Genomic DNA, 50,547 nt, shown 5'->3' on the forward strand with positions numbered 1-50,547 from the left:
GAACTTCTCCGAGAATCGCACCAATGCATCGGTCGCGTCGGAGCGCGCGGCACCGTGCCCGGCCAACAGCACCGGCCGCACGGCCTTACGCAGGATGTCGACGGCGCGCGCCACCTGGCGGACGGCCGGCGCGTCAGCGCGAACGACGTTGCGGGGCAACGGACCCAGGTCGTAGTCGGCTTCGTCGGCGTCGATGTGCTCGGGCACGGCCAGGTACACCGCTGCCGGGCGTTCGGTCTCGGCGAGCTTGAACGCTTTGCGGACCATCTCCGGTATCGCCTCCGCGGTCGGGATACCGGCGGCCCACCGGGTGATCGGCGCGAACATCGACACCAGGTCGACGTACTGGTGCGACTCCTTGTACTCCCGGTCCTGGCCCACCTGCGCGGAGATCGCCACCACCGGGGTGCTGTTGGTGGTGGCATCGGCGACGCCGAGTTGCATGTTGATGGCGCCCGGGCCCAGGGTCGCCGACACCACCGCCGCCCGGCCGGTGACGCGCCCATACATCTCCGCCATGAACGACGCCGCCTGCTCGTGCCGGGTGAGCACGTACCGGATGCTCGAGGATGCCAGCGCCTGCACGAAGCGGATGTTCTCCTCGCCGGGCACCCCGAAGACGACGGCAACGCCCTCGTTTTCCAGGCACTTGACCATTAGCTGAGCCGCTGTACTCATCCGGCACCTCCCTCGAGGAACGATAGTGGCAGGCTAGATGTTGAACCTTTCACAACCATCGCAAGCGAAGGACGTCAGCATGGCGATCGCCACCATCAACCCGACCACCGGCGAGACAGTCAAGACCTTCACCCCGGCAACCGACGCGGAGGTCGACGCAGCCATCGCGCGCGCCCACGAGCGATTCCTCGACTACCGCCACTCCACCACCTTCGCTCAGCGCGCCGAATGGGCGAACGCGACGGCCGACCTGCTGGAAAAGGAGGCCGACGACGTCGCGGCGATGATGACCCTCGAGATGGGCAAGACGCTGGCCTCGGCCAAGGCCGAAGCGCTCAAGTGCGCCAAGGGTTTTCGCTATTACGCCGAGAACGCCGAGAAGCTGCTGGCCGACGAGCCGGCCGACGCGGGGAAGGTTGGCGCGAAGAAGGCGTACACGCGTTACCAACCGATCGGCGTGGTGCTGGCCGTCATGCCGTGGAACTTCCCGCTGTGGCAGGCCGTCCGGTTCGCCGCGCCGGCGCTGATGGCCGGCAACGTCGGCATCCTCAAGCACGCGTCCAACGTACCGCAGTGCGCGCTGTACCTCGCCGACGTCATCGCCCGCGGCGGCTTCCCGGACGGCTGCTTCCAGACGCTGCTGGTTCCCTCCAGCGCCGTCGAGACCATCCTGCGCGATCCCAGGGTCGCCGCGGCGACCCTGACCGGCAGCGAGCCGGCCGGCCAGTCGGTGGGCGCCATCGCCGGTGACGAGATCAAGCCCACGGTGCTGGAGCTCGGCGGCAGCGACCCGTTCATCGTGATGCCGTCCGCGGACCTGGACGAGGCGGTCAAGACCGCGGTCACCGCCCGGGTGCAGAACAACGGCCAATCCTGCATCGCCGCAAAGCGGTTCATCGCCCACGCCGACATCTACGACGCGTTCGTCGACAAGTTCGTCGAGCGGGTGAAAGCGTTGCGGGTGGGCGACCCTACCGACCCGGATACCGACGTCGGTCCCCTGGCCACCGAGTCGGGCCGCGACGAGGTCGCCAAGCAGGTCGAGGACGCGGCCGCGGCCGGCGCGGTGATCCGCTGCGGCGGCGAACGCCTCGACCGGCCGGGGTGGTTCTACCCGCCGACGGTCGTCACCGACATCACCGAGGACATGGCGCTCTACACCGAGGAGGTGTTCGGCCCGGTCGCCTCGATATACCGTGCCGAGAACGTCGACGAGGCCATCGAGATCGCCAACGCCACTACCTTCGGGCTGGGATCCAACGCCTGGACGGACGACGAGGCCGAGCAGCAGCGCTTCATCGACGACATCGAGGCCGGACAGGTCTTCATCAACGGGATGACGGTGTCCTACCCCGAGCTTCCGTTCGGCGGGGTCAAGCGGTCGGGTTACGGTCGCGAGCTCGCGGGCCTCGGGATCCGCGAGTTCTGCAACGCCAAGACCGTCTGGGTGGGACCAGCCGAGTCCGGCGATTCCGGCGGCGGCAAGAAGAAGGTCGAGTAGCCGCGCCGTTAGGCGGACGCGGACGCCAGCGCCCTCTCGTCCTCGTCGGCGAAGGTGTCCTCCAGCTGCACCGGTGAGTAGTCGAGGTCGATTTCGCCGAGCGGGCGCCCGCGTGCGCTGCTGATGGTGCCGAGCCGGCGCATCCCCTTGTCGGCGGCATACTGCATGAACTCGTCCACCGAAAGGCCGAAGGGCATCGGGTCGTACAGGGCGAAGCCCTCTTCGATGAGGCGCAGCCCGAGCGGCATCAGCTCGTTCATGCGGTTCTCGAAGACCTCCCAATTCGCGTCGTCGGCGGCGACATGGCGCCGGCAGGTGAAGGTGCCCCACGCCATGTGGCGTCGCTCGTCGTCGCCGATCCGCCGGACCAACTCCTGCATGCCGGGAAGGATTCCGCGTTCCACGCAGATCTTGTGCCAGCCGAAGTAGCCGGTCAGCGCCAACATGCCTTCGACCATGTGGTTGTAGGTGACGGACGCCCGGACCTGGGCGGCCGGTGAAGGATCGGTAGACAACGCGTTGAGGCAGGCCGGCAACTCCTCGTAGAAAATCGTTCGGTACGTGGGGATGTCGTCCAGGTAGGCGTGCAGGTCGTCGGTGACGCCGACCGCGTCGAGCCACATGCGGAACACCTGCACGTGCTTGGCTTCCTCGAACGCGAACTGCGTCAGATACATCTCGTCGCCGAGCCGGCCCTCGGCCCGCATCGCCGCCATGAACGGCTGAATGTCCTCGGTCACCGCTTCCTCCCCGGCGATGAACTCGGCGCACAGCCGGGTGGCGTAATGGCGTTCGTCGTCGGACAGCGCCTCCCAGTCCGCGCGGTCGCGGGAGAAGTCGATGTCGGCCGGATTCCAGAACTTCGCGTTGCCGCCGGCGAACAGCTTGAGCGGCAGGCTGTCCCAGTTGAGTCCGCCCGCAACCATCGAGCCCGAATGTGTACGTGTCATGTGACCTCCTCAGATCGCATCGAGGCTGAATTCAGCGACGCATGGGGTTCCGCGGAGAACGCCGCCGCCAGGACCGCGACGAGCCTGCGCACGGCCAGCGCCGGCTGCTCCGGCGTGGGCTCGTCGAGCCCGAGGACCGGGTCCAGCCCGCGCATGTAGGGGGCCAGCGCCAGGTGCGGAAAGATCATCAGCAACAGCGACAGCAACACGCCGGTGTCCGCGTCGGGACGCAGGTCTCCGCGCGTTTTCGCCGCGTGCACCAGCGGCCGCAACACCTCCAGGTAGTGACGATTGCTGACGCTGCGCACGCTGATGCGGGCCTCGGTGTCCACCTCGAGACTGACCGCGGCGTGCAGCGCGCGCTCGTGCGGATGCTCGGCGTAGTAGGCCACCCAGCCGTCGAGCAGGTCGGTGAGGTGTTCGAAGAACGGCCGGCTCGGACCGAGCTCCTGGATCAGGTCCTCCATGTAGGCGCGGACCCGTTGGCTGGCGACGTCGGTGACGTATGCGTAGAGATCGCGCTTGTCCGCGAAGTACTGGAACAGGCTGCCTTTGGCGACCCCGGCCCGGCGGGCGATGACGTTGAGGCTGCCACGGGAAAACCCGTGCGCGCCGAACTCGGATTCCGCGGCCTCGATCACCGCCGCGCGGCGAGCGGGGTCGACGCGCGCCCAAGTCACGGTCGGCATTGCGGCCCCCTAACGTCGATGACCACTGGTCATTCTACGGTGAGCCACGTCACAGTCAAGAGATTCTGGTGGCCGGGCGCGAACGCTGGACGGCCGAGTAGCCAACTAGGCAGGACCAATGTGAAGGGTCATAATCCGCCGAGCCCCATTTCTCAATGTCGCCTCGTTGAACTGCAACGCACTGTTTTGATTACTCGTTCGGCCGATTCCGTCGCCAGTCAGGGCATTTTTAGACCCAGGCCTGGCGAATCCTCGCGCAGTGTCAATCAGTCGCGTGGTGTCCCCACAGAGTTAAGTGGCAGTGCGCGGGGAAACAAGTACTCGTTTTCGCGTTTCCTCGCGGGAGTCATGTAAGGCTTCCGATGTCCCGTTGTGGCTCGAAGCAAAGGAAGTAACCGTCATGACCGCACTCGGTAACCACAGGGCAAAACGACCGGGTATGCCGCTCGGCGGCCAAACAGAGACGACCACAACCAGCACCACTCGCTTCAGCGCGAATCTCGTTAAAACCGCCGTAAGTGGTACCGCCGGTATCGTCCAGGACACGGTTATTTCACGGGTCAGACACCGTAACAGCGCGAAAGACCTCGTAACGCGCTTCAATCCCTTCTCGCCGGAAGTGATCGCGAACCCATACCCGGAATACGATTTACTCCTCGCTGGGCCGCCGGTGCGCTACAACCCTCGACTGGGAATTTGGATCATCCCCCGATTCGCAGACGTGCGAGCCGGGCTTTTTGACCACGAGCGACTGTCCTCCACGGAAGGCTGGAGCCGCATTCGCTTCAAGTTGGTGGCGGGCACATCCGACCACGCGCGGTGGCGCCGGCTGGTTAATCCCGCCTTCACACCGAGAGCACTCGAGGTCTGGCAGGCCGCGATTGAACAGCTCACCGATCAGCTCATCGAGCGCATGATCGCCATGCCGAGTCCCGACGGGCTACGCGATTTGGCGGAGCCGTTGCCCGTTCGCCTCATGACCCACATGTTCGGGATTCCCGAAGCCGACCATCCCCAGTTCCTCGCCTGGGCCAACGCCCTGATTGAGGGGTCGTTCGTGGAACTCGGTCGACGAACCTTTGGCGTAGTAAGGCGCATGGGCCGGGCCACGCTCGCACTGCGCCGGTATCTGATGCCCCTGGTCGAGGAACGCCGCCGAAACCCCGGCGACGATCTGATCTCGCTGATGGCCCTGGCCGAGGACGCCGAGCCCCTTACGACCGAAGAAGTTTTCTGGGCTCTCACCACGCTGATTATGTCTGGCGGCCACACCACCACACAGTTGCTCGGCGGCTTACTGCATACGTTCACTCTCCGTCCCGACATCTACGACACCCTCCGCGGCCAGCCCGGTCTCATTCCCGCGGCTATTGAGGAGCAGCTGCGTTTCGAGTCACCAGTCCAAGGGTTCTACCGCACCGCAATAGAGGACTACGCGATCTCGCACCATGTCATCCCCCGGCGGTCCCGGGTGCTGCTTATGTTCGGTGCCGCCAATCGCGACTGGCGCCATTTCGACCACCCCGATATGTTCCGCCTCGACCGCGATCCCATAGATCATCTCTCGTTTGGCATCGGTATTCACTACTGCCTGGGTGCCCACCTGACACGCCTGGAAGCGCGCCACGTCATCAGCCATCTGACCAAGCGAGTCGCCGGGCTCGAACTAACCGGACAGCCACAACGGCTGCACAACGCCACAATGCGGGGCGTGACGACCCTTCCCCTGCGCCTGGTGCCTGTCTAATCCTTCGGGTCCGAACTTGCCGGGTCTGTTCAGACTTATGGCCGCATCTGGTACGCGCCGTTGAGCGGCAGGACGTGCTCCTTCCAGACCTGGTCGTAGCTCGCGGCGTCGTGCACCGGCCGCCGGATCATCCGCATCGCGAACCGTGCCTGCTCGTCGCTGGTCGCGCGCTTGTCGCTCAGTTCCACCGCGTAGCCATTGAAGTCGCGCACCAGCACGGCGAAGATCAGGTCGAGCAGCGCTTCGTCCACACCAGACACCGCCGCCTCCTCGAGGATGAGCTGGGCGTAGGGGACGATGGCGAACAGTTGCCCGACGGCGAAGGCGAAGTCGACGTCCTTCTGCTGCGCCGCGTCGGGGGTGGCGCTGGCGAGCATCTCGGCGAGCACGTCGATCTGACCGCGCAGCAGCGTCACGTTGGGCAGATGACCGTAGCTCTCGAACGGCGCGCGCCAGTCGTGGAAACGCACCTTGCCCAGGCCACCGGTCGGCCCCTGAGCGAACAGGAACGTGTCGTCGGCGGCGTCGTCGCGGCGGCCGATCGCGGGCAGCGTGGCGTCCGTGGCGAACAGGAAGTTCGGCATGAATTTGCCGAGCAGGCCGATGTTGATGTGCACGGTGCCTTCCAGCCGCGGCAGGAGGCCGATCTCGCGGGTCACGGCCTCGAAGAAGGTGTCCTTCTCCACCCCCTTGGCGGCGATGACGTCCCACAGCGCGATGACGACGCGCTCGCCTTCGCTCGTGATCTTGGCCTTGGTGAGCGGGCTGTAGAGCAGGTAGCGGCGGTCCTGCGCCGACGCGCTGCGCATGTAGTCGCACGCCCGGGTCGCGACGAGCCGCATGGCGGCCAGCCGGACGTAGGCGTCGGTGAGCAGCCGCCGTACGTGGGTGAAGTCGGTGACGACGGTGCCGTACAGGATCCGGTTGGAGGCGTGGGTGACCGCCTCGTACATGGCGTGGGTGCACATGCCGACGGCACCCCAGCCCAGGTTGTACTTGCAGACGTTGACGGTGTTGAGGGCCGCGTGGAACGCCTCGGGTCCCCGGTGCAGCAGGTCGGCCTCGGTCACCGGATAGTCGCGCAGGGCGTAGTTGGCGACGAAGTTCTGCGAGTTGACGACGTTCTTGATCAGCTCGTACCGGTCGTCCTGGGAGTCGGCCGCGAAGAACACGTACTCGTCGGTTCCGGCGATCTTGCCGAAGGTGGACACCATCCGAGCCACGTTGGCGTTGCCGATGTAGTACTTCTCCCCGTTGGCCGTCCAGCCGCCAACCCCGTCCGACGGCGTGAGGATCATGTCGGTCTGGTAGACGTCGGCGCCGTGGGACTGCTCCGAGAGCCCGAAGGCGAACACCTCGCCGGCCTCGAGCTGGGCGGCGGCCTTGCGTTTCGCGTCCTCGTTGGCGCTCATCCAGATCGGGCCAAGGCCCAGCGCGGTGACCTGGAACGGGTACCAGTAGCTCAGCCCGTAGAAGCCCACGATCTCCGCGAACTCGCTGATCCGGTAGGTGTCCCAGCGGCAATCGTCGGAGCCGTACTCGGACGGCGTCAGCAGGGACGCGAAGATCCGCTCGCGGCCGATGTGGTTCAGAAAGTCGGAATACCACGCGCGGTCGTGGTCGTCCTGCTTCAGCCGCGCCTTGCCGCGGGACTCGAAGAAGTCCACCGTCGCGGCCATGATCTCCCCCGAGCGACGGTCCGGGTAGCGGCGCTGCAGGTGGTTGGGATTGAGCAACATGGCGACTCCCGGGGGATTCCTACAAAGACGAGGCTGACGGTACTTCAATACCGCGGCCGTGGGGCGCACCGGACAAAACACCACTGTCGGTTGAGCACCGACTCGACCTAAAGTCAGTCACGTGTCAGAACTCAATACCGCTCGGGGCGCCATCGATACCGCCGATCTCGGCGTGACGCTCATGCACGAGCACGTGTTCGTCATGACCACCGAGATCACCCAAAACTATCCCGAGGCCTGGGGCGACGAGGAACAACGGGTGGCCGACGCCATCAACCGGCTGGGCGAGCTGAAGTCCCGCGGGGTGGACACCATCGTCGACCTCACGGTGATCGGGCTCGGACGCTACATCCCGCGCATCGCGCGGGTCGCGGCGGCGACCGAGCTGAATATCGTTGTGGCGACCGGCCTTTACACCTACAACGACGTCCCGTTCCGATTTCACTACCTCGGCCCGGGCACACCGCTGGACGGCCCGGAGATTATGACCGACATGTTCGTCCGCGACATCGAGGAGGGTATCGCCGACACCGGCGTCAAGGCGGGCATCCTCAAATGCGCCACCGACGAGCCCGGCGTGACTCCCGGCGTCGAGCGGGTGCTGCGCGCCGTCGCCCAGGCGCACAAACGCACGGGGGTGCCGATCTCCACGCACACGCACGCGGAGAGCCGGCGCGGGCTCGAGCAGCAGCGCATCTTCGACGAGGAGGGCGTCGACCTGAGCCGGGTGGTGATCGGTCATTCCGGTGACAGCACCGACCTCGACTACCTTGAGGAACTGATCGACAACGGTTCCTATATCGGGATGGACCGGTTCGGTATCGACGTATACCTGCCGTTCGAGGATCGGGTGAACACGGTGGCGCGGATGTGCGAGCGCGGCCACGCCGACAAGATGGTGCTGTCGCACGACGCCAACTGCTACTTCGACGCGCTGCCCGAAGAGCTGCTGCCGCTGGCCGCGCCCAATTGGCACTACCTGCACATCCACAACGACGTGATCCCCGCCCTCAAGGAGCGCGGCGTCACCGACGAGCAGTTGCACACCATGCTGGTCGACAACCCGCGCCGCATCTTCGAGCAACAGGGCGCGTACTAATTGACCAGGGGTGAGCCGGTCGCGCCGATCGGCACCCAGATTTCGCAGCTTGCCCGACGGGCTCCCGACGAGCCCGCGGTCACTTGTGACGGGCGGACCATCACCCGCGGCGAACTCGACCGGTCGACGAACCGGTTGGCCCGGGCGTATGCCGAGCGCGGCGTCGGCGTCGGCGACTACGTGACCATGGTGCTGCCCAACTCGATCGAGTGGATCCAGGCCGCGGTCGCGTGCTGGAAGCTGGGCGCGGTGCCGCAGCCGCTCTCGGCGCGGTTGCCGGATGCGGAGCTGCAGGGTCTGCTGGAGGTGCGGCCGCGCGCCCTGCTGGTGGGCCGCGGAGGCGATCGCCCCGAAATACCAAGCATGCCAGCCGGTTTCATTCCAGACCCGGCGTTGTCCGATGCCGCATTGCCGGAGGCCGTTTCGCCGGTGTGGAAGGCGATGGGTTCGGGCGGCAGCACCGGGCGACCCAAGCTCATCGAGTCCGGCGGTGACAGCCGGATACCGGCCGCGGTCGGCTACCCGCTCGGGGCGCAGGAGGGCGACACCACCCTGGTGCCGATCCCGCTGTCCCACAACACCGGCTTCACCACCGCGACGATCGCTTTGCTGATGCGCCATCACCTGGTGCTGATGAGCCGGTTCGACCCGCAGGGGTTCCTCGGGTTGATCACCGACCATCGGGTGACGTTCCTGACCACGGTGCCGACGATCATGCAGCGGGCGCTTCCGGTGTACCACGCCGACCCGGGCGCTTACGACCTGTCGTCACTGCGGCGGTTCTGGCACATGGGGGCGCCGTGCCCGCCCGCCGTCAAGCAGGCCTGGATCGACCTGCTGGGTCCCGAAGTCGTCTGGGAACTCTACGGCGGCACGGAATTACAGGCGCTCACCTTCATCCGCGGCGACCAGTGGCTTACCCACCGCGGCTCCGTGGGCACGGTGGTCGCCGGGGAGATGAAGGTGCTCGGCGACGACGGCAAACCCTGCCCGCCCGGCGTGGTCGGCGAGATCTACATGCGCCCCGCCCCCGGCAGCGCGCCGACCTACCGCTACGTCGGCGTCACCGCGAAGACCCGGGACGGCTGGGACTCGCTGGGCGATGTCGGCTATTTCGACGCCGACGGGTTCCTGTACCTGTCGGACCGCCGGGTCGACATGTTCACCGTCGGGGGCCGCAACGTGTACCCCGCCGAGATCGAGAACGCGCTGTCGGCGCACCCGGAAGTGATGTCCTGCCTCGTCGTCGGTGTCCCCGACCCGAACTCGGGGGACCTGGGGCAGGTGCCGTACGCCCTCGTGCACGCGGCCGAGGGGTCCGCGTTGGACGCCGACGGCGTGAAAGCCTTTTTGCGCGAACGCATCTCGTCGTACAAGGTGCCGCCCACCCCCGACTTCATAGAATTCGTCAGCACCCCCCTGCGCGACGACGCCGGCAAAGCGCGGCGGTCGGCGGTGCGCGCCGAGGTCATGGCGCGACTGCGTCCGCCTCAGCGTCTATGACCTGGGTTGCTTTCGGTTCTGTCGGCTTTCCGCCCAGCTCCCAGCGGCGCAGCGCTTCCCGGCACGGGGATTCGACAAGCCCGTAGCTCACCGCGGCGATCGCCCAGCCGAAGATTAGTGTCAACGCCAGCACCGAGGGCATCCGGCCGGTGAACGGGAACGTCCCCAGCACCGGGAACACCATCGCCAACGCGGCCAGGTGCCACACGAACAGGCCGTAGGACCAGCGCCCCAACGTCACCATGGCGGTGCTGCCCAGCACCCGGTGCGGCGTGTCGACCCGGTCCAGCACCAACGGCGCGACCAACGCGAACGCCACCAGGGCGCCCGCCGCCGTCTTCACCGCGAACTGCGTGGCGGTGCCGGGCACCAGGCCCTCCGGGCCGGCCAGCGGGGACGCCGCCACCAGGTAGGCCAGCACCGCCACGACGGCCATCACCACGCGCTGGCGCGCCAACCGGTGCGGCACGCCGATCCCGCTGTGCGCCCACTCCGCCAGCAACATGCCGGCGGAGAACCAGGAGAAGAAGGCCGGCGGCCAGTTCAGCGGGTTGATCCCCGAAGCGCCGTGTAGCGGCACCCAGCCCCAGGCCCAGCTGAGGCCCGCCAGCGCGGCGATGGCCGGCACCCGCGCGCGGACCGGGAGGCGGCGGGCCAGCAACGCCAGAATGGGCAGCGCCAGGTAGAAGCTGACCTCGACGGAAAGGCTCCACATCTGCGTCAGGCCACCGGTCAGGGTGAGCGGCACGTAGATCTGGGTGAGCGTCAGGTTGGCCAACCACACGGTCGGGCTGGCGTGATCCGCGTCGGGCAGCAGCGTCAGGATCACGACGACGGCCACCACGTAGGCGGGCATGATGCGGACGGCCCTCGAGCGCAAGTAGTGCCCGGTGCGTGGACGCGGCCCCAAACCCCTTGCCGCCGCCGCGTGCCCGCGCCACAACAGGAATCCCGACAACGCGAAGAACACCGCCACGGCGAGGTCGAACCGGCCGAACAGCCGGCCGGCGGCGCCGCTGGAGTGCCCCGTCTGGAAGGCGACGTGTGTGACGACCACGCCCATGGCCGCGCACGCGCGCATACCCTCCACGGCGGGCAGGAAGCCGCGGATTCCTCCCACCTGTTGGCCATCGGTCACGGTCACAAGTGTGCCCGTCGGTTCTCGGCCGACGAATCGGGTGCACCCGAACCACCCGGCGCCCTGGCTATGGGTTGCTAAGTCGGGGCCTTAAATTCTGCTGTTAGGGTCGAACGGGTTTGCCACGCTGCTTGGTCAGGTCGGAGCGGGTCGCGGCCGACGAGACCTGGGACACGAGGAGGGCACAGCAACGTGAACCGAGCAGTCATGTTGCGTTTCGCCGCGTGCGCGATCATCGGACTCGGAGCCGCCCTGCTGATCGCCGCGCTGCTGCTGTCGACCTACACCAGCGGCCGGATCGCCAAGATCCCGTTGAACCTCGACGCCACGTTGATCAGCGACGGCAACGGAACCGCGCTCGACTCCGCGTCGCTGTCCGGCGACCACCTCGTCGTCAACCAGAACGTGCCGTTGGTGTCCCAGCAGCAGATCAGCGTCGAATCTCCCGCCAACGCCGACGTTGTCACGCTGCAGGTCGGCACCTCGGTCCGGCGCACCGACAAGCAAAAGGACAGCGGCCTGTTGCTGGCGATCGTCGACACCGTCACCCTCAACCGCAAGACCGCGATGGCCGTCTCCGACGACACCCACCCCGGCGGCTCCGTGCAAAAGCCGCGCACCGTCAATGACGAGAGCCCGCCCACCGCGATCTCGCTGCGGCACGAGGGGCTGTCCTACCGGTTCCCCTTCCACACGGAAAAGAAGACGTACCCCTATTTCGATCCGATCGCGCAGAAGCCGTTCGACGTCAACTACGACAGCCAGGAAGACGTCAACGGGCTGACCACCTACAAGTTCACGCAGAACGTCGGCTACAACGCCGACGGCAAGCTGGTGGCTCCGGTGCCGTACCCGACGCTGTACGCCGACCAGACGACGGACTCCAAGTTCACCGCCTCGGCGGCGATGTGGGGCGTCCAGGGCGGCGATCCCAACGAACAGATCACCATGACCCGCTACTACGCGGCGCAGCGGACCTTCTGGGTGGACCCGGTGTCGGGGACCATCGTCAAGCAGACCGAGCACGCCAACCACTACTTCGCCCGTGATCCGCTCAAGCCGGAGCTGACGCTGGCCGATTACAAGGTCACCTCGAACGGAGACACCGTCGAGGCCCAGGTCAACGCGGCCCGCGATGAGCGTGACCGGTTGGCGCTGTGGTCGCGGGTGCTGCCCATCACGTTCACATCGGTCGGCCTGATCGCGCTGATCGGCGGCGGAGTACTCGCCTCCTTCAGCCTGCGGACCGAGAGCGCGCTGACCGACCCGGGCCTGGACCGGACCGACCAGGAATTCTTCGGCCGCCCCGGGCTCGAGGAACCGGTGCCCGGCGCCGAAGCCGAGACCGAGAAGCTGCCCACCCAGCGGCCCGCGACGCAGGAGGATGAGGGCCCGCCCGGCGACGCACCCACCCTGGGCGCCGACGAGCCGTCCTATCCGGGGCCGCCCGACGCGGGACCACCGGAGTCACCGGGTCCCCCCGAACGGGCCTAGCTTTCCCTGGAGGCGCTGACCGTGCGCTGGACCCGGCCGGGGTACGCGCTGTTGCTGGCGCTCCTGGTGGTTGGGCCACTCCTGGCGCCCGGGTACCTGCTGCTGCGCGACGCGGTGTCGACGCCACGGTCGTATCTGTCCGATAGCGCCCTGGGGTTGACGTCGGCGCCGCGGGCGACGCCCCAGGACTTCGCGGTGGCGCTGGCCTCGCACCTGGTCGACGGCGGCGTCGTGGTCAAGGCGCTGCTCGTGGCGGGCCTGTGGCTCGCGGGATGGGGCGCGGCCCGGCTGGTCGCCACGGCGCTGCCGTGCGCGGGGGCGCCGGGCGAGTTCGTCGCCAGCACGCTGGCGATCTGGAATCCCTATGTCGCCGAGCGCCTTCTGCAGGGCCACTGGAGCCTGCTGGTCGCCTATGGCGGCCTGCCCTGGGTCGCGACGGCGATGCTCAGGCTGCGGTCGGCGCGGGATGCCGGCTGGTCTGGCGTCTTCGGCCTGGCGTCCTGGGTGGCGCTGGCCGGGCTGACCCCGACGGGCCTGTTGCTCGCCGCGACGGTGGCGCTGGTCTGCGTCGCTGCCCCCGGTGCGGCCAGACCGCGCTGGCTCTGCGCCGCGGCGACCTTCGCTGCCGCGCTGGTGGCGGCGGCGCCCTGGCTGACTGCCGCGTTGCTGGGCTCGTCGTTGAAAGCGCACACCGCGGCGAACGCGTTGGGGGTGAACGCGTTCGCGCCGCGGGCCGAACCCGGCCTGGGCACGCTCGCCAGCCTGGCCAGCCTCGGTGGCATCTGGAACGGCGAGGCCGTACCGGGTTCGCGGACAACGCTTTTCGCGCTCTCCTCCGCCGTGGTGCTGCTGGGGATGGTGGCGGCCGGGTTGCCGGTGGTGGTGCGTCGTCGCGCGGCGGTTCCGCTGCTGGCGCTGGCGGCGGTGTCCGTGCTGGTGCCCGCCGCTTTGGCGACCGGCCCGGGCCTGCACGCGCTGCGCGCGTTGGTCGACGCCGCGCCCGGCTTCGGTGTGCTGCGCGACGGGCAGAAGTGGGTGGCGCTGGCGGTGCCGGGCTACTCGCTGGCGGGCGCCGGCGCCGTGGTGACGCTGCGACGGTCCCTGCGGCCTTCGCTGGCGGCCCTGGTCTGCTGCCTCGCGCTGATCCTGGCGCTGCCCGACCTGGCGTGGGGTGCGTGGGGCAGGGTCTCGCCGGTGCGCTACCCGCCGGGGTGGGCCGCGGTGGCGGCGGCGATCAACGCCGATCCTCGGACCGTCGCGGTGCTGCCCGCCGGCACCATGCGGCGGTTCTCGTGGGCGGGGCAGGCGCCGGTGCTGGATCCCCTGCCCCGCTGGCTGCGCGCCGACGTGCTGACCACCGGCGACCTGGCCATCTCGGGGGTCGCCGTGCCCGGGGAGGGCGATCGCGCCCGGGCCGTGCAGGACATGCTGCTGGCCGGGCCCGACCCGGCCGCGTTGGCCCCGGCCGGCGTCGGGTGGCTCGTCGTCGAATCGGACAGCGCCGGTGACATGGGTGCGGCCGCCCGCACGCTGGACGCGCTGACGCCGGTCTACCGCGACGACGAGTTCGCTCTGTACCGGATCGGCGGCGACACCGCCGATGTTTCTCCCGCCCGGCGCGCCGCGACGCAGATCGCACACCTGGCTTGGTTGGCGTTGCTTGTCGCGGGCGCCGCGGGAGCCGCGGTCTACGCGTGGCGGCGCCGGGCTAGACGACCCCGCTGACGAACTCGCCGACCTGTACCGCGTGGAGCACGCTGGCCATCGCGTCGGCGCTTTGGGTCCAGGAGAACTCGCCGCTGCGGGTCTGGGCCTTGGCGCCGAGTTGATCGCGCAGCACCGGGTCGCGGAGTAGTCGTTCGAGGCGGTCCACCAGCTCGGCGTGGCTGTCCACCAAGAGCCCGGTCACCCCGTCGACGATCGAGTCGGATAGGCCGCCGGCGCAGCGGTAGCCGATGGTGGGCACCGCGTGCTGCGCAGCCTCCACGACCGCCAGGCCCCACCCCTCCTTGCGGGACGGCAGCACGTGCACCCAGGAGCTCTGCAGCACATGGTGTTTGGTCACGTCGTCGACATGGCCGTGGAAGGTCACGGCGTCGGACATGCCGAGCCGTCGTACGTGGTCGACGAGCCGCTGCCGCCACCAGCCGTCGCCGACGATGTCGAGGTGCAGGCCCGGTATTTGCGGCCGCAGCGCCGCAACCGCTTCCAGCGCGTCTTCGATCTGCTTGTGCGGCACCAGCCGCGACAGCACGACCACCCTCGGTGCGCCCGAGCGCGGGCCGGACAACGATGACGCCGGCGCCTCGTCGAGGCCGTTGCGCACCACCGCGATCTGCTCGTTGCGCACGCCGAGCGCGACCAGGTCGCGGGCCGACGGCAGCGACACCGTCACGTACTGATTGCGCCGGTTCAGCCGTGGTGACAACCTCGACTCGACAAACCAGCCGATCCGGCCCAGCACCGGCCCGGCCACCGGCCACTGCGCGCGGTGGCAGTGGTGCACCAGCACCACCACCCGCCGGCCGTACACCAGCCGGGCCAGGAACGGCAGACCGTTCTGGGTGTCGACGACCACGTCGGGCCGCACCCGCCGCAACGGTCCGAGTCCGATGCGCGCCGCGGCCATTGCCAGCAGCGCCCACACGTACACGGAGTACCGGCCGCCGGCGCGGTCGATCCGCACCCCGTCGACCACTTCGCGGCGGGGGGCGCCCGGAGACCGGGCGGTGCGCAGCGTGACGGCAATCCCCGACGCGGCCAGCTGCGCGCCGACGCGCTGCAAGTAGGCTTCGCTGCCGCCGCCCTGCGGGTGCCCGATGTCGCGCCAGCACAGCAGCAGGACGGAGCGGAGAGCAGGCATTACTGGTCAGCCTAGCCGCCGGCGCGGTGTGGCCGCCGATTCGGTCACGTCCGCCACACTGACCTCTTCCCGGTGCAGAGACGGATGTGACAACAGTGACTGGAAGCCGCCGCGCGCGACCCGGCCGTAGGGTTGGCCGGTGGCCGTCGCCTCTCCAATCACGCGGGTTTTCGCGCGGCGGGCGAAGCTGCGCCGGTCGCTGCGCTTGCTGGCGGAGTTTCGCTACGAGCGGTCCGACCCGGCCCGGTTCTATCGCGCCCTGGCGGCCGATACCGCGGCGATGGTCACCGACCTATGGCGCGGGACCCATGGCGAGGCTCCGGTGGGCCGCACGCTGCTCGACGTCGGCGGGGGCCCGGGATATTTCGCGGCGGCGTTTGCCGATGCCGAGATCCGCTACATCGGCGTGGAACCCGACCCGGGCGAGATACACGGGGCCGGGCCGGCTTTGGCTGCGGCGACCAATTCGTTCGTCCGGGCCTCGGGCGTGGCGCTGCCCTTCGCCGACAATTCCGTCGACATCTGCCTTTCCTCTAACGTCGCCGAACACGTGCCGGGGCCGTGGCAGCTCGGCGCCGAGATGCTGCGGGTGACCAAGCCGGGCGGGCTGGCCGTCCTCTCGTACACCGTCTGGCTGGGCCCGTTCGGCGGCCATGAGACGGGCCTGTGGCACTACCTCGGCGGCGCCCGGGCCGCCGCGCGCTACGCCCGCAAACACGGTCATCCGGCCAAAAACAACTACGGGTCGTCGTTGTTCGCGGTGTCGGCCGCCGACGGCCTGAGCTGGGCCGCCAGCACCGGCGCCGAGGTCGCCGCATTTCCGCGCTACCACCCTCGATGGGCGTGGCGGCTGACGTCGGTGCCGGTGCTGCGCGAGTTCCTTGTGAGCAATCTCGTGCTGGCGCTTGCACCCCGATAATGAAACATGTTCTCGTTTTGCTTCGGCTTGGGTAGGGTGGCGCCATGACCGACGTTAAGACCGAATACGACAAACTTTTCATCGGCGGCAGGTGGACGGAGCCGTCGACCTCCGAAGCCATCGAGGTGCACTGCCCGGCCACCGGTGAATACGTCGGCAAGGTGCCGCTCGCGGCGGCGGCCGACGTCGACGCGGCGGTCGCCGCGGCCCGCGCCGCCTTCGACAGCGGCCCCTGGCCGACGACACCCCCGAAGGAGCGCGCGGCCGTCATCGCCAGGGCGCTGCAGCTGCTCGAGGAGCGCAAGGAGCAGTTCGCCAAGCTGCTCGCCGACGAGACGGGTCAGCCGCCGATGACCATCGAGACGATGCACTGGATGGGGTCGATGGGGGCGATGAGCTTCTTCGCCGGCCCCGCCGTCGACCAGGTCAAGTGGCGGGAGATCCGCAACGGCTCCTACGGGCAGACGATCGTGCATCGTGAGCCCATCGGTGTGGTCGGCGCGATCGTGGCGTGGAACGTGCCGCTGTTCCTGGCGGTCAATAAGCTGGGCCCGGCGCTGCTGGCCGGCTGCACGGTGGTGCTCAAGCCGGCAGCCGAAACACCTTTGACCGCAAACGCTTTGGCGGAGGTGTTCGCCGACGCCGGCCTCCCCGAGGGCGTGCTGTCAGTGGTGCCCGGCGGGATCGAGACCGGGCAGGCGCTGACCTCCAACCGGGATGTCGACCTGTTCACCTTCACCGGCAGTTCGGGTGTCGGCAAAGAGATCGGCCGCCGCGCCGCGGAAATGCTCAAGCCGTGCACCCTGGAGCTCGGCGGAAAATCGGCGGCCATCGTCCTCGAGGACGTCGACCTGGCCTCCGCGGTCCCGATGATGGTGTTCTCCGGGATCATGAACACCGGGCAGGCCTGTGTGGGCCAGACCCGCATCCTGGCGCCCCGATCGCGCTACGAGGAAATCGTCGACGCGGTAGGCACTTTCGTGCAGGCGCTACCGATCGGGCCGCCGTCGGACCCGGCCGCCCAGATCGGGTCGCTCATTTCCGAGAAGCAGCGCGCCCGGGTCGAGGGCTACATCGCCAAGGGCATCGAGGACGGCGCGCGGCTGGTGTGCGGCGGCGGCCGTCCCGAGGGTCTGGAAAACGGATTCTTCGTGCAGCCCACCGTCTTCGCCGATGTCGACAACAAGATGACGATCGCGCAAGAAGAGATCTTCGGGCCGGTGCTGAGCATCATCCCCTACGACACCGAGGAGGACGCGATCAAGATCGCCAACGACTCAGAGTACGGCCTGGCCGGCAGTGTGTGGACCAGCAACGTGCCGCGGGGCATCGAGATCTCGGAGAAGATCCGCACCGGGACGTACGCGATCAACTGGTACGCGTTCGATCCCTGCTGTCCGTTCGGCGGTTACAAGAACTCCGGCATCGGCCGCGAAAACGGGCCGGAGGGTGTCGAGCACTTCACCCAGCACAAGAGCGTGCTGATGCCGATGGGCTACACGCTCGAGTGAGCGGCCGGCCTCGCCGACCGTGAATTCTGCGACGCGACACGCCGATTGAGCGTCGTGTGGTTCACACTCGACGGTCAGCTGGACGCCCGCTGGGCCTCGCCGCGCATCAGCGTCCCTGGAATTTGGCCTGTCGCCGTTCGATGAACGATCGCACCCCTTCGGCGGCGTCCTCGCTGGCGAACAGCACGGTCACGTCGGGGCGCAGGCGCTCGATCGCGGCCGCCTCACCTTGTTGACGGGCCAGCTGGGCCGACGCCAGCGTGGCCCGCACCCCCAACGGTGCGGCGCGCTCGGCGATGGTGTTCGCGATCTCACGCCCCCGGGCCAACCCGGCGGCCGCGTCGTCGGCGACCTCCTGAACCAGCCCGATCCGATACGCCTCGGCCGCGTCGAACTCGTCGCCGGTGAGCAGCCAGCGCATGGCGTTGCCCCACCCGGCGTCGCGGGGCAGCCGGACCGTCGCGCCGCCGAACGGATAGATCCCGCGCTGCACCACCAGCTGCGTGAACCGGGTCCCCGCCGCCGCGATGCGGATATCGGCGGCCAGCAGCAGCTCGATGCCCAACGTCATGCACCAGCCGTGCGCGACGGCGACCAGCGGTGTGGTCCACTGGCCGTCCAGCCGCCAGGGGTCGCGGCCGTCGTCCGGGAAGGCCAATTCCCCGGCCGCGATGCCGGGGCCGACGTCGACCAGGTCCAGGCCGGCGGTGAAGTGGTCGCCGTGCGCGAACAGCACGCCGGCCCGCAGCGAGTCATCGGATTCGAGCAGCGCATACGCACGGGCCAGGTCGGCGAGCATCGCCCGGTCGAATGCGTTGCGCTTGTGCGGCCGGTTCAGGCCGATCAGCAGGACGTATCCATCGCGCTCGAGGGACACGGTGTCGAGGTTCGGAAGGGCCATCGGCTCAGTGAAGCGCAGGCCTACTGATTATGCAATAAGCCATAGAAACCGGATTGTTATGTTCGCGCTGACCAGGACCGTCGGCAGCGCCGGTCTCCCATTTGTGGTGTTGCTGGGCTTACATAGGGAATAAAAGTTGCTTACTCGACCGATGTCTCATATGGTTCTAAGCATAATCATGGGCTGCACTCAGGCCGGGAGAAAACTATGTGGATCATCGAACTCAATGTCGCCGGCTATCAGTTCACGCGTGAGATGCCCGACATCAAGCGGCCGTTCCGGTTCAGCCCGCGCAATATGCCCTGGCCGGTACCGCGGCATTCACACGCTGCATGACCCTCGTCACGCGAGGTGCGACAGTGCCGACTACCCTCGATGCCAAGGCGGGACCCGCGCCGGCCAAGCGCTGCGACACCCGCAAAAAGATGTTGGTCAGCGCCGCCCAGGTGATGCGTGAGCGCGGGGCCGCGGGGGTGACCATCGATGAGGTGCTGGCCCGCAGCGGCGCGCCACGCGGCTCGGTGTACTACCACTTTCCCGAAGGGCGCAATCAGATCCTGACCGAGGCACTGCGCTACTCGGGTGAGTCCATGACCGCGATGATCGACGACGCCGCCGGCTGGGGCGCCCGGGCCCTGCTGCGCGAGTTCGTCGACTTCTGGGAACGGCTGCTGATCGAGGGCGACTTCGCGGCCGGCTGCCCGGTGGTGGCTGCGGCGATCGGCTCTGACGACGGCGATCCCAACCTTTCCGGCGAGGCCGGCGCGATCCTGGGCCGCTGGTGCACCGCCCTGACCCGGGCGTTCACCAACGATGGCTTCGACGACGCGGATGCGGCCTCGCTTGCGGTGACGTCGATCGCCGCCCTGGAAGGAGCCATCGTGCTGGCCCGCTCGACCCACCGCATCGACCCGCTGCATCAGGTGGGTGAGCAGCTCGAATTCCTGATCAAGGCACGGGAATTCGTCATTCGCAACAAGATCGGGCAGTAGCGCGCCGGCTCAACCGGCCAATAGCGGCGCATACCGACCGTCAGTCGCTGGCCGGCAGCGGCTTGACCTCCTTGAGCTGCAGCGCGGTCTGCCCGACGCTTAGGCTTCCCGCGCCCGGCTTGGTGACCAGCACCTCGGCGCCGGTCTCGTCGACGTAGCGCTTGCCCATCACGGTGCCGTCGGCGAACGCCGGGTCGAGCTCGCCGGACCGCTCGCCCCCTATCGGCACCATCGGCGCGCCACCGCAGCGCAGGTCGTCGAGGCTGTCGCTGCTTCTGACGACGATGACCTGGGTGTCGCACACCTGGCTGGCGAGGCGGGTTCCGTTCTTGATCATGCGTGCAGTCCTTCTAGCTCCTGGATGATCTCCCTGCGCAGCACCTTGCCGGTAGGGGTGGTTGGCAGCTCGTCGCGAAACACTACGCGGTCGGGGGTACGCGAGCCGCGCAAGCTCTTGCGGACGTGCTCACGGAGTTCCTCGGGGTCGGGATCGATTCCCGCGGCCGGCACCACCACGGCGACGATCGCCTGGCCCCACTGCGGGTCCTCCACACCGACCACGGCGACGTCGCGCACGTGGGGGTGTTCGATCAGCACCTCTTCCAGCTCGGCGGGCGCGATGTTCTCTCCGCCGCGGATGATGGTGTCGTCGCTGCGCCCGCCGATGAACAGGTAGCCTTCCTCGTCGAGCATGGCGATGTCTTTGGTTGGGAACCAACCGTTTTCGTCGAGCACCGAGCCGATCCCGGTGTAGCGGCCCGAGACCTGCTCGCCCCGCACGAACAGCTCGCCGGTCTGGCCCGGCGGCAGGATGTTGCCGTCCTCGTCGCGGATCTCCAGCTCGATGCCGGGGACCGGCCGTCCGACCGACCCCAGCCGTTTGACCACGGCGAGATCGGACGCCGCTTGCGCCGCGCGGTGGTCTTCGGGACCCAGCACGGCGAGCGTCGAGCTCGTTTCGGTCAGTCCGTAGGCGTTGACGAAGCCCACGTGTGGCAACAGTTCGAGCGCCCGGCGGACCAGCGGCAGGCCCACTTTCGAGCCGCCGTAGGCGAGGTTGCGCAGCGACGGCAGCTCGTGACCGCCGCTCTCGAGAACTGTGACGACGCGGTCGAGCATGGTGGGGACCACGGTCGCGGTGGTCACACGCTCGGCGTCGATCAGCCGCACCCATTCGTCGGCGTCGAAGTTGGGCAGGTAGACCATCTTTCGGCCGGCGTACAGGTTCGAAAGCGCGGCCCCCACGCCGGCGATGTGATACGGCGGCACGCAGATCAGGGCGGCGTCGCTTGGATCCGCCGACTCGAACTCGACCGTACCGGTCACGTAGCTGGTCAGGTTGTTGTGCGAGAGTTCGACGGCCTTGGGCTGCGACGTGGTGCCCGATGTGAACAGCACGATCGCCACGGACTCCGGGTCGGGGAACTCTGCGGCCGGCTCGCTGTCGCGCGCGGCCGCCAGGAATTCGTCGGACGACATCACCCGATCGGACGCGTCCCCGATCATGTCCCGGTAGCGGTCGTCGACGACCACCAGGGGTTCGGGCAGCCGCTCGATCAGCGCCTGGATGCCGTCCGTGGAGAGCCGGTAATTGATCGGCGTGAAGGTCAGCCCGGCGCGCGCGCTGGCGAAGATCAGCACCGGCAGCATCGCGCCGCCGGTGCCCACGTAGGCGACGTGCTTGGCACCGGAAGCCGCGATGACACCGGCGCCTCCGTCGGCGAGATCGCTGAGCCGCTGCGCCGTCAGGCGCAGGTCTCCCGAGACGACCGCCGTGCGCTCGGGGTTGCTCGACGCGGCCATCTCCAGCAGCAACGAAATGCTCATCCTCGATCTTTCTGGATCTCAGCCCTTTACAAATCTAGTCCGCAGTGTAACCGAGCCGATTAACTGCCCGGAGCGACCGGCGCGACGCCGGGTTCGTGGCAGCCGTCCCGATGCGCAACAAAAGCTGCGTCAGGGATTAACCGCCAAAGCCTCCGCCTGCAGACGGAGACCCGAGGACCGACGCCGGCGCGCCCGGACCCGCACCCGCTGGCCCGCCAGGACCTTCTGCGGCAAGACGATCGGCCGCGAAGGCCGCGCCCCTGTCAATGATCGCGACGTTGCTCGGATACGACATATGTACGCCGAAATTCATCCCATCGGAGCAGATCGGGTCCTCCGGAGCGCACACCTTGGTGGTCTTGGCCTGATAGAGCGGGCCAATGACGACCGGCGGCTCGCCGAAGAAGTTCATCGCCCGGTCGCTCGGCAATGCGAAGAGCACGACCGAGGAGACGTGGTTGGCCACGTCGGGGTCCATCGGTTTGGGTACCGTCGCCGGATCGATTCCGTTCGGTACCTCTGCCGAGGTGACGAAGCCCATCACGGCCGCGCCCTGGGAATAACCGCCGAGCACCATCTTGGTGTTGGGGCAGTCGTGCGCCATCGAAATGACATGCGCGCCCGCGTCCCTGATGCCCTCCTGGCCCGCGCTCGTCCAGTCATGGGTAGCGGGGTAGTTGACCGGATATACGTCAAACGACTTTGCGCCAACGCGCGGGCGCAGGGAGTCGACGAATGCTTGTCCGGTCGGGCCGACACCGGGAGGGTCATCGGTACCGCGAGCGAACACCACCTGAACGTCCGGACACGGATCGGCGGCGGCGACGGGGATTGCGGACGCGAGGACGGACGCGCTAACGCCAGACGCCGCGACCACCGCAGGAGCGAGGAAACCAGGGATGTGGGGTGCGATCATGCCGCAGAGGTGCCCCTGCCTGCGATTGCCTAAACCGCGGATTCGCTCCACCTCCTCGACGCGCGGCGCGACAACCCCCGTCGTCTGAGCCCGCGTGTGGCCGTCATTCGCCGGCGGTCCAGGGCATGATCCGGGGAATCCAGCGCGGAACGTTGCGCCGGTAGTCGACGTATTCGCTGCCATACCGCTGGGTGAGATGGGGCTCTTCCCAGAACCGAATCGCGGTCGCCTGGAACGTCAAGAAGATCGCGAACCAGACCAACAGCGAGCCGGACGCGGTGACGGCCGCCTCGCCGAGCAGGATGCAGAGCACCCCGGTGATCATCGGATTGCGCACGTGCCGGTAGGGCCCCCGCACGACCAGGTGGACCGGTTCGCCCATTACGTCGCCCAACCCGAGCGTCCCTTCGCCCACGTGGTCGAACAGCACGTTTGTCCAGATCATCAGGCCCAAACCGGCGGCGATCAGCAAGCAGCCGACCGCGACCAGCGCCGCCGTCAGGGGGGCACCTAAGTGCGACGTCCCCACGCCAGACGGGATCACGATCAGGGCCGGGACGACGAGCGTCACCGTCACCGGGAAAAGCACGACGGACATCAGGTGTCGCCACCAAAGCCGTCGTTCGCGGGTGCTTGTCGCCATGTCAGACCTCCTCCAGATACTTCAACCATCGCTGAACAAATCCGAGGCTACGCCCGCCGCGGTACAAAGGTCAACGCTTGTTGAAGTATGCTGTGGCGCATGGCGGAGGCCCGGCGGGCGGGGCGGTGGCGCACCGGTCAGCAGAGCAGGCAGCGCATCATCGACGCGGCGCGCGAACGTTTCATGCGCGACGGGTACGACAAGGCCACGGTCCGCGCGATCGCCGCCGACGCCGGCGTGGACGTCGCGATGGTCTACTACTTCTTCGACAGCAAGGAAGGGCTCTTCACCGCGTCGGCGCTCACCGGGCCCGAGCACCCGCTGCACCAGCTGGGCACGCTCCTCGACGAGGGCACCGGGCAGATCGGTCCGCGGCTGGTGCGCCGCTTCATCGAGCACTGGGAGGAAGGCGGCGTCTTCGAGCCGTTCATGACGCTGTGGCGTTCGGCGGCCATCCACCCCCAGGCGCGAAAGGTGTTGCACGACAGCCTCGCCGGCCCCATCGCCAAGCGGATCGCGGCGGAATTCGGGGTGGCCGATGCCGAGCTACGGGTCGAGCTGGTGGCCAGTCACCTGGCCGGGCTCGCGTTCGCGCGCTACCAGCTGAAGATCGAACCGCTCGCGTCGACCGCCGTCGACGACCTGGTCGGGTGGCTGGGGCCGACGGTGCAGCGCTATCTGACCGATTAAGTTCCGGTCCAGCGCGGCGGGCGCTTCTCCGCGAACGCGATCGCGCCTTCCTTGGCGTCGTTGGATACGAACACCGGGCCCAGGATCTTGGTCTGCTCCGCCCACCTGGACTCCGGGGTCCAGCCGCGGGACTCGGTGATGATCCGCTTGGTTGCGGCCACCGCGAGCGGCCCGTTGGCGGTGATCTTCTCGGCCAGCGCGATCGCCGCCTCCAGCGCCTCGCCCGGCTCTGCCAGCACGTTGACCAGCCCGAGTTCATGGGCGCGCTCGGCCGGCAGGTTGTCGCCGGTGAGCGCCAGCTCCATGGCGATCGCATAGGGGATGCGCTCGGGCAGCCGCAACAGCCCGCCGCCGCCGGCCACCAGCCCACGCTTGACCTCAGGGATGCCGAACGCCGACTCGCGCGACGCGACGATGAGGTCGGTGGCCAGCGCCAGCTCGGTGCCGCCGGCCAGGGCGAACCCTTCCACCGCGGCGATCAGCGGCTTGGCCGGCGGGCGTTGGGTGAACCCCATGCCGCGGCCCTCGACGACGACGTTCTCGCCGCGGGCGAACGCCTTGAGGTCCATGCCCGCGCAGAACGAGCCGCCCGCGCCGGTCAGGATTCCCACCGACAGGCCGGTGTCGCCGTCGAGCCGATCCACGGCATCGGCCAGGCCCCGGCTGACCGCGGCGTTGACCGCGTTCTTGGCCTTCGGCCGGTTGATGGTGATGATCAGGATCCGATCCCGTTGCTCGACCAGGACTTCGGGTTCGCCCACGCTGGCCTCTTCGCTCCCAGTGCTCACGGTGCTGCGCAGCTCCTTCGGATATCAGGTGGCTTCGGATGGGGGTTGTCCGACCCGATGGTAACGGCCGACCGGAACGCCATAGACACCAGCCGAGAGTGCCGTTACCCCGACACCCGAACCGGACGGCTCAGGCGGGCGCCATCGCGGCCTCGACGACCGTGAGCTCTTCGGGAATATTTGCGGCCCTGCGTATTTCGATGAAGTCGGCGACCACGGCCTCGGTCACCTCGTGCGGATCCTTGACGGTGGCCCCGTCGGAGAGCACAGAGATGTTGAGCTGATCGACATAGCTCCACACGGTGATGTTGAGGCCGCTGCCGGCGGTCAACGGCCCCACCGAATAGATCTCGGTGACCAGGGCGCCGCCCACCCGGCCGCGCTCCCGGGGACCGGGCACGTTCGAGATGTTCAGGTTGAGGATCTTGTTCTGCCCGTCGCGGCCGGACGCCCACCGGAAAAAGGCGTGGGTGGGCGCGGGCGGCATGTAGGCCGCCCACCGGCTGACCAGCTCCGGCCCCATCAGGTGGTGGCTTTCCTTCGCCGAGATGGCGTTCTCGTGGCTGCACTGCACCCGCTCCAGCGGATCGTCCGAGTCGGTGGGCAGCGCCACCAGCATCCCGGTGAAGCGGTTCCCGGAGATGCGCTCCGGTGAGAAGTCGAAGCTGATCGGCACCGACGCCAGCAGCGGGGCGGCCTTGCCGTCGTAGCGCAGGAGCAAGGTGCGCAGCGCGCCGGTCGACATCGCAAGCACCATGTCGTTGATCGTCGCCCCGAGCCGCTTGCCGGTCTCCTTGACGTCGGCCAGCGCCAGCGTGGCGGTGGCGAACCTGCGCTCCGGGGTGATCATGTGGTTCATGAAGGTCGGCGGCGGCTCGAACGGCCGCGTCAGTTCCGGGGACAGCTTGCGCGAACTGCGGCGAACCCGGCCCAGCCCCTGCGCGGTGTAGCGGATCGTCGCGGGGATTCGCCCGATGTGGCGCAGGTGATCCGTGAACGCCGAAGCCATCAGCTGCATCGCGGTGGGGGCCGGGTCGCACAGATAGGGGCCGTCCGCGGGTCCGGGCTGCAGGTCCATCCCCCGGGCCATCAGGTTGGCCGAGGCGACGCCGTCGGCGAGCGCGTGGTGGATCTTGCCGACCACCGCGATCCGGTCATTGGCCAGACCCTCGATGAAGTACATCTCCCACAGCGGACGGGTGCGGTCGAGCGGGGTGCTGGCGATCCGGCCGATCGCCTCGTCCAATTCGCGGCGACCGCCGGGCGCGGGTAGCCGCCACGGCCGGATGTGGTACTCGAGGTCGAGCTCGCAGTTCTCCCGCCACATCGGATGGTGGAACTTGAACGGTATTTCGACGAGCTGGTAACAGAACGGCTCGAGCTTGTTCAGCCGGCCGCCGATCACCTGGCGGAACGCGTCGACGTCGAAGTCACGCCGATCCGGAGCCAGTTCGATCACCGCGGCTTTGATGGTGTGCATGTGCACGTTCGGCGTCTCGCTGTAGAGCAGTACCGCGTCCCAGCCGCTGAGCCTTTTCACCGCTGCCCCTTACTCATAGGGGGACCTTACTCAGCGGCGGGGTCTCAGATAACCTCTTTCGCGCCGATCTGCGTTTTGGTGCGGTAGACCTGGTTGAGGAACAGCGAAGCGGCATGGGCCGCCGCGCCGGCCCGCTCCCCGTCGATGAGGTCGTACCCGTGGCCCGCCCCGGGCAATTCCAGGTAGCCGACCATCGAATGCGAGACGGCCCGCAGCCGGTCAACGAAGCTACGCGCCTGCTCGACCGGGATGACGCTGTCCTTGCTGCCGTGAATCACGAGGAATGGCGGCGCATTTCGATGCACCCGCGCGATCGGCGACGCGTCGCGGAACACCTCGGGGTGGCGGGTGATCGACTTCCTGACGACCACCCGCTCCAGGAAGTCGACGAACCGCACCCGCTCGGGGGTGGAGCGGTCCTCCCAGTCGTAACGGCCGTAGATGCCGACCACCGCGTCCACCGAACTGTCGGCGCCCTCCGGCAGTTCGGCCCGGTGCACCGGGTCGTCGGGGGTCAGCCCGGCCAGCGCGGACAGGTGTCCACCGGCCGAACAGCCCGCCACCGCAACGAAATTGCGGTCGCCACCGAACTTGTCGACGTTAGCGCGCGCCCACGCGATAGCCGTCTTGACGTCGGTGATGTGGCGCGGCCAGCGGTGGTGCGGCGCGACCCGGTAGTCGATCGCCAGACACACCCAGCCCTGCGCGGCCAGCCGGGACATCAGCGCGGAGCCCTGCCCCATGCACCTGCCATGCACCCAGGCGCCGCCGGGCACGAAGATGAGGACCGGCGCGGGATGCGCGGGCAGGTCTTTGCGGCGCCAGACCTCGAGCACCTGCGCCGGGCTGTCCCCGTAGTGGACGCCGCGACGATAGAGGTAGCGGCGCTGGCGCATCGCATCCCAGATCGGCGGGGTCCGCTCGGCGGTGGGCCATTCGACGTCGAGGTCCGCGGCCGACACGACGCCCCGCAGCGCCGCGACGGCGACCTCACGGATGCTCTCCCGGTCCTGGCGACGCACGTCGTTGACGCCGGGCGTCAGCCAATCCTTCGTCATCGCGGACAGGGCTTGCGGTGCGTGACGGGCGCCCCAGACGCTCATCGCGGTCAGGGCGCCCAGCGGCTCTAGGCGCTTGCCGACGACCGGCAGCGAGGCGCCGGCAACGCTCAGGGCCAGCATGTAGTCGGCGGGACCGGCCCGCAGCAACCATTTCATGCAGGGTGTCATGCGGGGTGCCCTCGCGGTCATGTACGGACTGTACCCCCGTGCGGCACGCCAAAACTGACGATTGCGTTAAGGGTGGTGCCCGCGGTGAACGAACGCCCAACCACCAGTTTGCTGCATGCAGGCTAATCCTTGTTCAAATCGGCTGGAGCTATTTGCTGTGGCACGGCGCCGGGGGTTCGATAACGCGCGACGGCGAGTCGGGCGGCGTAGCAAATAGCGCTCACCGCGAACATCGCCGCGGTGAGCAACAGCCACCTGCCCAAAAACGGCTGCTGGGTTTGCCCGGTGGCCGCCTGGTAGGCCGGGGCGCCCTGCTGGATGATGCCGGGGAGGAAGACCAGCAGCGTCAGCCCGGCGCCCAGGGCAGGCACCCGAATGTGGTTGCGGGCGCTGATGTTTGGAAGGTCGGCCGCGGCTCGCCCGATTCGTGCGAACAGCGCCCGGTCGGCCAGCGCGTAGAGCGGGAAGAGCAACAGGTCGTGGGCGATCACGGCGGCGGCCAACCAGACGGCGATCGACTGCCACCAGGTGCCGGAGTTCCACAGCGTGGCCGGCTTGAAAGTGGCGAGAATGTAGCCCAGCAGCGCGAAACCGGACAGCATCGTCAGCAGATGCAGCGGGCGAGACCCGTAAACCACCCCGAAACTTCTTGAGAGTGCTGACATCTCAGCTCGACTCGAATTCGATGGACGCCACCCATTTGGTGTTGTGCACGCCGGGCAGCGCCGGCACGATGATCCGCGCCGGGTAGCCGTGATCCAGCGACAGGTCGGCGCCGTTGACCCGCAACGCCAGTAAGGCATCGGGGTCGCGAATCTGGTTGGCCTGCAACGCCGCCTCGCCGAACGCGCCACCCCGTTGCAGCGACGTCACCCGCGCGGCTTGTGGCGCGGGCACCCCCGCGATTCGGGCCAGCTCGGCCAGCCGGACCCCGCTCCAGGTCTGCACGGTCGACCACCCCTCGACGCACGCGATCGGCAGCCGCGCCGTGGATTGCGGCATACCGGCCAGCGCCGCCCGGTCCAGCACCACCTCCGAGGACCCGCCGCGCACGACCAATCGCCAACTCGCGCCAACGCTTTCGGGCGTGATGCCCGCGGCGACCGCGGTCTTGTTGACCGGGAAGTCGCCGCGACCCCGCCCGCGCGGCAGCAGCAGGGCGGCGCCGCGGGAGGCCCCGCCGAGGGTCTGGCCGCCCGTCAGCACGCCGATGAGAACCACGCCGGAGCCGACCAGCGCCAGCGCGCCGCGTCTGCTCATGGTCGGTTCTGCCGGATCGGCCGACACCAGACCGTCGGGATCGGGCGCTTCCGGGTGTGTGTCACTTCGGTTGGTGCGCAACACTTCTCGCAGCGATTGCGACCGCAACCCGGTGAGCATGCGCGGGATCTTGACCGCGATGTGCATCAGGAACCCGGCGATGAAGACCCAAGCCCCGAAATAGTGCGCGTCGTAGAAGCTGAACCCGAAGATGTAGTCGTACTGGATGTTCAGCACCCCGGTGACGATTTCGAACAACACCCCGCCGACCAGCATCAGCAACGACAATCGCTCCAGCAGCTGGGCGATCGAGCGGGCCGGCGGCCACACGAACAGCCGCGGGATCACCGACCACAGCTTGGCCAGCACCACCGGGATGACCACCAGGCCCAGCCCCACGTGCAGACCCTGGGTCAGCCGGTACAACCACGACGGGCGCGTCGGCCAGGCGAAGACGGGCAGGCGCAGCCAGCCGACGTCGGCGGGGATGGCCTGACCGAGTTGCGGCGCGTAGGCGATGTAGGACAGCAGCCCGGTGACGATGACGATCGGCATCGCGATCAGCAGCACCAGCCCGAACACCGACGTCAGCCACGGGCCGCGCAACGGGCTTCGAAACTGGATGAGCAAACGCCCCAGGCGCTGCGCGCCCGGCGGCGGATGCCGGTCGAGCGCGCGCCACAGCTTGGCGGGAAAACCGTAGTCGCTCACAGGGCGGCCAGGCTCGCGATGACCCGACCGCCGATCAACCGGACGCCGGTCAGCGTCAGACCGACCTGCGCGGCCAGCGTGGCGGCGCTGTCCACACCGACCGACGCCCACCGGAACCAGGGGCCGACGTCGCGGGCCGTCTCCAGGCGCACCCAGCGCGGACGGACCCCGATCGCGTCGGTCTCGAACTCAGCGACGCAACGCCCGTCGCGGCCGAGCAGCTCGGCGGCGCGGGCCAGGATCCGTCGCGGGTCGCCGCCCAAACCGACGTTGCCGTCGACGAGCAAAACCGTCTGCCAAAAACCGGTTCCGGGTAGCGGCTCGAACACGTCGCCCAGCAGCGCGGGCGCACCGCCGTGGCCCGCCAAGCGGATCGCCGTCGCCGACCGATCGATGCCGAGCGCGGGTATCCCCCGCTGGATGAGCTTGGCGACCAGCCGTCCCGGCCCGCATCCCAGCTCTATCGTCGGTCCGGCGCACATCCACGTCACGGCCTCGTCGAAGACGTCGTCGAAGGCGTCGCGGGGCGCGCTGTCGGAACATCGCTCGCCCAGCCAACGGTGAGCCGGCAGCGGCCGAACCTCGCCGTCCTCGTGCCGGACCCAACATCTCTCGCCACCGAGCGCCCGATCGTAGAGATGGCCCAGCATGTCACGCCTCTCGCATCGTGCGCGACCAGGCGGCCGGACGCGCCTTTGCCCCGGTGGGGGATGTTTCCACAAACCCGCATCGCCGGCACGCCGATATCCACGGGATACGCCAGCATTTCGATCAACCGGATCGATACCCCGATCCGCGATCGGCTAACCCCGCCCGGGTGAGGCCGCCCTGCCGACCGGGCCGAATGGTTCACGCGAGTGATTCGGCGCCGGAGCCAGCCCGGATGGGTCCCGGCTAAGGCGAACCGGCGTCGAACAGGAATTCGTCCAGCAGCCGGTTCACGCGGGCCGGATCTTCCAGCGCGGCCAGATGCGCGACTCCGTCCAGCACGGTGAAGGACGCGTTGGGAATCGACTCCGCCATGGCCCGGGTTTCCGCCAGCGGGAAGGTGGCGTCCTCGGCGCCCGCGATCACGAGTACCGGGGCGGTTACGCGACTCAGTAGAGCGTGTTGATCCGGCCGGTCGGGGACCACGCTGCGGACCGCCCAGCGGGCCGAATCGACGTCGACAGCGCGCAAGTTCGCGAGCACAACCTCGACCACCTCCGGACGGCTGCGCAGCGTCGTCGGACCCAGGAAGCTGCGCACCGCCGGCCGCGTCAGCGGCGGCCGGATGCCGCCCAGGGCTCTCGCCAGCCGCAACATGGTCGCAAACCGAATCTTTTGGACGAAACCGGCTTTCGACGCCGTGCAGTTCATCAAGACGGCGCGGTCGAGGCGGTCGGGATGGCGGGCCGCGAACGTGGCGCCAATCATTCCGCCCCAGGAATTGCCGACGAAGTGAGCTTTGTCGATGCCGAGCCCATCGAGCAGGTCGACGACGCAGCGCGCGCAGTCGGTGAAGCTGAACGCCGCGTGCAGGGGCGCGCTGCCCCCGTGGCCGGGTGGGTCTATGAGCACCAGGCGGTTGCTCTCACCGAAGCGGGCGGCCTGGCCGGCCCACAGGTCTCCGTTCATCAGCAGGCTGGGCCACATCAGCACGGCGGGCCCGGTTCCGTGGCTGATCTGGGTGCGGATCGTCCCCATAGCGGTATCGACTGACCGCGACACCAGCTTGCTCACGTCGCCACCATATGTCGATCCGTAACGACGCGCCGGGCTTCGAGCCAGCGTGCGGGAACGCCCGTCGCGAGCGCCGGCCCACCTCTTAAGCCGGGCGGGAAACCGCGCCGTTGTTTTGCGGGCGCTGTGATTTGGCGTCAAGGCGCAGCTGGATCGATCCGGCACCGTCGGCGTGCACGGGATAGGCGGTCACTTCCGCGCCGCCGTTGGCGACCTCGCATCCCGTTTCCAGGTCGTAGGTGAAGCCGTGCAGCGGGCAGACGACGACCCGGCCGTCGGTGAGCCCGTCCGCCAACGGGCCTCCGCGGTGCGGGCATACCGCGTCAAGGGCGCGCAGCGAACCGTCGCGCAGCCGGAAGACCACGATTTGCCGGCCGGCGATCGCGTAGGCGCGGCCCTCGCCCATCGGGATGTCGTCAACCGGGCCCAAAATGATGTCGTTCATCGCACCGGCACCTGCGGAAGCGGGATCAATGGCAGCGAAGAACGGAAGTGGTTGGACGTGACTGCTTTTCGGCTTTCGGCCCATGGGTCACGGTAGGAGTCGACCGACTTCTGCATGCGTGCATCCAGGTCGGGACCGATGCCCTCGCTGTCCTGCACCACGATCGAGTGGATCCGCTCGATACCGATCCGCGGCACGAAGTCGTAGGTGCGTTCCAGCCAATTGGCATTCTCCCGGTAGTACTGCAGGAACCGACCCGTCAACGCGATGACCTCGTCGGGGGTACCCACCGTTGTCAGCAGATCGCCCCTGCGGACGTGTGAGCCGGCCGCGCCGCCCACGTAGATCTGCCATTGCCCGCCCTCGATTGCGACGACGCCGACGTCCTTGCACAGAGCCTCGGCGCAGTTGCGGGGACACCCGGTCACCGCCAGCTTCATCTTCGCCGGGCTGGGCAGGCCCTGGAACCGGTCTTCGATCGCAATGCCGAGTGCCGTTGAGTCGCCCAGCCCATAGCGGCAGAAGTCGCTTCCCACACAGGTTTTGACGGTGCGGAAGCTCTTGCCGTACGCGTAGCCGGACGGCATCCCGAGGTCGGCCCACACCGCCGGAAGGTCTTCCTTGCGCACGCCCAGCAAATCGATTCGCTGGCCGCCGGTGAGTTTGATCATCGGAATCTGGTATTTGTCGGCTACGTCGGCGATCTTTCGCAGCTGGTCGGAGCTTGTCACCCCACCCTTGAGCTGCGGAACCACCGAGAAGGTGCCGTCTCGCTGGATGTTGGCGTGGACCCGGTCGTTGATGTAGCGGCTGTCGCGTTCGTCGACGAACTCGTCGCCCCACATCATGTGCAGCAACGAGGCAAGCGCCATTTTCGAGCCGGCGTCCTCGCGGCCTTCCGGCGCCAACGCGGCGAACACCGACGACACCGAGTGCAGCTCGAGCTCGCGGATCAGCCGCATCAATTCCGGCTTCTCATAGGGGATCCCCGGAACGTACCACTTGGCCCCCGCGTCCTCGGAAATCGCGGCGCCGGCTTCGGAGGCCGCCCACTCCACTAGCTGGGCGACCAGCCCCTTGCACGAGCCGCAGCCCTTGCCCGCGCGGGTCGCCGACATCACGCCCGCGACCGACGACTGGCCGCCTTTGACGCAGCCGACGATCGCGGCTTTGCTCACGCCGTTGCAGTTGCACACCTGCGCGTCATCCGCCAATTCGGCTGCGCCGGTGGCAACGTCGGGGGCGCCGATGTCGAACATCAGCGAGACCCGTTCGGGCGGAAGCGGAAGCCCACGGTCGAAGGCCTGCATCAAAAAGGCCACCTTGCTGACGTCGCCCACGAGGGTTGCGCCGACCAGTTTGTCGTCGCGCACCACCACGGTTTTGTATACGCCGTGCTTCGGTTCGGAATACTGCACGAACTCGTCGTCGTCACGCTCGGGTCCCTTCAGGCCCATCGCCGCCACGTCGACACCGGCGACCTTCAGCTTTGTCGCCGTGCGCGATCCATGGTAGGCCGCACGGGGATTGGCGCTGGTCAGATGATCGGCGAGCACAACGGCCTGCTCCCACAGCGGGGCCACGAGCCCGTAGACCTGCCCGCGGTGCTGCGCGCACTCGCCCACCACATAGATGTCGTCGTCGTCGATCGAACGCATCTGGTCGTCGACGACGATGGCACGTTCGACGGTCAGCCCGGCGCGCCGCGCGAGCACGACATTTGGCCGGATGCCGGCCGCCATCACCACCATGTCGCAGGGCAGCTGGGTGCCGTCGGCGAATTCGATCGCCGACGGCAGCCCGTCCAGGGTGAGCATCCTGACGGTTTTCTTGCCAGTGTGCACCTCGATGCCCAGCGCCTCCACCAGCCGGCGCAGGATGGCGCTGCCCTGGTCGTCGAGTTGCGCGTTCATCAAGGTGTTGCCACCCTGCACGACAGCTACGTGAAGTCCCCGACTCTGCAGGCCCCGTGCGGCTTCCAATCCCAACAGTCCGCCACCGATGACGACGGCCTTGCTTCGCCCCTTGGCGAATTCGATCATGGCTTCGCAATCGTCGAGGCTGCGGAACCCGAAAACGCCGCGGGCCAAGGCCTTGTCGTCTTGCCAGATGCCGTCAACCGGCGGGAAGAAGGACCTGCTGCCGGTGGCCAGAATCAACTTGTCGTAGCGGACGGTGGTGCCGTCGTCGGCGTAGACCAGGTGCGCGAAGGGGTCGATCCGCACCACTCGCACCCCGGCGCGCAGCTCAATGTTGTTCTGCGCGTACCAGTCCAGCGGATTGAGATAGATCTCGCCGGCGTCGTCGGAGCCGGCCAGCACATTGGACAGGAGAATTCGGTTGTAGTTCCCGTACGGTTCGTCGCCGAATACGGTGATCGCAAACCGCTCATTGCCACCGCGGGCGAGGATCTCCTCCACCGCGCGCGCCCCCGCCATCCCGTTGCCGACGACCACCAGCTTGGCCAGCGCGGTCGAGGGCTGGCCGTTGGTTTCGGGTTGGGCCAATGTAGTCATGGCGACTCAGATTTCAACCAAGCCGATGTCCACGAACACCGTGCCGCTCAATCCGTCGGGGGCCGCGACGAACACCTCGATGACGGTGTCGGCGATCAGGTCCTCGACGACCCGGAGCGGCACGTGCACCGCGTCCTTGGCGCCGATGGGGAAGTACCGCATCGGGGCGCCGTCGCGCATGAGGACGATTGTGACCAACTCGTCGGTGCTGTTGCCGCCGCGGAAATAGACGGGCTGGGTGATCGCCCCGGCCGGCACGGCATAGCGCAGAGAAGAATCGAGCAGGGACGGCGAATCGTAGCCTTTTCCGTGAAAAGTGAATGGGCCCTGCAAAAAGCGAGGCACGCTGTCGTCACCCATGCGTCACATCTCCCTTCGGTGAATCGGCTGCGTCTGCGCGCACCACGGCGACCGCGCAGGCTTTGAATGAGGGCATCCGGGAATGCGGGTCAAGAACCGGATTGGTCAGCCGGTTGATGCTCGCCGCGCCGCCCCAGTGGAACGGTGCGAAGACGGTGTCCGGGCGGATACCGGTGTCCGTCCGCGCCGTCATCACGACCTCGCCCCGGCGGGTCGTCAGCCGAACCTTGTCGCCACTGCCGACACCGAGGCGTTGCGCCAGCGTCGGGTGCAGCTCGACCACCGGCTCCGGCGCGGCTTCGGCGAGTGTGGCGACCCTGCGCGTTTGGGTCCCGGATTGATATTGTCGCAACACCCGGCCGGTCGTGAGGTAGTACGGGAATTCGTCGTCCGGCAGTTCCGCTGCGCCCCTTTGCTCGACGGGATGGAAGCGGGCTCGCCGGTCCGGCGTCGGGAAGTCCTCGGCGAACAGGCGTGGGGTGTCGGGGTGCAGGGCGGACGTGCAGGGCCAGAACACTCCTTTGTCGGCCGCGATCCGTTCGTAGCTGATTCCCCGGTAGTCGGCCTTGCCGCCCTGGCTCGCGCGGGTCAGCTCCTCGAAGACTTCCTGTGGATCGGCCGAAAACCCGTGTACCCCTACGCGCTTCGCCAGGTCGGCCATGACGACAAGGTCGCCGCGCACCTCGTCGGGCGGTGCGACCGCCGCCCGGCGCAGGATCACCCGGCCTTCCAGGTTGGTCATGGTTCCCGACTCTTCGGCCCACTGCGTCGTGGGGAGCACCACGTCGGCCAACGCGGCGGTCTCGGACAAGAAGATGTCGGACACGGCCAGGAAATCCAGTTCCTTCATCTTGTCCGCGACGTGTAGCGAATTCGGCGCCGAGACAACGATGTTGGAGGCCATCACCCACAGCGCGCGCACCCCGGCGGGAGTGCCGATGCCGCTGAGCATTTCGTAGGCCGACCGCCCGGACGACGGCAGGTCGGCGGGGTCGATCCCCCATACCCGTGCGACGTGGGCGCGCGCGACGGGATCGTCGAGTTTGCGGTAGCCGGGCAGCTGGTCGCACTTCTGCCCATGCTCGCGGCCACCCTGGCCGTTGCCCTGACCGGTGATCGTCGCGAAACCGCTATACGGGCGGCCCGGTAGTCCCAGCGCCAGCGCCAGGTTGATGAAGGCCTGCACCGTGTCGGTCCCCGAGCTGTGCTGCTCGGCGCCGCGGGCGGTCAGGATCATCGCGCGATCGGCCCGGGCCAGCATCCGGGCCGCGGCCACGATGTCCTTTTCGGGCACGCCGGTGATCCGTTCGACCCGGTCCGGCCAGTACAGCCGCACCGCGCGACGCACCGCCTCGAATCCCGCGGTCCGCTCGGCGACATACTCGTGATCGATAAGACCGTCCCGGGCAACGACATTGAGCATGCCGTTGGCCAAGGCGAGGTCGGTTCCGGGGACGGGCTGTAGATGAAGGTCGGCGCGACTGGCGGTGGCGGTGCGGCGCGGGTCCACGACGATGTGCTTGGCGCCCCGGGCGCGGCCCGCGTCGAAATACTGCATCGCCGGGGGCAGCGTTTCGGCGGGGTTACCACCGACGAGGAGGATGACGTCGGCGTGCGCGATGTCGGCGAGCGGAAAGGGCAACCCGCGGTCGATGCCGAACGAACGGTTCGACGCCGCGGCCGCCGACGACATACAGAACCGGCCGTTGTAATCGATTGCCGAGGTGCGCAGTGCGACGCGCGCAAATTTGCCTAACTGGTAAGCCTTTTCGTTTGTCAGGCCGCCGCCGCCGAAACATCCGACAGCGTCCCGGCCATGGTTCTGCTGCGTCTTCTGGAACGCCGCGACGATCCGCTCCAGCGCCTCGTTCCAGGTCGCCGGACGCAGCGGCGCACCTCGCCCGTCGCGAACCAGCGGGCGGCTCAGCCGTTCCGGATGCCCGAGCAGGTCGGCCGCCGTCCAGCCCTTCGCGCACAGCCCACCGCGATTAGTGGGAAAGTCTCCTTGCGGCGCGAGCACCGGCGGCTTCGCGGGTCCCCCGGACACGTCGAGGGTGATGCCGCACTGTAATGAACAGTACGGGCAATGTGTTTTCGTCGGCGCCGACGCCACTGGCGATCACCGCTTAGCTGATGAGCCGGCACACCTTCGGCCGGCTCGGCCGGACGTTCCTTCCATGATGCCTCCCGATCGGCCCTTACAGCCGAAACTACGGCGCCCGTGTTTCGAAGGCATTTCCGCGGATTGTCCACACGACTACCGCCTACTCACGGCCCTGTCGGTGAAGATGTGTTGTCGTCGTTGATACTGAGTCGATGCCGAACGACGACGTTCACCCCGACCTGCGCCGAATCGCCCGTTTCACCCCACGGCATCTGATCGGTCCCCGGAGCCTGCCGATAATGCGGGCGATGGGCGGCCTGACGGGATGGCGCCGTAAAGCCGGCGCACCCCCCGGTGTCGAGGTGATCACCCTGGGATCGGGGGTCGGCGTGCGGCTGTTTCGGCCCGCCGGTGTGACCGAACCCGCGCCCGCGCTGCTGTGGATTCACGGCGGCGGGTACGTGCTCGGCACCGCCCAGCAGGACGATGCGCTGTGCCGCCGGTTCAGCTCGAGGCTGGGCATGACCGTCGCGTCGGTGGAATACCGCCTGGCGCCCGAGCATCCGTATCCCGCGCCGCTGGAAGACTGCTATTCGGCGCTCACCTGGCTGGCCGACCTGCCCGCGGTGGACCGCAACCGGGTGGCGATCGCCGGCGCCAGCGGGGGCGGCGGCCTGGCGGCGGCGCTGGCGCTGCTGGCCCGGGACCGCGGCGAAGTAAGCCCCGCGTTTCAGGTGTTGGCCTATCCGATGCTGGACGACCGAAGCTCCGCCACCGCCGCGAACCCGAACCACCGGCTGTGGAGCACGCGCAGCAACGACTTCGGCTGGACGGCCTATCTCGGCGGCGCCGACCCGCGGGTCGCCGTCCCGGCGCGCCGCGACGACCTGAGCGGGCTGCCGCCGGCATGGATCGGCGTAGGGACGCACGACCTATTCTACGACGAGGACCTGGCCTACGCCCAGCGCCTGATCGACGCGGGGGTGCCGTGCCACGTCGAGGTGATTCCGGGCGCGTTTCACGGCTTCGATGCGGTGGCACGGAAAGCCCAAGTGTCGCGGCGGTTTTTCGACAGCCAATGCGACAGTTTGCGCGCCGCGCTCGCCCCGGCGGCCTGAGCGCCGGTCACATCGCGAAGTAAACGAGCTCGCCGCCGATGACGGTGGCGGCCACCATGCCGGCGTCCAGCTCGGCCAGCGCCGTCGCCGGGGGCTCGGTCAGCACGCAGAGGTCCCCGGGCTGCCCGGCTTCGACGGTGCGCGCCCGGCCCGGCTGATCCGGCCGGCCCAGGAACATCGTCAAAGCCTGTCGCGCCGTGACGCATTCGTTCGGATTGAGCACGGCGCCGCTGGGTGTGGTGCGGTACACCGCGGCCCGCATCGCCGTCCATGGGTCGCTGTGGCCGAAGGGCATGTCGGTGGACAGCGCCACCGGCACGGCCGCGTCAAGCAGGGACGCGACCCGCCACAGCTGGCCGTGCTCGCCGGCGGGGACGTCGGCGAGGTATTGATCGCCGCGCTCGGCGACGAAGTTGGGCTGTGTCACCACCGTGATCTGCAGGTCGGCCAGGTCGGCCAAGTTTTCCGTGGGCACTACCGCGGCATGCTCGATGCGATCCAGCGGGTGGCTGCCGGCGGCCCGCAGGGCCGCGATCGTGACCACCAGTTGGGCCGCGGTCACGCAGTGCACCGCGACCGGTCGGCCGTTGCTGTGCTGGTCGGCGATGAAGGCCGTCAGGGCGTCCAGATCGAGACGGTCGTCCTGCAGGATCTTCTTACCCGGTGCCAGGAAGCTCGGCCGCGGCCGAAACTCGCCGTGGCGGTGCGCCACCAACAGCGAGACCATGTCGTCGGCGCCGAGGTCGGGGGTGGCGTCGGTGACGCCGGTGACGCCGGTCGCGGTGATGCGGCGGCTGAGTTCGGCCAGGTCGGTTTCGCGCTGCTGCAGGGCGTCCGACCAGCCGCGGTCGGCGCTGCGCAGGCGGCCGTCGGGATGTTCGGGTAGGCCGACCCGGCCCAGCGCCTCGGAGTTGAGGATCCACAGCGCGCCGCTGCGGTGCTGGATGCGCACCGGAATGTTGCGCACGACGGCATCCAGGGCGGTCCGATCAAGCTCGCCTGCGACGGACTCGTGGTAGCCGACGGCGCGAATCCACCCGTCGGGGCCCGGCGTGGCGTTCGACAGCAGTTGTGTCAGTTGGGCTTTGGTGGTGACCCCGGGCGGCCCGACGAAGAACGAATCCAGCGCCGAAGCCGCCGAGCGCAGGTGCACGTGGTGGTCGTGCAGCCCGGGCAGGACGGTCCCGCCGCCGGCGTAGAGCACGCCCTCCCCTTCGCGAGAGACCAGACCGTCCCCTATCTCATCGATCTGCGCACCGACCCGGATGTCGACCGTTCTGCCGTCCAGCAGGGCGGCGCGGTGAATCAGCATGACAGGCAACGCCTTTCGGAGACCATCCGGCGCACGGCGTCGTTGTCGGCGCCGAGTTCGGCCGCCGGGCCGGGTGCCGGTGGTGCCTGGGGTGGCGGCGCCGGGTTCTGCCCGGCCGGCGCTTCGGTCGGCAACGCCGCATAGGTCGCGGCGACGGCGGCCATGGGCACGTGGATCGATTCACCCCCGCCGCGGCTCAGCGATTCGACCACCGCCAAGGCCGCGTCCAGCCCGGTCAACGGGTCGGCGATGGCGTCGCCGCAGAACACCGGTCCATCGGCGGCGATACCCACCAGGCCACCGGCCACCGCGGCGTCATCGCCGAACGCCGGCCTTGCGTCGTCATATCCGCTGATGCGTAACCAGATTCGCCCCGCTCGCGGTGCGACGTCGTCGGGCCCGAGCCGGCGCCGCACCAACGCGGCGGGGCGCGAGCCTTCGATCACGATATCGGCGACGGCGAGCAAGTCGCGTAGCTCGTCGGCCTGGCTGTCGAAATCGATGCAGTAGGAGAGCTTTTCACCGTTGATCCAGTCGTAGAAGGCACCGTTGCCGTCTCGGGTGCCGTCCGGGCGGCGCGGGCTTTCCACTTTGACCACGGTTGCTCCGGCGCGGGCCAAGAGCTGCCCACACAGCGGGCCCGCCCACATCGAGGACAGGTCGGCCACCAGCAGGCCGGCCAACTCGCGCGCGTGCGCGCGCGAGTTCATGTGCCGGACCTGCGGCGATGCGGCGGCGGCCTCGCCCAGGGTGGCCGCGGGAATGTCGAGCAGACGCGCCCGTTCGGTGACCGCGAACACGGGGTGCGTTGCGGCCCAGCGCCGCAGCGCCGGCCAGGGGTAGGCGGGCATCTCATCGGTCTGCAGCAGGGCGGGGACGGCGGCGACGTCGTCGGGGCGCGACAGCGTGATCGCACACCACCCATCGCGGGCCGCCAGCAACCGGGTGGCCCCACCGGCCGATACCCGGCCGCGGCGGGTCAATCCGAGCAAGCCGGCCCGCCCGGTCAGCAGGCCGGCCGCGTCGATGACGATGTGCATTCGGTGACCCACGGTGGCGGCCACGTGCTCCGCGCGGGCCAGCACGTTCGCGCGGGAGAAGTCGGGCGGCCCGTCGGGCAGGCCCGTCAGGCAGGCCAGCCCGCTGCTACCCCACTTGGATGACGTGGTCACCACCCCATTGTGCGCGTGGCGCGGGCTAGAAATGCAGCGCGGTGAACCGCCAGTCCAGCACCGGGCGGTCGGGCTCGCCGACCGCATAGACCAGCGACCGCAGCCCGAGCACTCCGCCGTGGTCGGTCGGCCGGGCGGTTTCGACGTGCAACTCGCTGTACAGGGTGTCGCCCTCGCGCACCGGGCCGGTGTGATCGCAGGACTCCCAGCCCAGGACCGTCGCCAGGTTGGGCAGCAGCCTGCTGGCCTGCGCGAGCGCCAGCCCGATGGTGTGTCCGCCGTACACCAGCCGGCCACTGCCGACCCGCGAATCATGATGTGTGGCGGCGATGTTCAGGGTGAGCCGGGCGAGTTCGGGCGCGCAGCTGACCACATCGCCCGTGCTGCGCAGCACCGCACCCGCCAGGGCGGGGTCGAAACGCGGGCCCGGCACCTTGTTTCGGAACACGTCGGCGTCCCACTGGGCGGTCGGATCGTGGGCCGGGCCGGGCACGTCGGCGCCGATCGTGGATAGATCGTCGTCGGGAGCCTCCGATCCGTCCCTGTCGGGGTTGTGGTCCGGGCCGGCCGGCAGCATGGCGCACCGATAGAAGTCGAGCACCAACCGGTCGGCCTGGTCGATCGTGATCATCCGCAGCGCCGCCATGCCCGTCGGGGCCCGGCCCGGCTTCGGCGAATTGGCCCGCAGTCCAACCACTTCCGTGCGGGTGTACAGCGAGTTGCCGATGACCGGGAATCGGTGAAAGGTGAGGCCGCGGTAGAACAGGTTCGCCTTGACCCGCTGGGTGGCCAGCGTCGACTGCCCGATCGCGACGTCGCAGACCAGGGCCGGATGCGCCAGCGGCCCCGGCGCGCCGGTCACCGCCGCACACAGGTCGGCGTTCAGGGACAGCCGCAACCGATCGCCCACGATCGCCTGATGCGCGGCGGCCATCCCCGCCGACAGCGTCATCGCCGGTGCCCAGTCGAAGACGTCGCCCACCGCGAGATCGTCGAAGTAGGGGCCGCCCTCGCGCATCCGCGCATACCCGTCGCTAGTCACAACGCCACATGCTGGCAGGCTGTCGGATCGGGGGTCAACGCAGGAGGCTGGGCGTGGGGTGAACGACGAAGAAGACATGCTGGTCGCCACGGTGCGGGCGTTCATCGACCGCGACGTCAAACCCAGCGTCCGCGAGGTCGAGCACGCCAACACCTACCCCGGGGCGTGGATCGACCAGATGAAGCGGATCGGCATCTACGGCCTGGCCGTTCCCGAGGAATACGGCGGGTCACCGGTGTCGATGCCGTGCTACGTGCGGGTCACCGAGGAGCTGGCCCGCGGCTGGATGAGCCTGGCCGGCGCGATGGGAGGGCACACCGTGGTGGCCAAGTTGCTGACGCTGTTCGGCACCGCGGAGCAGAAGCGGGCCTACCTGCCGCCGATGGCCACCGGCGAGCTGCGGGCCACGATGGCGTTGACGGAGCCCGGCGGCGGCTCGGACCTGCAGAACATGACGACGACCGCTGTGCCCTTTGGCGAAGCCGGCGCCCCTGGCGGTTTGGTCATCAACGGTTCCAAGACCTGGATCAGCAACGCGCGCCGGTCCGGGCTGATCGCGCTGCTGTGCAAGACCGACCCGAACGCCACGCCGCGCCACGCGGGCATCTCGATCGTGCTCGTCGAGCACGGGCCGGGTATGACGGTCTCGCGGGACCTACCCAAGCTGGGTTACAAGGGCGTCGAGTCCTGCGAGCTGTCGTTCGACAACTTCCGTGCGCCGGCGTCGGCGGTGCTGGGCGGCCGGGTGGGCGAGGGCTTTGCGCAAATGATGAAGGGGCTCGAGACGGGCCGCATCCAGGTGGCCGCCCGGGCCCTGGGCGTCGCGACGGCGGCGCTCGAGGACGCGCTGGCCTACGCGCAGCAGCGGGAAAGCTTCGGGCGGCCGATTTGGAAACATCAGTCGATAGGCAACTACCTGGCGGACATGGCGACCAAGCTCACCGCCGCCCGTCAGCTCACCCGCTATGCCGCCGAGCGCTACGACAGCGGCGAACGCTGCGACATGGAGGCCGGGATGGCCAAGCTGTTCGCCTCCGAGACCGCAATGGAGATCGCGCTGAACGCCGTGCGCATCCACGGCGGCTACGGCTACTCCACCGAGTACGACGTCGAACGCTACTTCCGCGACGCGCCGCTGATGATCGTGGGCGAGGGCACCAACGAGATCCAGCGCAATGTGATCGCCGCGCAGCTGGTCGCCCGCGGCGGGATCTGAAGCGAATCTCCCGGCCTGACGTCGGCGTGTGCTGTATATTTGCCTGACTTCTCACACCAGCGAAGCGGCGCGGGAGTAACCAAGGAGAGGCAGCTGCCATGAGTTATCCCCAAGGGCCGTACGAGGGTTCCCCAGAATGGCAGGGCCAGCAGCAGCCGGGTTGGCAGGGCCAGCCGCCGCCCGGATACCCGGTCCCGCAGCAGGGTTGGCCGGCCCAGCGCGAGCCGGACAACTACCTCGTCTGGGCGATCCTGGTCACGGTGCTGTGCTGCCTCCCGTTCGGGATCGTCTCGATCGTGTACTCCACCAAGGTCTCCGGGCTGTGGGCCCAGGGGCGATACGCCGAGGCACAATCCGCGGCCGACAGCGCGAAGAAGTGGGCCATCATCGGCGCGATCGCCGGCGTCGCCGCCTACGTGATTGGCGTCATCCTGTGGTTCGTCTTTTTCGCGGTGGCCATCTCGAGCATCCCGTCGACGACCACCACCACCTATTCGGGCTTCTGAGCGAGGCCTTGGGCGCCAACGTAAGTCGCGTCCACCAGCCCCCACGCCCGCGCGGTGTCGGCGCCGACCGACTGCCCGGACAGCACCAGATACGCGGTGCGCCAGCGCCCGATCCGCCGGGTGACGCTGAGGGTTCCGCCGGCGCCGGGTATCAGGCCGAGGCCCAATTCGGGTAGGCCGAACACCGAATCGTCGCGCGCCTCAATCCATCCGCAGAACGCCGCCATCTCCAATCCGCTGCCCATCACCCGGCCGTGAACCTGCGCGCGGCATGACCGGCCGAGCCGGGCGGCCAACGCGTCGAGCGCCAGCGCGGGGCTGTGGCGGGTGCGGGCCAGGTGCGCGCTCGCCGGGTCGGCGAAGGTGCCGAATTCCGCGAGGTCCCCGCCGCTGCAAAACGATGGACCGTTGCCGCTCAACACGATCCCGGTAACCGAGGGATCCAGCTGAGCGACGGTCAGCGCCTCGAGCAACGCGCCCCGCGCATCGGTGGAAAACGCGTTGTGGCGTTGCGGCCGGTTGAAGGTGATCCGCAGCGTGTCGCCCTCACGCCGCGCCAGCACCGGGTCGGCGATGTCGGGCACGCGGGCCGGACCGCGTTCGGCCAGCCACCGCCCGAACTCCGGGCCGGCCTGCAGGGTCGAGTAGGCCAGCGACTCGGTCACCACCCCGGCCAGCGTCGGGCCGCGGGGGTCGACCGCGCGCAGGACGTCGTCGCACACGCGGCTGGCGTGCGGCCAACGCCGGCAGCGCTGCGTCAGCTCGGCCAGGGCCTCGGGCACCGAATCGACCGTGACCGCCCTGCGATCGGAGCACGCGTCCTCGGTCAGCGTGAAAGTCGCGGCCTGAAGCCAGTATTCGTCCCGGGCGATATCCGCGGCCGAGCCTACGGCGACGACCACTCCGGGCGGTGACGCCGGCTCCGGTTCAGGACCGGCCTCCATCGCGCTCGACAGGTCCACCACCCGCAGCATCGGTCACACCGAGTACTTCTCGATCAGCCCGTTCTTGTAGAGCTTTCCGGTGTCGGTGCGCGGCAGCTGCGCCTCGAAGGCGATCGAGCGCGGGCATTTGTAGTGCGCCAAGCGGTCCCGCAGCCATGCGGTCAGCTCGTCGGCAAACCCATCGGTGGCATCGGCCGGGTCGACGGTCTGCACGGCCGCCACGACGCGCTGACCCATCTCGTCGTCGGGAACGCCAAACACCGCGGCGTCCAACACCTTCGGGTGGGTGACCAGAAGGTTCTCGGTCTCTTGCGGGTAGATGTTCACCCCGCCGGAGATGATCATGTGGTGGCGCCGGTCGGTCAGGTACAGGTAACCCTCGTCGTCGAGATAGCCGACGTCGCCGACCGTCACCCAGCCGTGCGTGCCGCGCGAGGCGGCGGTTTTCGTCGGGTCGTTGAGGTATTCGAAGGAGTACCCGCCCTCGAAGTAGAGCTCGCCGGGCTGGCCCGGTGGCAGCTCGGTGCCGTCCTCGCCGAGGATGTGAATCGCGCCCAGCATGGGTTTGCCGACCGAACCCGGGTGCGCCAGCCACTCCTCGGCGCTGATCAACGTCGACCCGATGGCCTCCGAGGACGCGTAATACTCGTCGACGATCGGACCCCACCAGTCGATCATCTGCTTCTTGATCTCCATCGGGCACGGCGCGGCGGCGTGCATCACCCGCTGCAGGCTGGACAGGTCGTACGAATCACGAACGGCTGCGGGCAGTTTCAGCATCCGGGTGAACATGGCAGGCACGAACTGGCCGTGGGTCACCCGATAACGCTGGATCGCGTCCAGCGTTCCCTCGGGGTCGAACTTCTCCAGGACGACCGTGGTGATGCCGTCGGCCTGCGCGCTCATCGACCACACCGACGGCGCCGTGTGGTAGAGCGGGGCCGGGCTCAGATAGATCGACTCGGGGGTCATCCAGAACCCGATCAGCGCCGCCATCATGCCCGGCGCCTCGGCGGGCGGGACGTGCGGCAGTTCGCGTTTGATGCCCTTGGGCCGGCCGGTGGTCCCCGACGAATACTGCAGCAGGTCGCCCTCAATCTCGTCGTCGATCGGGGTATCCGGTTGGCGGGCAACGCATTCCGGATAGCGCTCCCAATTCGGCAGGTCGCCTGGCGAAACAGGGCCGGCGATCATCAGCAGGCCCGGCAGCCCGTCCGGCAGGTGTTCTCCCAGTTGCACAAGCGTGTCGCGCAACGCCGCCGAACCGATGATGGCCTTGGCGCTGCTGTTGTCGACGATGTAGGCGGCCTCGGCCGCGGTCAGGTGGGTGTTGATCGGCACGTAGTACAAACCGCTGCGTCGCGCCGCCCACATCACCGCGTGGATGTGCTCGTTGTTCTCCATCAGGATCGCGACGGTGTCCCCCTCGCGCAGTCCGGCCTGGCGAAACCGATGCGCCAGCCGATTGGCGCGGGATTCCAGGTCGTCGAAGGTGACGACCGTGCCGGCCGGGTAGAGGATGACAGCAGGTTTGTCGGCGCCGATATGGGGGCGAATCTGCATGCGCCGACTGTATTACCCGCCCACGGGCCGGCGGCACGTAGGTCACTCTCGGGCGGTCCTCGCTCGGCATGAAGTCACACCAGTCACAAGAAGTTCGGGGTAGCCCGATCTGCCCCCCTCATAGCGACAATCCGAGGGCATGCGGCAGGACCGCCGACATCACCGAGAACTGTCGCTGTTAGGCGGGCAAAGACGCGCATGCCCGAACCGCGTCAGCGCTCCGGCAGCAGCAGGGCACTGTCACCGAATTCGTGCCACAGATAGCCTCGTGTGACGGCCTCCCGATAGGCCGCCGCGACCAGGTCCGGGCCCGCAACGGCCTCGAGCAGCAGCAGGTGTGAGGCGCCGGCGTCATGCCATCCGGTGATCAGGCCGTCGACCACCCGGCCCGGGTGGCCGGGACCGAGCACCAGGTCGGTCCAGCCGGCGGCCGGCCGGACCACGCCGAGCGCGTCCGCGGCCGACTCCAGCGCGCGGGTGACGGTGGTGCCTACGGCGATCACCCTGCTGCCGGCAGCGCGCGCCGAATTCACCATCCGCGCGGTGGCCGCCGGCACCTCGAACGGCTCGGGAGTCGGTGGCTCGCCCGCTTCCGCCGACGACACCCCGGCGTGCAGCGTGATCGGCGCGATCCCAATCCCGGTGGAGACCAGGGCGGTTACCAGCTCGGTGCTGAAAGGCCGCGCCGCGCTGGGCATTTCAGCGCTGCCGGCGGATCGCGCGAACACGGTCTGGTAGTAGCGCAGCGGCCATGGGCGCGGCACGTATGCGTACCGGATCGGCCGCCCGTGCCGCGCGAGGTACGAGCCGACAGCGCCTGCCGGACCCTCCAGGATCGCCCGCGCCGTCCACAGCCGTGCGCCCTCGACCCCGGGTTCCGGGTAGGACGACCCGATGACGAGCGCCGCGCCGCCGGGCATGTCGACGCGTTCGCCGGGCCGGACGTCGGTCAGGTGTCCGGCCGCGTCCACCGCGGGCCGCAGTTCCACCACCCAGGCCTTTTCGGCGCGCGGCGTCGAGAAGTGCACGGTGATTTCCTGGCCGCCGCGGCGGCCGTCGACCGCGGCGGGCATCGTGGCGGAGTTGTTCACCACCAGGAGATCGCCCGGTCGCAGGTAGTCACCAAGGTCGGCGAAGCGGGCGTGGCTTACCCCGCCCGGGCGGGCGACCAGCAGCCTGACCGCGTCGCGGGCCACGCCGTGGGCTTCGGGCGGCTCGATGGCGTCGGAGCCCGGGGGGCGGTCGAAGTGCGTCCGCGGCCGCGCCGCGAGGGTCCTGGAAACAGTCATCGCCACGCTCCGGATAGCGCCAGGTCCGCCGCCCGGTAACGACCGGCGGCGGGCCGGGTGTCCAGCAGGCGCAGCAATGCCGGGACCTTCGCCTCCGGCTCGGCGCGGTCGGAGATGTCCTCGCCGGGAAACGCGGCCTGGTGCATCTCGGTCCGCATGTCGCCCGGGTCGAAGGCGTAAACGCTGACGGCCGGCGCCTCGGCCGCCAGGACGGCCGACAGCTGATCCAACGCGGCCTTCGACGAGCCGTATCCGCCCCAGCCCGGGTACGGCTCGACGGCGGCGTCGGATGACAGGTTGACGATCACCCCCGCGTTGTCGGTCAGCGCCGGCAGCGCCGCCTGGATCAGCGCCAGCGGGGCGAACACGTTGCTCTGGTAGACGGCCCACAACTCGCCCGCCGGGTAGTCGGCGAGCACCGGCTGCGGGCTGGGCCCCAGCCGGCTGGCGTTGTTCACCAGCAGGCGAAGTGGACCGGCCTCGATCGCGGCCGCGACCAGCGCGTCACGGTGCGGCGCGTCGGTTACGTCGCCCGGCAATGCGATCAATCGCGACGAATTAAGCTCCGCGGCAGTGGTTTTCAGATCGGAGGCACGGCGGGCGTCGGCGACGACGGCCCACCCACGGTCGAGCAGGGCGGCCGTCACCGCCCTGCCGAACCCGCGGGAGGCGCCGGTGACAATGGCAACGGGACGGGCTTGAAATTGGGTCATATGGCCATACTGATAGTTGAAGTAAACTTTAAGTCAAGTCCCCAATTCGAGGAGACCACATGGACAAACGGGATCTGTTCACCGTCAGCGAGATAGCCCGCCGCAGCGGCTTCGCCGCCTCGGCGATCCGGTTCTACGAGAGCCAGGGCCTCATCACGGGGACCCGGACCGCCGGCGGCCAGCGCCGATTCGAGCGGCAGATGCTGCGGCGCCTGGCCTTCATCAAGGCCGCCCGCAACGTCGGGCTGAGCCTGGATGAGATCGCCGACGCGCTGGCGACACTTCCGGACGGCCGCACCCCGACCCGCGCCGACTGGGGCCGGCTGTCCAAAACCTGGCGCGCGCGCCTCGACGACCAGATCGCCGGGTTGATCGCGCTGCGCGACAACCTCGACTCGTGCATCGGCTGCGGGTGCCTGTCACTGAAGCGCTGCGCCATCTCCAATCCGGGCGACCTGGCGGCCGGCGCCGGAGCCGGCGCGGTGTACCTGCCGAGATCGCTACGACGACCGGCGATTAGCGGCTAGGGCCCAGCTCGCCGAGCAGACGCAAAAGCCCCCGATTCCGGTCCGGAACGGGGGCTTTTGCATCTGCTCGCGCTACTCGGCGAGCCGCTGCTTGAGCGCCTCGAACTCGTCCTTGACCCCGGTGGGCAGCTTCTCGCCGACGAACTCGAACCACTCCTCGATCAGCGGCAGTTCCTGGCGCCACTCGTCGGCGTTGACGGCCAACGCCTGCGCGACGTCCTTGCTGTCGGCGTCGAGCCCGTCCAGGTCCAGATCCTCGGCGGTCGGCACGACACCGATCGGGGTGTCCTGGCCGCCGGCCTTGTGCTCGATGCGGTCGACGATCCACTTCAGCACGCGGCTGTTCTCGCCGAAGCCCGGCCACAGGAACTTGCCACCCTCACCGCGGCGGAACCAGTTGACGAAGAACACTTTCGGCAGCTTGGACTCGTCGGAGTTCTTGCCCAGGTCCAGCCAGTGCTGGAAGTAGTCGCCGACGTGGTAGCCCAGGAACGGCAGCATGGCCATCGGGTCGCGGCGCACGGTGCCCACCTTGCCCTCGGCGGCGGCGGTCTGCTCGCTTCCCATGGTCGCCCCCATGAACACGCCGTGCTGCCAATCGCGGGCCTCGGTCACCAGCGGCACCGTGGTCTTGCGGCGGGCGCCGAACAGGATGCCCGAGATTGGCACGCCCTGCGGGGCGTCCCACTCCGGCGCGAGGATCGGGCACTGCGACATCGGCGTGCAGTACCGCGAATTCGGGTGCGCGGCTTTGGTTTCCGTCTCGCGAAGAACCCAGTCCTGGCCCTTCCAGTCGATCAGGTGATCCGGCTCGCCCTCCAGGCCTTCCCACCACACCTCGTCGTCGTCGGTCAGCGCGACGTTGGTGAAGACGGTGTTGCCCGCGGCGATGGTGCGCATGGCGTTGGGGTTGGACTTCCAGTTGGTGCCCGGCGCGACCCCAAAGAAGCCGAACTCGGGATTGACCGCGTACAGCCGGCCGTCCTTGCCGAACCGCATCCAGGCGATGTCGTCACCGAGCGTTTCGGCGCGCCAGCCCGGGATGGTCGGCTGCAGCATGGCGAGGTTGGTCTTGCCGCACGCCGACGGGAAGGCCGCGGCGAAGTAGTACGCCTTGTTCTCCGGGGAGATCAGCTTGAGGATCAGCATGTGCTCGGCGAGCCAGCCCTCGTCGTGCGCCATCGCCGACGCGATGCGCAGCGAGTAGCACTTCTTGCCCAACAGGGCGTTGCCGCCGTAGCCGGAGCCGTAGCTCCAGATCTCGCGGGTTTCCGGGAAGTGCGTGATGTATTTGGTGTCACTACACGGCCACGGCACGTCTTGTTGGCCGGGCTCCAGGGGGGCTCCGACGGAGTGCAGCGCCTTGACGAAGAAGCCGTCGTCACCCATCTTCTCCAGGGCGGCCTTGCCCATCCGGGTCATCACCTTCATCGACACCACGACGTATTCGGAGTCGGTGATCTCCACGCCCAGCTTGGGGTCGTCGGCACCGAGCGGGCCCATGCAGAACGGCACCACATACATGGTGCGGCCGCGCATGCAGCCCCGGTACAGGTCCTTCAGGGTGGACCGCATCTCGGCGGGGTCCATCCAGTTGTTGGTCGGCCCGGCGTCGATCTCCCGCTCGGAGCAGATGAAGGTCCGCGACTCGACCCGCGCCACGTCGGACGGATCGGACAGCGCCAGGAAAGAATTCGGGAACTTTGCGGGGTTCAGCCGCTTGAACGTGCCGGCGGCGACGAGCTGCTCGGTGAGCCGCTTCCACTCCTCGTCGGAACCGTCAGCGAAGACCACCCGGTCCGGCTGGGTGAGCTCGGCGACCTCCTCCACCCAAGACAGCAGCCCGTGGTGCTTGGTAGGCGCGGTGTCCAGACCGGGAATGGTCGCTGAAGTCATCGAACTCTCCTGGATTTCTGCCTGCTTACTCGGCTCGTCGGTTGCGGTAGATATGCGTTCGCCCACACAACTGTTCACATGGTGGCGTTAACTACAGGTTATCGTGAGCTACTTGTCGGGGAGGCCTCGGGCGGGTATAAGCCTTCTCACATCAACGATTCAGAAACGTCACCGAACGTCAGACGTCGTCGCCATTCGCGCTCCTTGAAGCCGGTTTATCGCTTTCGCGCTCGGCTCGGGGTATACCCGGTTCTCCCAGTTCTGCACGCACGGCGTCCAGCGCGGCCTGGACCGTGGGCATCTCCCGGTCACGTACGGCGGCCGCCCGTGCCGCGGCGATCGCGTGCTCGCGCAGTTCGCTGTCGATGGCGCTGACCTGATCGGCCACCTGCGCGTTCTCGGCCTCATCGCGGGCGATCAGCGCGGTGCTCAGCAGCGACTCGGCGACCAGCACGCGGGTCGCGACCAGCTCCTCCACCGTCGACTGCAGCGACGACGTCGCTTCGGCCGCCCAGCGGTCCAGCAGCGCCCGGTCCCGCAGCAGGCCGCGGATGTGGATGACCACGAACGTGACCGCCACCCCGACGGCGACGCACCCCGCCGCCCCCGCGGCGGCCAGTACGGGGCTCAGCCGGGATGCCAGCCCGGCGACCAGCCGGCTGAGCGTCAGCGCCACGCCGAGTCCGAACCCGGCGCCCAGCAGCATCATCAGCCAGGTTTCGTGCCGCCGGGATTTCAGGGGCGTGGGCGGGACCTCGACCGTCGGCAGCTTCT

At 68.5% G+C, this 50,547-nt stretch carries 45 protein-coding genes and 1 pseudogene; 15 read left to right on the forward strand and 31 right to left on the reverse strand.

Annotation, left to right across the window (positions count from 1 at the left end; all coding sequences use genetic code 11):
• The coding region (locus JWP83_RS17015; protein ID WP_297732117.1) for a thiamine pyrophosphate-binding protein at positions 1 to 678 on the reverse strand (678 nt) is incomplete at its 3' end.
• Positions 679 to 757: 79 nt separating this feature from the next.
• Here JWP83_RS17015 and JWP83_RS17020 point away from each other — a divergent pair.
• Entirely contained in the window at positions 758 to 2,179 is a 1,422-nt protein-coding gene (locus JWP83_RS17020; protein ID WP_297732119.1) for an NADP-dependent succinic semialdehyde dehydrogenase, read from the forward strand.
• Between the two features lie 8 nt (positions 2,180 to 2,187).
• Here the strand turns inward: JWP83_RS17020 and JWP83_RS17025 are convergent, their stop codons facing one another.
• On the reverse strand, positions 2,188 to 3,129 hold the full coding sequence (locus tag JWP83_RS17025; protein ID WP_297732121.1) for a R2-like ligand-binding oxidase: 942 nt from the start codon (positions 3,127 to 3,129) through the stop codon (positions 2,188 to 2,190).
• Positions 3,126 to 3,818 (reverse strand): TetR/AcrR family transcriptional regulator, encoded by a 693-nt coding sequence (locus tag JWP83_RS17030; RefSeq protein WP_297732123.1) that lies wholly within the window; start codon positions 3,816 to 3,818, stop codon positions 3,126 to 3,128. Before JWP83_RS17030 ends, JWP83_RS17025 begins: the two co-directional genes overlap by 4 nt.
• A gap of 400 nt (positions 3,819 to 4,218) precedes the next feature.
• On the opposite strand from JWP83_RS17030, the gene JWP83_RS17035 reads away from it, so the two are divergent.
• Complete coding sequence (locus JWP83_RS17035; protein WP_297732126.1) at positions 4,219 to 5,565, forward strand: cytochrome P450; 1,347 nt, start codon at positions 4,219 to 4,221, stop codon at positions 5,563 to 5,565.
• A gap of 35 nt (positions 5,566 to 5,600) precedes the next feature.
• Here JWP83_RS17035 and JWP83_RS17040 read toward each other — a convergent pair whose 3' ends face one another.
• Entirely contained in the window at positions 5,601 to 7,304 is a 1,704-nt protein-coding gene (locus tag JWP83_RS17040; protein WP_297732129.1) for an acyl-CoA dehydrogenase, read from the reverse strand.
• A 121-nt stretch (positions 7,305 to 7,425) separates the two neighbouring features.
• Here JWP83_RS17040 and JWP83_RS17045 point away from each other — a divergent pair, with 121 nt between their 5' ends.
• Together JWP83_RS17045 and JWP83_RS17050 are read left to right on the forward strand one after the other, a co-directional pair.
• On the forward strand, positions 7,426 to 8,403 hold the full coding sequence (locus JWP83_RS17045; RefSeq protein WP_297732131.1) for a phosphotriesterase-related protein: 978 nt from the start codon (positions 7,426 to 7,428) through the stop codon (positions 8,401 to 8,403).
• Entirely contained in the window at positions 8,404 to 9,906 is a 1,503-nt protein-coding gene (locus tag JWP83_RS17050; protein WP_297732133.1) for an AMP-binding protein, read from the forward strand.
• Here the strand turns inward: JWP83_RS17050 and JWP83_RS17055 are convergent.
• A complete protein-coding gene (locus JWP83_RS17055; RefSeq protein ID WP_297732214.1) occupies positions 9,872 to 10,987 on the reverse strand; it encodes an acyltransferase in 1,116 nt (371 codons plus the stop codon). The two genes, JWP83_RS17050 and JWP83_RS17055, sit on opposite strands and share 35 nt — an antisense overlap.
• Before the next feature lie 249 nt (positions 10,988 to 11,236).
• On the opposite strand from JWP83_RS17055, the gene JWP83_RS17060 reads away from it, so the two are divergent.
• Positions 11,237 to 12,538, forward strand: coding sequence for a DUF3068 domain-containing protein (locus JWP83_RS17060; protein WP_297732136.1), 1,302 nt, complete (start codon positions 11,237 to 11,239; stop codon positions 12,536 to 12,538).
• A gap of 21 nt (positions 12,539 to 12,559) precedes the next feature.
• Positions 12,560 to 14,263, forward strand: a complete 1,704-nt coding sequence (locus JWP83_RS17065) for a hypothetical protein (RefSeq protein ID WP_297732138.1) — start codon at positions 12,560 to 12,562, stop codon at positions 14,261 to 14,263.
• Here the strand turns inward: JWP83_RS17065 and JWP83_RS17070 are convergent.
• Entirely contained in the window at positions 14,247 to 15,401 is a 1,155-nt protein-coding gene (locus tag JWP83_RS17070) for a glycosyltransferase family 4 protein (protein ID WP_297732140.1), read from the reverse strand. The two genes, JWP83_RS17065 and JWP83_RS17070, sit on opposite strands and share 17 nt — an antisense overlap.
• Before the next feature lie 157 nt (positions 15,402 to 15,558).
• On the opposite strand from JWP83_RS17070, the gene JWP83_RS17075 reads away from it, so the two are divergent.
• Both JWP83_RS17075 and JWP83_RS17080 read left to right on the forward strand, forming a co-directional pair.
• Entirely contained in the window at positions 15,559 to 16,320 is a 762-nt protein-coding gene (locus JWP83_RS17075) for a class I SAM-dependent methyltransferase (protein ID WP_297732216.1), read from the forward strand.
• A 44-nt stretch (positions 16,321 to 16,364) separates the two neighbouring features.
• Positions 16,365 to 17,831: an aldehyde dehydrogenase gene (locus tag JWP83_RS17080; protein WP_297732142.1), complete on the forward strand. Its 1,467-nt coding sequence runs from the start codon at positions 16,365 to 16,367 to the stop codon at positions 17,829 to 17,831.
• 106 nt (positions 17,832 to 17,937) lie between these two features.
• Here the strand turns inward: JWP83_RS17080 and JWP83_RS17085 are convergent, their stop codons facing one another.
• Positions 17,938 to 18,732 carry a crotonase/enoyl-CoA hydratase family protein gene (locus JWP83_RS17085; RefSeq protein ID WP_297732145.1) on the reverse strand — a complete coding sequence of 265 codons (795 nt, stop codon included), beginning with the start codon at positions 18,730 to 18,732 and terminating at the stop codon, positions 17,938 to 17,940.
• 207 nt (positions 18,733 to 18,939) lie between these two features.
• On the opposite strand from JWP83_RS17085, the gene JWP83_RS17090 reads away from it, so the two are divergent.
• Both JWP83_RS17090 and JWP83_RS17095 read left to right on the forward strand, forming a co-directional pair.
• On the forward strand, positions 18,940 to 19,068 hold the full coding sequence (locus JWP83_RS17090; RefSeq protein WP_297732148.1) for a hypothetical protein: 129 nt from the start codon (positions 18,940 to 18,942) through the stop codon (positions 19,066 to 19,068).
• Positions 19,069 to 19,157: 89 nt separating this feature from the next.
• Positions 19,158 to 19,724, forward strand: a complete 567-nt coding sequence (locus JWP83_RS17095; RefSeq protein WP_297732229.1) for a TetR/AcrR family transcriptional regulator — start codon at positions 19,158 to 19,160, stop codon at positions 19,722 to 19,724.
• A 40-nt stretch (positions 19,725 to 19,764) separates the two neighbouring features.
• On the opposite strand, the gene JWP83_RS17100 is transcribed toward JWP83_RS17095, so the two are convergent.
• The 4 genes from JWP83_RS17100 to JWP83_RS17115 form a co-directional block, all read right to left on the reverse strand.
• Positions 19,765 to 20,061: a hypothetical protein gene (locus JWP83_RS17100; protein ID WP_297732152.1), complete on the reverse strand. Its 297-nt coding sequence runs from the start codon at positions 20,059 to 20,061 to the stop codon at positions 19,765 to 19,767.
• Positions 20,058 to 21,551 carry a class I adenylate-forming enzyme family protein gene (locus JWP83_RS17105; protein WP_297732153.1) on the reverse strand — a complete coding sequence of 498 codons (1,494 nt, stop codon included), beginning with the start codon at positions 21,549 to 21,551 and terminating at the stop codon, positions 20,058 to 20,060. The genes JWP83_RS17100 and JWP83_RS17105 overlap by 4 nt, the downstream gene beginning before the upstream one ends.
• A 136-nt stretch (positions 21,552 to 21,687) precedes the next feature.
• Positions 21,688 to 22,467 (reverse strand): cutinase family protein, encoded by a 780-nt coding sequence (locus tag JWP83_RS17110; protein ID WP_297732155.1) that lies wholly within the window; start codon positions 22,465 to 22,467, stop codon positions 21,688 to 21,690.
• Positions 22,468 to 22,570: 103 nt separating this feature from the next.
• Positions 22,571 to 23,110 (reverse strand): isoprenylcysteine carboxylmethyltransferase family protein, encoded by a 540-nt coding sequence (locus tag JWP83_RS17115; protein ID WP_297732158.1) that lies wholly within the window; start codon positions 23,108 to 23,110, stop codon positions 22,571 to 22,573.
• Positions 23,111 to 23,209: 99 nt separating this feature from the next.
• On the opposite strand from JWP83_RS17115, the gene JWP83_RS17120 reads away from it, so the two are divergent.
• The gene (locus tag JWP83_RS17120) at positions 23,210 to 23,800 is read left to right on the forward strand and encodes a TetR/AcrR family transcriptional regulator (protein ID WP_297732161.1); all 591 of its coding nucleotides are present in this window, start codon (positions 23,210 to 23,212) and stop codon (positions 23,798 to 23,800) included.
• On the opposite strand, the gene JWP83_RS17125 is transcribed toward JWP83_RS17120, so the two are convergent.
• The 11 genes from JWP83_RS17125 to JWP83_RS17175 all read right to left on the reverse strand — a co-directional run bounded on the left by JWP83_RS17125 (position 23,797) and on the right by JWP83_RS17175 (position 36,484).
• On the reverse strand, positions 23,797 to 24,588 hold the full coding sequence (locus JWP83_RS17125) for a crotonase/enoyl-CoA hydratase family protein (RefSeq protein ID WP_297732164.1): 792 nt from the start codon (positions 24,586 to 24,588) through the stop codon (positions 23,797 to 23,799). The genes JWP83_RS17120 and JWP83_RS17125 overlap by 4 nt on opposite strands.
• 130 nt (positions 24,589 to 24,718) lie before the next feature.
• Positions 24,719 to 26,128, reverse strand: a complete 1,410-nt coding sequence (locus JWP83_RS17130; RefSeq protein ID WP_297732167.1) for a wax ester/triacylglycerol synthase family O-acyltransferase — start codon at positions 26,126 to 26,128, stop codon at positions 24,719 to 24,721.
• 44 nt (positions 26,129 to 26,172) lie between these two features.
• Entirely contained in the window at positions 26,173 to 27,378 is a 1,206-nt protein-coding gene (locus JWP83_RS17135; RefSeq protein ID WP_297732170.1) for an alpha/beta hydrolase, read from the reverse strand.
• Between the two features lie 101 nt (positions 27,379 to 27,479).
• Positions 27,480 to 28,022: a hypothetical protein gene (locus JWP83_RS17140; RefSeq protein ID WP_297732173.1), complete on the reverse strand. Its 543-nt coding sequence runs from the start codon at positions 28,020 to 28,022 to the stop codon at positions 27,480 to 27,482.
• A gap of 1 nt (position 28,023) precedes the next feature.
• Positions 28,024 to 29,328, reverse strand: a complete 1,305-nt coding sequence (locus tag JWP83_RS17145) for a molybdopterin-dependent oxidoreductase (protein ID WP_297732175.1) — start codon at positions 29,326 to 29,328, stop codon at positions 28,024 to 28,026.
• On the reverse strand, positions 29,325 to 29,978 hold the full coding sequence (locus JWP83_RS17150; RefSeq protein WP_297732177.1) for an SAM-dependent methyltransferase: 654 nt from the start codon (positions 29,976 to 29,978) through the stop codon (positions 29,325 to 29,327). Before JWP83_RS17150 ends, JWP83_RS17145 begins: the two co-directional genes overlap by 4 nt.
• A gap of 244 nt (positions 29,979 to 30,222) precedes the next feature.
• Positions 30,223 to 31,014 (reverse strand): alpha/beta fold hydrolase, encoded by a 792-nt coding sequence (locus JWP83_RS17155; RefSeq protein ID WP_297732231.1) that lies wholly within the window; start codon positions 31,012 to 31,014, stop codon positions 30,223 to 30,225.
• A gap of 121 nt (positions 31,015 to 31,135) precedes the next feature.
• Positions 31,136 to 31,495: a Rieske (2Fe-2S) protein gene (locus JWP83_RS17160; protein WP_297732180.1), complete on the reverse strand. Its 360-nt coding sequence runs from the start codon at positions 31,493 to 31,495 to the stop codon at positions 31,136 to 31,138.
• Positions 31,492 to 34,011 (reverse strand): nitrite reductase large subunit NirB, encoded by a 2,520-nt coding sequence (gene nirB, locus JWP83_RS17165; protein WP_297732183.1) that lies wholly within the window; start codon positions 34,009 to 34,011, stop codon positions 31,492 to 31,494. Before nirB ends, JWP83_RS17160 begins: the two co-directional genes overlap by 4 nt.
• A 6-nt stretch (positions 34,012 to 34,017) precedes the next feature.
• Positions 34,018 to 34,371: a molybdopterin oxidoreductase gene (locus JWP83_RS17170; protein ID WP_297732186.1), complete on the reverse strand. Its 354-nt coding sequence runs from the start codon at positions 34,369 to 34,371 to the stop codon at positions 34,018 to 34,020.
• A complete protein-coding gene (locus JWP83_RS17175; RefSeq protein WP_297732189.1) occupies positions 34,364 to 36,484 on the reverse strand; it encodes a molybdopterin oxidoreductase family protein in 2,121 nt (706 codons plus the stop codon). Before JWP83_RS17175 ends, JWP83_RS17170 begins: the two co-directional genes overlap by 8 nt.
• 203 nt (positions 36,485 to 36,687) lie before the next feature.
• Here JWP83_RS17175 and JWP83_RS17180 point away from each other — a divergent pair, with 203 nt between their 5' ends.
• The gene (locus tag JWP83_RS17180) at positions 36,688 to 37,593 is read left to right on the forward strand and encodes an alpha/beta hydrolase (RefSeq protein ID WP_297732192.1); all 906 of its coding nucleotides are present in this window, start codon (positions 36,688 to 36,690) and stop codon (positions 37,591 to 37,593) included.
• Between the two features lie 7 nt (positions 37,594 to 37,600).
• Here JWP83_RS17180 and JWP83_RS17185 read toward each other — a convergent pair whose 3' ends face one another.
• Genes JWP83_RS17185 through JWP83_RS17195 form a run of 3 tightly spaced genes read right to left on the reverse strand, consistent with a single transcriptional unit; the run spans position 37,601 to position 41,095 of the window.
• On the reverse strand, positions 37,601 to 38,905 hold the full coding sequence (locus JWP83_RS17185) for an amidohydrolase family protein (RefSeq protein ID WP_297732194.1): 1,305 nt from the start codon (positions 38,903 to 38,905) through the stop codon (positions 37,601 to 37,603).
• Positions 38,899 to 40,080 carry a CoA transferase gene (locus JWP83_RS17190; RefSeq protein WP_297732196.1) on the reverse strand — a complete coding sequence of 394 codons (1,182 nt, stop codon included), beginning with the start codon at positions 40,078 to 40,080 and terminating at the stop codon, positions 38,899 to 38,901. Before JWP83_RS17190 ends, JWP83_RS17185 begins: the two co-directional genes overlap by 7 nt.
• Before the next feature lie 22 nt (positions 40,081 to 40,102).
• Positions 40,103 to 41,095 carry a MaoC family dehydratase gene (locus JWP83_RS17195; protein ID WP_297732233.1) on the reverse strand — a complete coding sequence of 331 codons (993 nt, stop codon included), beginning with the start codon at positions 41,093 to 41,095 and terminating at the stop codon, positions 40,103 to 40,105.
• 82 nt (positions 41,096 to 41,177) lie between these two features.
• Here JWP83_RS17195 and JWP83_RS17200 point away from each other — a divergent pair, with 82 nt between their 5' ends.
• The gene (locus JWP83_RS17200) at positions 41,178 to 42,335 is read left to right on the forward strand and encodes an acyl-CoA dehydrogenase family protein (RefSeq protein ID WP_297732198.1); all 1,158 of its coding nucleotides are present in this window, start codon (positions 41,178 to 41,180) and stop codon (positions 42,333 to 42,335) included.
• A 98-nt stretch (positions 42,336 to 42,433) separates the two neighbouring features.
• The gene (locus tag JWP83_RS17205; protein ID WP_297732200.1) at positions 42,434 to 42,841 is read left to right on the forward strand and encodes a CD225/dispanin family protein; all 408 of its coding nucleotides are present in this window, start codon (positions 42,434 to 42,436) and stop codon (positions 42,839 to 42,841) included.
• Here JWP83_RS17205 and JWP83_RS17210 read toward each other — a convergent pair.
• The 4 genes from JWP83_RS17210 to JWP83_RS17225 form a co-directional block, all read right to left on the reverse strand.
• Positions 42,826 to 43,815 (reverse strand): enoyl-CoA hydratase/isomerase family protein, encoded by a 990-nt coding sequence (locus JWP83_RS17210; protein ID WP_297732202.1) that lies wholly within the window; start codon positions 43,813 to 43,815, stop codon positions 42,826 to 42,828. The two genes, JWP83_RS17205 and JWP83_RS17210, sit on opposite strands and share 16 nt — an antisense overlap.
• A 3-nt stretch (positions 43,816 to 43,818) precedes the next feature.
• Positions 43,819 to 45,348 (reverse strand): fatty-acid--CoA ligase FadD4, encoded by a 1,530-nt coding sequence (fadD4, locus tag JWP83_RS17215; protein ID WP_297732204.1) that lies wholly within the window; start codon positions 45,346 to 45,348, stop codon positions 43,819 to 43,821.
• 212 nt (positions 45,349 to 45,560) lie between these two features.
• A complete protein-coding gene (locus JWP83_RS17220; RefSeq protein ID WP_297732206.1) occupies positions 45,561 to 46,637 on the reverse strand; it encodes an S-adenosylmethionine:tRNA ribosyltransferase-isomerase in 1,077 nt (358 codons plus the stop codon).
• Positions 46,634 to 47,350: an SDR family oxidoreductase gene (locus tag JWP83_RS17225; protein WP_297732208.1), complete on the reverse strand. Its 717-nt coding sequence runs from the start codon at positions 47,348 to 47,350 to the stop codon at positions 46,634 to 46,636. Before JWP83_RS17225 ends, JWP83_RS17220 begins: the two co-directional genes overlap by 4 nt.
• Positions 47,351 to 47,409: 59 nt before the next feature.
• Here JWP83_RS17225 and soxR point away from each other — a divergent pair, with 59 nt between their 5' ends.
• Positions 47,410 to 47,877 (forward strand): redox-sensitive transcriptional activator SoxR, encoded by a 468-nt coding sequence (gene soxR / locus JWP83_RS17230; RefSeq protein ID WP_297732210.1) that lies wholly within the window; start codon positions 47,410 to 47,412, stop codon positions 47,875 to 47,877.
• Positions 47,878 to 47,949: 72 nt separating this feature from the next.
• Here soxR and JWP83_RS17235 read toward each other — a convergent pair whose 3' ends face one another.
• Together JWP83_RS17235 and JWP83_RS17240 are read right to left on the reverse strand one after the other, a co-directional pair.
• Positions 47,950 to 49,773 (reverse strand): phosphoenolpyruvate carboxykinase (GTP), encoded by a 1,824-nt coding sequence (locus JWP83_RS17235; protein WP_297732212.1) that lies wholly within the window; start codon positions 49,771 to 49,773, stop codon positions 47,950 to 47,952.
• Positions 49,774 to 49,951: 178 nt separating this feature from the next.
• Positions 49,952 to 50,547: pseudogene (locus JWP83_RS17240) on the reverse strand (hypothetical protein); the annotation flags it as partial.

The organism is Mycobacterium sp. (assembly GCF_025965855.1).
Lineage (GTDB): Bacteria > Actinomycetota > Actinomycetes > Mycobacteriales > Mycobacteriaceae > Mycobacterium.

Coding starts and splice junctions, on each gene's coding strand:
- JWP83_RS17185 (WP_297732194.1), bottom strand. CDS start 38,905: ATGCTGATTCACCGCGCCGCCCTGCTGGACGGCAGAACGGTCGACATC.
- JWP83_RS17020 (WP_297732119.1), top strand. CDS start 758: ATGGCGATCGCCACCATCAACCCGACCACCGGCGAGACAGTCAAGACC.
- JWP83_RS17210 (WP_297732202.1), bottom strand. CDS start 43,815: ATGCTGCGGGTGGTGGACCTGTCGAGCGCGATGGAGGCCGGTCCTGAA.
- JWP83_RS17035 (WP_297732126.1), top strand. CDS start 4,219: ATGACCGCACTCGGTAACCACAGGGCAAAACGACCGGGTATGCCGCTC.
- JWP83_RS17095 (WP_297732229.1), top strand. CDS start 19,158: ATGTTGGTCAGCGCCGCCCAGGTGATGCGTGAGCGCGGGGCCGCGGGG.
- JWP83_RS17110 (WP_297732155.1), bottom strand. CDS start 22,467: ATGATCGCACCCCACATCCCTGGTTTCCTCGCTCCTGCGGTGGTCGCG.
- JWP83_RS17100 (WP_297732152.1), bottom strand. CDS start 20,061: ATGATCAAGAACGGAACCCGCCTCGCCAGCCAGGTGTGCGACACCCAG.
- JWP83_RS17040 (WP_297732129.1), bottom strand. CDS start 7,304: ATGTTGCTCAATCCCAACCACCTGCAGCGCCGCTACCCGGACCGTCGC.
- JWP83_RS17070 (WP_297732140.1), bottom strand. CDS start 15,401: ATGCCTGCTCTCCGCTCCGTCCTGCTGCTGTGCTGGCGCGACATCGGG.
- JWP83_RS17120 (WP_297732161.1), top strand. CDS start 23,210: ATGGCGGAGGCCCGGCGGGCGGGGCGGTGGCGCACCGGTCAGCAGAGC.
- JWP83_RS17085 (WP_297732145.1), bottom strand. CDS start 18,732: ATGGCCCTTCCGAACCTCGACACCGTGTCCCTCGAGCGCGATGGATAC.
- nirB (WP_297732183.1), bottom strand. CDS start 34,011: ATGACTACATTGGCCCAACCCGAAACCAACGGCCAGCCCTCGACCGCG.
- JWP83_RS17025 (WP_297732121.1), bottom strand. CDS start 3,129: ATGACACGTACACATTCGGGCTCGATGGTTGCGGGCGGACTCAACTGG.
- JWP83_RS17195 (WP_297732233.1), bottom strand. CDS start 41,095: ATGCGCGAGGGCGGCCCCTACTTCGACGATCTCGCGGTGGGCGACGTC.
- JWP83_RS17105 (WP_297732153.1), bottom strand. CDS start 21,551: ATGAGCATTTCGTTGCTGCTGGAGATGGCCGCGTCGAGCAACCCCGAG.
- JWP83_RS17055 (WP_297732214.1), bottom strand. CDS start 10,987: ATGCGCGCGTGCGCGGCCATGGGCGTGGTCGTCACACACGTCGCCTTC.
- fadD4 (WP_297732204.1), bottom strand. CDS start 45,348: ATGCAGATTCGCCCCCATATCGGCGCCGACAAACCTGCTGTCATCCTC.
- JWP83_RS17235 (WP_297732212.1), bottom strand. CDS start 49,773: ATGACTTCAGCGACCATTCCCGGTCTGGACACCGCGCCTACCAAGCAC.
- JWP83_RS17030 (WP_297732123.1), bottom strand. CDS start 3,818: ATGCCGACCGTGACTTGGGCGCGCGTCGACCCCGCTCGCCGCGCGGCG.
- JWP83_RS17155 (WP_297732231.1), bottom strand. CDS start 31,014: ATGGGGACGATCCGCACCCAGATCAGCCACGGAACCGGGCCCGCCGTG.
- soxR (WP_297732210.1), top strand. CDS start 47,410: ATGGACAAACGGGATCTGTTCACCGTCAGCGAGATAGCCCGCCGCAGC.
- JWP83_RS17150 (WP_297732177.1), bottom strand. CDS start 29,978: ATGCTGGGCCATCTCTACGATCGGGCGCTCGGTGGCGAGAGATGTTGG.
- JWP83_RS17220 (WP_297732206.1), bottom strand. CDS start 46,637: ATGACTGTTTCCAGGACCCTCGCGGCGCGGCCGCGGACGCACTTCGAC.
- JWP83_RS17140 (WP_297732173.1), bottom strand. CDS start 28,022: ATGTCAGCACTCTCAAGAAGTTTCGGGGTGGTTTACGGGTCTCGCCCG.
- JWP83_RS17225 (WP_297732208.1), bottom strand. CDS start 47,350: ATGACCCAATTTCAAGCCCGTCCCGTTGCCATTGTCACCGGCGCCTCC.
- JWP83_RS17090 (WP_297732148.1), top strand. CDS start 18,940: ATGTGGATCATCGAACTCAATGTCGCCGGCTATCAGTTCACGCGTGAG.
- JWP83_RS17115 (WP_297732158.1), bottom strand. CDS start 23,110: ATGGCGACAAGCACCCGCGAACGACGGCTTTGGTGGCGACACCTGATG.
- JWP83_RS17080 (WP_297732142.1), top strand. CDS start 16,365: ATGACCGACGTTAAGACCGAATACGACAAACTTTTCATCGGCGGCAGG.
- JWP83_RS17180 (WP_297732192.1), top strand. CDS start 36,688: ATGCCGAACGACGACGTTCACCCCGACCTGCGCCGAATCGCCCGTTTC.
- JWP83_RS17160 (WP_297732180.1), bottom strand. CDS start 31,495: ATGAACGACATCATTTTGGGCCCGGTTGACGACATCCCGATGGGCGAG.
- JWP83_RS17205 (WP_297732200.1), top strand. CDS start 42,434: ATGAGTTATCCCCAAGGGCCGTACGAGGGTTCCCCAGAATGGCAGGGC.
- JWP83_RS17135 (WP_297732170.1), bottom strand. CDS start 27,378: ATGACCGCGAGGGCACCCCGCATGACACCCTGCATGAAATGGTTGCTG.
- JWP83_RS17170 (WP_297732186.1), bottom strand. CDS start 34,371: ATGGGTGACGACAGCGTGCCTCGCTTTTTGCAGGGCCCATTCACTTTT.